The sequence below is a fragment of the Agrobacterium sp. ST15.13.013 genome (assembly GCF_027956525.1).
Classification (GTDB): domain Bacteria; phylum Pseudomonadota; class Alphaproteobacteria; order Rhizobiales; family Rhizobiaceae; genus Agrobacterium; species Agrobacterium salinitolerans.
Genome location: NZ_JAQKGP010000035.1, coordinates 1 through 42,699, shown reverse-complemented (window position 1 = coordinate 42,699; position 42,699 = coordinate 1). Strand labels below are relative to the sequence as shown.

37 protein-coding genes and 4 pseudogenes are annotated in these 42,699 nt (G+C 59.6%); 14 read left to right on the top strand and 27 right to left on the bottom strand.

Going from position 1 to position 42,699, the window contains the following annotated elements:
• Positions 1-22: 22 nt before the first annotated feature.
• Positions 23-808, top strand: a complete 786-nt coding sequence (locus tag PL597_RS23950; RefSeq protein ID WP_271366415.1) for a TIM barrel protein — start codon at positions 23-25, stop codon at positions 806-808.
• 207 nt (positions 809-1,015) lie between these two features.
• On the opposite strand, the gene PL597_RS23945 is transcribed toward PL597_RS23950, so the two are convergent.
• Complete coding sequence (locus PL597_RS23945) at positions 1,016-1,210, bottom strand: LysR substrate-binding domain-containing protein (protein ID WP_333781949.1); 195 nt, start codon at positions 1,208-1,210, stop codon at positions 1,016-1,018.
• Between the two features lie 321 nt (positions 1,211-1,531).
• On the opposite strand from PL597_RS23945, the gene PL597_RS23940 reads away from it, so the two are divergent.
• From PL597_RS23940 to PL597_RS26280, 3 genes are all read left to right on the top strand, one after another.
• Positions 1,532-1,825 (top strand): ATP-binding cassette domain-containing protein, encoded by a 294-nt coding sequence (locus PL597_RS23940; protein ID WP_077984009.1) that lies wholly within the window; start codon positions 1,532-1,534, stop codon positions 1,823-1,825.
• A gap of 14 nt (positions 1,826-1,839) precedes the next feature.
• A complete protein-coding gene (gene aztC / locus PL597_RS23935) occupies positions 1,840-2,778 on the top strand; it encodes a zinc ABC transporter substrate-binding protein AztC (RefSeq protein ID WP_137412000.1) in 939 nt (312 codons plus the stop codon).
• A 1,257-nt stretch (positions 2,779-4,035) separates the two neighbouring features.
• A complete protein-coding gene (locus PL597_RS26280; RefSeq protein WP_416372249.1) occupies positions 4,036-4,674 on the top strand; it encodes a ZinT family metal-binding protein in 639 nt (212 codons plus the stop codon).
• A gap of 173 nt (positions 4,675-4,847) precedes the next feature.
• Here the strand turns inward: PL597_RS26280 and PL597_RS23925 are convergent, their stop codons facing one another.
• The 6 genes from PL597_RS23925 to PL597_RS23900 form a co-directional block, all read right to left on the bottom strand.
• Positions 4,848-6,200: a cytosine deaminase gene (locus PL597_RS23925; protein WP_271366403.1), complete on the bottom strand. Its 1,353-nt coding sequence runs from the start codon at positions 6,198-6,200 to the stop codon at positions 4,848-4,850.
• A gap of 31 nt (positions 6,201-6,231) precedes the next feature.
• Positions 6,232-7,203 (bottom strand): LysR family transcriptional regulator, encoded by a 972-nt coding sequence (locus PL597_RS23920; protein ID WP_217004000.1) that lies wholly within the window; start codon positions 7,201-7,203, stop codon positions 6,232-6,234.
• A 2-nt stretch (positions 7,204-7,205) separates the two neighbouring features.
• Positions 7,206-8,201 (bottom strand): isopenicillin N synthase family dioxygenase, encoded by a 996-nt coding sequence (locus PL597_RS23915; protein ID WP_077984004.1) that lies wholly within the window; start codon positions 8,199-8,201, stop codon positions 7,206-7,208.
• Positions 8,202-8,287: 86 nt separating this feature from the next.
• Positions 8,288-9,085, bottom strand: a complete 798-nt coding sequence (locus PL597_RS23910; RefSeq protein WP_271366412.1) for an ABC transporter permease — start codon at positions 9,083-9,085, stop codon at positions 8,288-8,290.
• A 4-nt stretch (positions 9,086-9,089) separates the two neighbouring features.
• Positions 9,090-9,863, bottom strand: coding sequence for an ABC transporter ATP-binding protein (locus PL597_RS23905; RefSeq protein ID WP_271366400.1), 774 nt, complete (start codon positions 9,861-9,863; stop codon positions 9,090-9,092).
• 5 nt (positions 9,864-9,868) lie between these two features.
• Positions 9,869-10,858: an ABC transporter substrate-binding protein gene (locus PL597_RS23900; protein ID WP_271366399.1), complete on the bottom strand. Its 990-nt coding sequence runs from the start codon at positions 10,856-10,858 to the stop codon at positions 9,869-9,871.
• A 65-nt stretch (positions 10,859-10,923) separates the two neighbouring features.
• On the opposite strand from PL597_RS23900, the gene PL597_RS23895 reads away from it, so the two are divergent.
• Together PL597_RS23895 and PL597_RS23890 are read left to right on the top strand one after the other, a co-directional pair.
• Positions 10,924-11,223, top strand: a complete 300-nt coding sequence (locus PL597_RS23895; RefSeq protein WP_271366397.1) for a hypothetical protein — start codon at positions 10,924-10,926, stop codon at positions 11,221-11,223.
• 781 nt (positions 11,224-12,004) lie between these two features.
• Positions 12,005-13,051: a LacI family DNA-binding transcriptional regulator gene (locus PL597_RS23890; protein WP_170985655.1), complete on the top strand. Its 1,047-nt coding sequence runs from the start codon at positions 12,005-12,007 to the stop codon at positions 13,049-13,051.
• Between the two features lie 9 nt (positions 13,052-13,060).
• Here the strand turns inward: PL597_RS23890 and PL597_RS23885 are convergent, their stop codons facing one another.
• From PL597_RS23885 to PL597_RS23860, 6 genes are read right to left on the bottom strand one after another with little or no spacing between them, the layout of a single operon-like run.
• The gene (locus PL597_RS23885; RefSeq protein ID WP_137412009.1) at positions 13,061-14,110 is read right to left on the bottom strand and encodes a carbohydrate ABC transporter permease; all 1,050 of its coding nucleotides are present in this window, start codon (positions 14,108-14,110) and stop codon (positions 13,061-13,063) included.
• A 2-nt stretch (positions 14,111-14,112) separates the two neighbouring features.
• The gene (locus PL597_RS23880; RefSeq protein ID WP_137412010.1) at positions 14,113-15,108 is read right to left on the bottom strand and encodes a carbohydrate ABC transporter permease; all 996 of its coding nucleotides are present in this window, start codon (positions 15,106-15,108) and stop codon (positions 14,113-14,115) included.
• A 1-nt stretch (position 15,109) separates the two neighbouring features.
• Positions 15,110-16,213 (bottom strand): ABC transporter ATP-binding protein, encoded by a 1,104-nt coding sequence (locus PL597_RS23875; RefSeq protein WP_271366394.1) that lies wholly within the window; start codon positions 16,211-16,213, stop codon positions 15,110-15,112.
• Positions 16,213-17,565, bottom strand: coding sequence for a polygalacturonase PglB (gene pglB, locus PL597_RS23870; protein WP_271366410.1), 1,353 nt, complete (start codon positions 17,563-17,565; stop codon positions 16,213-16,215). Before pglB ends, PL597_RS23875 begins: the two co-directional genes overlap by 1 nt.
• Before the next feature lie 5 nt (positions 17,566-17,570).
• Entirely contained in the window at positions 17,571-18,665 is a 1,095-nt protein-coding gene (gene bglB, locus PL597_RS23865) for a beta-galactosidase BglB (protein WP_271366393.1), read from the bottom strand.
• A 13-nt stretch (positions 18,666-18,678) separates the two neighbouring features.
• Positions 18,679-21,201, bottom strand: coding sequence for a hypothetical protein (locus PL597_RS23860; protein ID WP_271366392.1), 2,523 nt, complete (start codon positions 21,199-21,201; stop codon positions 18,679-18,681).
• Between the two features lie 194 nt (positions 21,202-21,395).
• On the opposite strand from PL597_RS23860, the gene PL597_RS23855 reads away from it, so the two are divergent.
• The gene (locus PL597_RS23855; RefSeq protein WP_271366390.1) at positions 21,396-22,676 is read left to right on the top strand and encodes an ABC transporter substrate-binding protein; all 1,281 of its coding nucleotides are present in this window, start codon (positions 21,396-21,398) and stop codon (positions 22,674-22,676) included.
• A gap of 214 nt (positions 22,677-22,890) precedes the next feature.
• Positions 22,891-24,873: a phosphatase PAP2 family protein gene (locus tag PL597_RS23850; protein ID WP_271366388.1), complete on the top strand. Its 1,983-nt coding sequence runs from the start codon at positions 22,891-22,893 to the stop codon at positions 24,871-24,873.
• Between the two features lie 56 nt (positions 24,874-24,929).
• Here the strand turns inward: PL597_RS23850 and PL597_RS23845 are convergent, their stop codons facing one another.
• The 5 genes and pseudogenes from PL597_RS23845 to PL597_RS23825 form a co-directional block, all read right to left on the bottom strand.
• Positions 24,930-26,153, bottom strand: a complete 1,224-nt coding sequence (locus PL597_RS23845; protein ID WP_271366386.1) for an MFS transporter — start codon at positions 26,151-26,153, stop codon at positions 24,930-24,932.
• Positions 26,153-28,588 (bottom strand): TonB-dependent siderophore receptor, encoded by a 2,436-nt coding sequence (locus PL597_RS23840; RefSeq protein ID WP_271366385.1) that lies wholly within the window; start codon positions 28,586-28,588, stop codon positions 26,153-26,155. The genes PL597_RS23845 and PL597_RS23840 overlap by 1 nt, the downstream gene beginning before the upstream one ends.
• 108 nt (positions 28,589-28,696) lie before the next feature.
• A complete protein-coding gene (locus PL597_RS23835) occupies positions 28,697-29,665 on the bottom strand; it encodes a FecR family protein (protein WP_269825347.1) in 969 nt (322 codons plus the stop codon).
• An 82-nt stretch (positions 29,666-29,747) separates the two neighbouring features.
• The gene (locus tag PL597_RS23830) at positions 29,748-30,254 is read right to left on the bottom strand and encodes an RNA polymerase sigma factor (RefSeq protein ID WP_271366383.1); all 507 of its coding nucleotides are present in this window, start codon (positions 30,252-30,254) and stop codon (positions 29,748-29,750) included.
• 178 nt (positions 30,255-30,432) lie between these two features.
• Positions 30,433-30,883 (bottom strand): annotated as a pseudogene (locus PL597_RS23825) (NagC family transcriptional regulator); the annotation flags it as partial.
• A gap of 303 nt (positions 30,884-31,186) precedes the next feature.
• On the opposite strand from PL597_RS23825, the gene PL597_RS23820 reads away from it, so the two are divergent.
• Positions 31,187-31,924 (top strand): GGDEF domain-containing protein, encoded by a 738-nt coding sequence (locus tag PL597_RS23820; RefSeq protein ID WP_191218442.1) that lies wholly within the window; start codon positions 31,187-31,189, stop codon positions 31,922-31,924.
• A 15-nt stretch (positions 31,925-31,939) separates the two neighbouring features.
• Here the strand turns inward: PL597_RS23820 and PL597_RS26365 are convergent.
• The 6 genes and pseudogenes from PL597_RS26365 to PL597_RS23795 all read right to left on the bottom strand — a co-directional run.
• Positions 31,940-32,059, bottom strand: a pseudogene (locus PL597_RS26365) (VapC toxin family PIN domain ribonuclease); the annotation flags it as partial.
• A 53-nt stretch (positions 32,060-32,112) separates the two neighbouring features.
• A complete protein-coding gene (locus PL597_RS23815; protein WP_137412022.1) occupies positions 32,113-33,561 on the bottom strand; it encodes an alanine/glycine:cation symporter family protein in 1,449 nt (482 codons plus the stop codon).
• Positions 33,562-33,602: 41 nt separating this feature from the next.
• Positions 33,603-33,932 carry a GntR family transcriptional regulator gene (locus tag PL597_RS23810; RefSeq protein WP_271366382.1) on the bottom strand — a complete coding sequence of 110 codons (330 nt, stop codon included), beginning with the start codon at positions 33,930-33,932 and terminating at the stop codon, positions 33,603-33,605.
• Between the two features lie 132 nt (positions 33,933-34,064).
• Complete coding sequence (locus tag PL597_RS23805; RefSeq protein WP_271366380.1) at positions 34,065-34,640, bottom strand: flavin reductase family protein; 576 nt, start codon at positions 34,638-34,640, stop codon at positions 34,065-34,067.
• 11 nt (positions 34,641-34,651) lie between these two features.
• Positions 34,652-34,987 (bottom strand): ferredoxin FdxA, encoded by a 336-nt coding sequence (gene fdxA / locus PL597_RS23800; RefSeq protein WP_269825352.1) that lies wholly within the window; start codon positions 34,985-34,987, stop codon positions 34,652-34,654.
• A gap of 105 nt (positions 34,988-35,092) precedes the next feature.
• Entirely contained in the window at positions 35,093-35,692 is a 600-nt protein-coding gene (locus PL597_RS23795) for a superoxide dismutase (RefSeq protein ID WP_271366378.1), read from the bottom strand.
• Between the two features lie 293 nt (positions 35,693-35,985).
• On the opposite strand from PL597_RS23795, the gene PL597_RS23790 reads away from it, so the two are divergent.
• On the top strand, positions 35,986-36,345 hold the full coding sequence (locus PL597_RS23790; RefSeq protein ID WP_269825354.1) for a VOC family protein: 360 nt from the start codon (positions 35,986-35,988) through the stop codon (positions 36,343-36,345).
• Between the two features lie 222 nt (positions 36,346-36,567).
• Here the strand turns inward: PL597_RS23790 and PL597_RS23785 are convergent, their stop codons facing one another.
• Positions 36,568-37,635, bottom strand: coding sequence for a linear amide C-N hydrolase (locus PL597_RS23785; RefSeq protein WP_271366376.1), 1,068 nt, complete (start codon positions 37,633-37,635; stop codon positions 36,568-36,570).
• A gap of 139 nt (positions 37,636-37,774) precedes the next feature.
• Here PL597_RS23785 and PL597_RS23780 point away from each other — a divergent pair, with 139 nt between their 5' ends.
• The 4 genes and pseudogenes from PL597_RS23780 to PL597_RS23765 form a co-directional block, all read left to right on the top strand.
• On the top strand, positions 37,775-38,575 hold the full coding sequence (locus PL597_RS23780) for a hypothetical protein (RefSeq protein ID WP_271366375.1): 801 nt from the start codon (positions 37,775-37,777) through the stop codon (positions 38,573-38,575).
• Positions 38,576-39,177: 602 nt separating this feature from the next.
• Positions 39,178-39,831, top strand: a complete 654-nt coding sequence (locus tag PL597_RS23775; protein WP_271366374.1) for a polymorphic toxin type 50 domain-containing protein — start codon at positions 39,178-39,180, stop codon at positions 39,829-39,831.
• Positions 39,831-40,169, top strand: a complete 339-nt coding sequence (locus tag PL597_RS23770) for a hypothetical protein (RefSeq protein WP_271366373.1) — start codon at positions 39,831-39,833, stop codon at positions 40,167-40,169. The genes PL597_RS23775 and PL597_RS23770 overlap by 1 nt, the downstream gene beginning before the upstream one ends.
• Positions 40,170-40,218: 49 nt before the next feature.
• Positions 40,219-40,446, top strand: a pseudogene (locus PL597_RS23765) (transposase); the annotation flags it as partial.
• A gap of 120 nt (positions 40,447-40,566) precedes the next feature.
• Here PL597_RS23765 and PL597_RS23760 read toward each other — a convergent pair.
• Both PL597_RS23760 and PL597_RS23755 read right to left on the bottom strand, forming a co-directional pair.
• Positions 40,567-41,250 (bottom strand): annotated as a pseudogene (locus PL597_RS23760) (Ti-type conjugative transfer relaxase TraA); the annotation flags it as partial.
• Between the two features lie 34 nt (positions 41,251-41,284).
• Positions 41,285-42,616: a type II toxin-antitoxin system HipA family toxin gene (locus tag PL597_RS23755; protein WP_271366408.1), complete on the bottom strand. Its 1,332-nt coding sequence runs from the start codon at positions 42,614-42,616 to the stop codon at positions 41,285-41,287.
• Between the last annotated feature and the right edge of the window lie 83 nt (positions 42,617-42,699).

The following is a 42,699-nucleotide window of genomic DNA, read 5'->3' as shown; positions in this document are numbered from 1 at the left end:
CCCTTTATCAGTGAGGTCTTTCATGCGTTTTGCCCTCAACCACATCACCGCGCCGAAGCTTTCCGTTGAGACGTTCTTCGCGACAGCCCGCGAACTCGGCCTCACTGAAGTCGAAATCCGCAACGACCTGCCTGATATCGTCGGCACGGTGGAGCCGGCGGCCGTGAAGGCGGCGGCCGAAAAGGCCGGCGTGACGATCATCTCGATCAATGCGCTTTATCCCTTCAACGTCTGGTCGGGCGACCTGCCTGCGCGGGCCGTCGCCATGGCCGATTATGCGGCGGCAAGCGGCGCGAAAGCGCTGGTCATGTGCCCGCTTAACGACGGTACAGTGGTTTCCTTCGACGATCTCGTGGCGGCGTTGAAGGCCATGAAACCGATCCTCGAGGAACGTGACCTGATTGGTTTCGTCGAGCCGCTCGGTTTCCCGATCTCTTCGATGCGCACCAAGGCCGAAGCGATCAGGGCCATCGATGCGGCAGGCGGCGGCGATGTCTACAGGCTGGTGCACGACACCTTCCACCACCATCTCGCAGGCGAGACGGAGTTCTTCCCCGAACGTACCGGCCTCGTGCATATTTCCGGCGTGATCGACCCCGGCGTCTCCGTCGCCGACATGCTGGACGCCCACCGTGTACTGGTGGATGGAGGCGACAGGCTGGAAAATATTGCCCAGATCAGGAGGCTGGAGGCGTCCGGTTACAAGGGACCTTACAGTTTCGAACCCTTCGCAACCGAGGTGCACGAGTTGAAGGATCCTGGCGCTGCCGTGCGGGACAGCATCGACCATATCTGCCAGGCGCTCTGAACGCCTTGCCGCCCGCGGTTCGCTGCGGGCGGCGATTTATGGACGGTTTGAGGCGCGGCCGATGGCTACATTGCATTGCAGCCACAGCGGCAGCAAATGGCCTTGCGATATCAACTCGTGACACAAGTCCTTTCGAGGCTGCTGGACTGAACGTGATCACTCCCTGGTCCAAGTGGGGCTCGGTAAGACCCAAAAACTCAAGCGACGTTACGCTTTCGCGCGCTGTCTAGGAGCATAAACGACCACTATCATCGCTTGAGATATCTGGCCTCTGCCGGGATAGTAGAGATGGTAGCCGATGAAAGGCAAACTCCAGTCGTCAAGCACAGCCCGTAATTGCCCGTCCGCGATTTGTTGCTCCACCAAAGCCTTTGGCACATATGTGATTCCAAATCTCTGGATTGCTGCTCAGGGGAATCCGAAGAACACGCGATAACTTCGGCCAAGAGCGAGAACGCCGCCCGTTGCTGCGCGCATCTCCTGCGTGATCGCGAGCGCCAGATGAATGCCGGATGAGATGACCGATGCCGCCCGCGAGGGATGGGCAAGCCAGCCGCAAAAGAAATCGAAGGCTTCACAACTGCATCAGCCCCTGCCAGCATCCCGATCCGATGCTTGATCTGTTATAACGTCACATTATCGGTTGACGAATGTAATAACATTACATAAGCAGTCCCGGTTAATTCCGAGCGACCGCGATGGAGGTCGACCGAAGGGAAAAAGATGCAGGACGTCTGCCTGACATTCAGCGAATTGACGCTCGGGTACAAGAGGAATCCCGCTGTACACCACCTGACCGAAGCGGTGCACAAGGGCAGCCTCGTCACCGACGTTGGCGGCAATGGATCGGGAAAGTCGACCTTGGTGAGGGGCATTGTTGGACTGTTGCGACCGATGAGCAGCGCCTGCCTGGTGGCCGCCGGCGCGCCGCGCCGTCTATTTCCTGTCCGTCGTCGCAAGCCCTCGCGGCATGCTTCTGCCGCGGTCCCTTCATCTGACTGCCTGATCTCAAGCTAAATCTGGAAACACCAATGAAGAAACGAACGTTCCTTTTTGCCGGTCTCCTTGTCGCCTCGCTCGGCACATTGGGTGCGCCTGCCTATGCGCAGGACAAAAAACTGTCGGTCGTGGCGAGCTTTTCCATCATCGGAGACCTGGCAAAGCAGGTCGGCGGTGATCACATCGAGCTTAGAACGCTTGTCGGTCCGGATGGCGACGCGCATGTCTATGAACCGCGCCCCGCCGATGCCATGGCCTTGGCCCGCGCCGACGTCATTCTTGTCAACGGCCTGCTTCTTGAAGGGTTCATGGAGCGCCTGATCGAGGCAAGCCAGACCGATGCGCCGGTCACCGCCATCACCGACGGCGCCGACATCCTCAATGACCCGACCGGTGGCCATTACCATTTCGTCGACGGCAAGGCGATTTTTCATGCCACACCGAATGATCCGCATGCCTGGCAATCGGTTGGGAATGTCAAAACCTACGTCCAGAACATCGAAAAGGCGTTTTGTGCAGCCGACGCTGGCGGATGCGAAGCCTACAAGGCGAACGCTGCTACCTACACTGAAAAATTGGCGGCGCTCGACGCCGACATCAGGGCGCAGATCGGCAAGATTCCACAGGATCACCGTGTGGCGGTCGTCGCGCACAATGCCTTCCGTTATTTCGAGCGGGATTATGGCATATCCTTTCTGTCCCCGCAGGGTGTTTCGACTGAATCCGAGGCTTCTGCCGCAGACGTCGCCTCCCTCATCCGTGAGATTCGAGAGAAGAAGGCTGCTGCCGTGTTCTCGGAGAACATTTCCGATGCGCGGCTCATCGAACAGATCGCGTCTGAGGCCGGGCTTGAGCTTGGTGGCGTCCTTTATTCCGATGCCCTCTCTCCACCGGATGGCCCGGCGCCAAGCTACATCGAGATGATGCGATACAACGTCAAGACGCTCTCGCAGGCCATCAATCGCGGCTGAGCTCACTGAAGCAGTCTCGAATCCCACCCAGCAACGTTACGATATGTCATATAGAAGGAGAGAAACGTGAGACATCTGATCCCGGGCGTATCCGCTCTTGCCATGACGGTAAGCCTGTTCGGGCCTGCTGCCTTTGCTGAAGAGAATGAGGAAAACGTCACGCTATATCGCGTGTTCGTCGGCGACCATGAAGCAGGCAAGGTAACCGCCTTTGATCTTGGCAAGCCGGAGAACCGCTGGACGTTTGAGACAAAGGGCCAGAACAAGCTCTACAGCGTCAACGAAGGCGCTGCCATCGTCTCAGTCCAGTCGGACGACGATGCCGTAAACTTCATCAACAGCGGCATCTCGCTGCATTCTCACGGCGATCATTCAGACATTGAAATCGAAGAGCCGAATGCGGTTAAGGAGGCTTTGACTGGACCTCGGCCGTTCCACGTCATTGATCACGACGGCAAGGTGGTAATCAATTTCGACAAGGGCGGCTATGCGGCCATCGTTGATGCGCACGAGCTTTCGCACGGCGAAGTCGAGTCGAAGGAGTTAAAGCAGGCACGGGCGCATCATGGCTTTGCCGCTCCCGTGGGTAGCGGTTGGGTTACGACGGTCGCTTCCGATGCACTGGTCGAGGGCGATGCCGCTCCGACGCGCGTTGGACTGCGCGCCGTGAAGGAAGATGGAACACCGGCGGGTGATGTCGCCACCTGCACCGGCATCCACGGCGAGGCGTTATCAGGGGCATATCTCGCAGCAGGTTGCAAGGAAGGCATCCTGACGGTAACTGCGGGCAAGGATGGCCCCGTTACAAAAATGCTGACCTACCCTGCCGATCTGCCGGCAGGCCAGACCACAGGCACGCTGCTTGGCGCCAAAAGCCTGCAGGTCTTCCTGGGCAACTACGGCGCCAAGGGCCTCGTTGTGGTCGATCCCATCGATGCGCCGAACTTCCGTTACATCGAACTGCCGTTCCGCCGTATCGACTTCGCTCTCGATCCGGCAAACGCGCGCTTCGGATACGTTCTGACTGAAGACGGCTCGCTGCATCAGATCGACGTTCTTGACGGGAAGGTTACCAAGAGCGCCAAAGTAACCGAGCCCTATTCCATGGACGGTCACTGGAACGATCCGCGCCCCCGCATCGCCATGGCGGGCGACGAGGTCGTCATGAGTGATCCGAATGCTGGACTGGTCCGTCGGATCTCCAAGGAAGAGCTCAAGGAAGTCGGTACGATCAAGGTTGAGGGCAAGCCCTACAACATCGCGGTTGCCGGCGGCAGCGGCAAGGTTCACGAGGGTGAGGGGCATGATCATGCCGGTCATGACCACAACCACGATGGTGAGCACGCGCACAGCCATGGCGATCCGAAAATTTACGCCGGCTATTTCGAAGACGCCCAGATCAAAGACCGCCCGCTCTCGGACTACGCCGGCGATTGGCAGTCGGTCTACCCGTATCTGAAGGATGGCACACTCGAGCCGGTTTGGAAGCATAAGGCTGAAAAGGGTACCACGAGCGTTGATGACATCCGTGCCGAGTACGAGGTCGGTTACAAGACCGATGTCGAGCGCATCACCGTCGAAGGCGACATGGTGACCTTCTACGAAAAGGGCAAGCCGCTGGCCGGTCGCTATGCCTATGATGGCAAGGAGGTCCTGACCTACAAGAAGGGCAACCGAGGCGTCCGCTTCATCTTCAAGAAGACCGAGGGCGATGCGGCAGCACCGCAGTTCATCCAGTTCAGTGATCACCAGATTGCGCCGAACAAGGCCGACCACTATCATCTCTACTGGGGCAATGACCGCGCCGCGCTTCTGAACGAGGTGACCAATTGGCCGACCTACTATCCGTCCTCGAAGAAGGCGGATGAGATCGTGCGCGAGATGAAGGCCCACTGATCAGGCGATAGATTTGCAGATAATTGAAAGGCGCCCGGCGGCCCGCCCGGCGCCTTTTCGCATTCATCCAGACATGGAGGTTCTGCGGCGGCTGCGTCCATGATTTGTCTGCACCCAGCCGAAACTCAACACGCCGCTGTCCCTTGGTGTTTCAAGCATGAGCAGCGCCGGACTTACACCGTCCGAAAATCGGCCAGCTTGCTGTAGGAGGGCAATGTCCTGTTGGATAGGATCCCCTTGCGGAGAATGATACGATCGGCGTGTGGGCGGGCGATGACCTGATCGAGACTCCAGGCCTCCAGGATCATCAGGTCCGCCGGGCGCCCCACGCTGATCGTGCCGGCGTCAATGCCCATGATGCGGGCCGGTGCTGGGCCGGCAAGCGCGGCTGCATCCGCGTAAGGGTGGTCGAGGTGAAGGATACGTACCGCCTGCCGCCAGGTATCCAGCATGTCATGGTCGCCATAGGCAAAGAAGGGATCACGACAATTATCTCCGGCCGCAGCCACCCGAATGCCCGCCGCCCGCAGTTCCTTTACCGGCGTGACCCCACGCCAGCGCGGGGTACGACCGTCTTTGCGGTCCTGAAGATACATGTTGACTGTTGGCAGCGTGATGATCGAAATGCCGGCATCCGCGATCAGCGCGATAGTGTCGCGTAGTTCCTGCTCGCCCAGAAGCGCAAGCGAGCAGCAGTGGCCGCAGGTTACGCGCCCCTCGTAGCCATGGCGGATGGCGGCACGCGCAACATGCGGCAAAGCATCGGCTTGCGCGGCCTCATCGACATGCAGGTCGACATTCAGTTCCCGCTCCTTCGCCAGCACGAACAGCCGATCAAGCAGCAGGTCGATATCGTCGAGGCTTGCCCCGTGCGTTCCGCCGGAGGCACGGGTGACGCCACCCAGCAGGCCGTCGTGGCCGGCAACGATATCTGCAAGACGCGCGCCATAATCGTCGCTGTAGGCATCAAGTGGCACGAGGCCGGCGGCTTGCAGGGTGATGCGGCTTTTCCAGCGCTCGCGCACCTCTGCAAAAGCGTTCCAGGTGATTTCCGCTTGTCCCTCGTGGCTGTCGAGATGGGTGCGGATGGCTGCAACGCCATGGGCGTCAGCCGTCGCAAGGCCGAATTCCATCCGCCGCAGAAGGTCATCGGTGTTCCAGTGGGCGAGACGGTCCGCCGTGGTTGCCGCGCGCGCGCCAGGATGCGTTCCTCCGGAATCGGGCGCTCGGCCCAAGGTGTGGCCCTTGTCGAGATGGGCATGTGCGTCAATCAGCAACGGCCAGACATGGCGGCCGTCGAGTGCGACTGTATCTTCATCACTGTCGACAAAGGTGGGCATTATGGCCGCAATCCTGCCGTTCTCGATCAGAATGTCGACGAGCGCCGAGCCGTCCCGGTCCACCTTGGCAAAATCAGGCACGTCATCGGCAAGCAGGGCGACCGGCACGCGCGCCTTTGCCAGACGAATGCGCTCGGGTCTCGCCAAACGGGCGGCAAGGTTGGGAAATAGGGAAATATCGTTCATGGCGGGTCTCTATCGGGTGGGTGCCGGGCAGTCAGCTCTCGTCGAACGAGGCAAGCAAACGCTCCTGCGCAAATTGCATGAAATGGCTGCCGGCAGGCGAGAGTGAGCCGCGGGCGCGGTGGAGGATATTGAGCCGTTGCAACGAGCCGGTTCCGGTCAGCGGGATGAAAACCAGTTCGCCGGTCGCAGTCTCGCGATCCACATCGAGTCTGTTGAGGAACGTGATGTGAGGCGCTGTCCGGGCAAGGCGTTTCATCAGTTCCATCGAATTGGTCTCTACAACGGGAACGAGGGTGGCCCGCGCCGGGGCTGTCGCCTCAACGACCTCGCGCAGCGACAGTGACCGATCCGCCAGAACCAGCGGATAGAGCAGGCAATCGGACATGCGCACGGTGCTGCGGGTTGCGAGCGGATGGGTGGGAGCGACGACCGCGCCCAGCGCGTGACGGAATTCCGCGGCGCGTTGCAGCCGGGTGTCGTCGGGCAGGTTGTAGGCGACGGCGAGATCGGCTTGGCCGAGTGCCACCATCTCTGCGACGGTCGTCCGGTCGCCCACCATGATCCGCAGGCTGACCTGCGGATGTTTTTCGCGGTAGGCTGCAACGATCTCGGCGATCCGGCCGGCAGCAAGTGTTGCCATCGTCGCAATCACCACCTCACCGCGATTCAATCCCTTGAGCGACTGGATTTGAGCACGCATTCGCTGATGAGCCTGCAGGGTTTCGCGAATATGCTGGATCAGGATTTCACCGGAGCTGGTCAATTTCAGTCCGCGGGGCAGACGCTCGAAAATGGGCGCTTGCAGCTCTTCTTCAAGTTCCAGGATGTAGCGGTTCACCGCAGAGGCGGCGACATGCAATGTCTTTGCCGCCTTGCGGATAGAGCCCTGTCGGGCAACCTCGTCGATATAGCGCAGCGCGCGTCCATGAAGCATGATGGGTCCGTTGCCTGACGGGAGTCGGATTGACTGTTCCACGATGTCACCGCAACGGACCATCTTCAACGTCACTTCTTGGCGAAATTGGCGTTGATGCGGCGGGTCAGGTACTCGCCGGCGGTGATCGGCTCGTATTTACCGAGCGGACCCTGCATGACCGCATCGCGGTTTGCCTGGCAGAAGAAAGGCAGCGACAGGCGCCGCCCCATGTATTCGCCCTCGCGCGGCATGCGTACCCGATGCAACGTCGATTGCAGTTGGTCGTCCGACCAGCGCATCAGCATGTCGCCGATGTTGCAGGTGATGTAACCCTTGCGCGGCGGAACATCCGTCCATTCCTTGAGGGCCGCATCTTTGCCCGGGCATACCTGAAGCCCGCCTTCGCCTTCCTTTTGATGAAGGATGGTCAGGCAATCGAAGTCGGAATGGGCGCCGGCACGCCATGAGGTAAAGTCTTCCGGCTTGGCACCTTCCATCGACATGTAATGGATGAGCCGCAGCGTCGACTGGTACTGATCCGAAGATGGGTCATGCGCCACGGTGAAGAAATCCTCGGCAAAGCCCATCTTCAGTGCGAAGCAGGAGAGGATGCGCATGCCGAGTTCCCAGTTCTGACGCTCGAAGCGGAGCATCTTTTCCCGAAAGCCTGGAAGATCCTCTTCGCTCGGCCAGAGATTGAGGCGGATCATGTCCGGCCGGGTGAGCTGGAAACTCTCCTTGTTGTCCGGCGTGCCTGTGGAGGGACGAACCTGCGCCTTGAATTCCCAGCCGGCATTGATGCCCTTCGGCATCGGGGTTTTTGCCTTCACCTCTGCCGGCAGTTCAAAGAACGTCCATGCCGTGTCGAAGGCCGCGTCGATGTCTTCCTGGGCGATGCCGTGGTTGTATACCTGGAAGAAGCCGATATCGATCGAGGCCTGCCAGAGTGCATCGGCGATCTCATGCTTGCGGTTATCGAAGTCGGAAAGGTCGATGACGGGGATTTCCCGGTCAACGGTCGTGCCCATGCCGCCGATGGTTGCTTCCTTGGCGAGTTCTGCAAGCGTGTCGGTCTGGATATTCATACGATTCTCCTTAGGTGGATGCCGGCGCGCCGGCGGTTGAGGAGCAATGTCCGGGCAAGGCCCGACTGCTTCTACTCCGGATGGGCTCAGCTGCTCTTCGGCAGGCTCCAGGGAAAGAAAAGTTTCTGCGTCAGCACCACGGCCTGAAACAGCAGCAGCGACATAGTGGCCAGTACCAACAGACCGGCCCAGGCCTGCGGCAGCTTGAACAGCGAGGTCGAAAGCTGGATGAAGTAACCGACGCCTGCTTCCGAGGCGCAGAATTCCGCGACGACGGCACCTATGACGGCGAGCGTGATCGAGATTTTCAAGGCCGAGAAGATGTAAGGCACCGCAAAGGGCAGACGGATCTGGGTAATTTCGCGAAAGCCGGAGGCGCGCAGGCTTCGCGATAGTTCAATCAGCTCGGGCGGGGTCGCGGCAAGGCCCGTTGCGGTTGAGACGACAAGCGGAAAGAAGGTGATGAGACAGGTGATGACGATGCGTGGTGCATCGCCGGCCCCGAGCACCACGATGATGATCGGCGCGATCGCCACCACCGGCGTCGATTGCACGACGACGAGCAGCGGATAGAGCGTTCGCGACAGGAAGGGCGAGCGCATCATGACGACCGCGAGCGGAATGGCGATGACGATGGACATCGCGTAGCCGATCAGCGCCACCCGCAGCGTTGCGACGATGTGGCCCATCCAGCGTTCGAGGCCAATAGAAGAGAACGAGCCGAGGATCGCACTCGGTGGTGGAAGCAGATAGGTGGGGATAGACAGGAGCCGCGCCGCCGCTTCCCACAGAAGCACGGCACCGATAAGAGCCGCAGCGGTCGTGATGCCCGGCCATGCGAGCACCTGCTTGAGGAAAGCAACTGGTGGCGTGCGGGTCTGCATGGCCTCAAGCCGCGTGGCGGGTGAGGAGGAGATCGCGGAGGTGGTTGGAGAGGTCATGGATCGCCTTGTCCTTTGTAGTTTCAGGGCCACGCGGCCGGCCCACGGGTACGGTAACTTCGGTCAGGATCGAACCCGGTCGGCCGGTCATCACCAATACCCGGTCGGACAGAAGCGCAGCCTCGTTGACCGAATGCGTAATGAAGACCACGGTCTTCGGGCGCTCGGAGAAGATACGCAGAAGGTCGAAGCCCATCACCTCGCGCGTCAGCGCATCCAGGGCCGAGAAGGGTTCGTCCATGAGCAGGATATCTGGATCCATGAGCAGCGCGCGGGCGATACCGACGCGCTGCTGCATGCCGCCAGACAACTCGTCCGGCAGGCGTTTCTCGAAGCCGGACAGCCCGACCATCTTCAGGAGTTCACCCGCGCGCTCGCGCTCCTGTGCGGTCACCCGGCCGGTCTTGTGGCGTGCGGGAAATACGACATTGTCTTCGACGGTGGCCCAGGGAAGCAGCGTCGGTTTCTGAAAAACGATGCCGATGTCATCACGCGGGGCCGTCACCGGCAGGCCGAAAACCTCCACCGAGCCGGATGTCGGCTTCAGCAGGCCGGCGATCATGCGCAGCAGGGTCGATTTCCCGCACCCCGAAGGACCGAGGATCGAGACGAACTCATGCCGTGCCACATCGAAACTGACGTCGCGCAGGGCTTCCGTGCGTCCGGATCGGGTCTCGAAAACCTGTCCCAGCCTCTCGAAGCGAATAGCGGGCATCGCCATGAGCGTTACTCCGTTACCATGAAGGTGCGGTTGACCATGGTTTCCGGATCGAGCTTGGCCGGGTCAATGTTCTGCGCTTGGGAAACACGGCGCCAGGTTTCAGCGAGGCGAGCTGTTTCAAAGGCGCCGAGGCCGTCCTTGTCCGTCACCTCGTTGAAAATGAGCGGCAGCGTGTCCTTGAGCGAACCCTGAACATCTTCAGAGCCGAGCTCCGGCACGATGGCGGTGACGGCCGAAGCCGCCTTCTCCGGATTTTCCTTGGCGAACTCGACTGATTTCTTGTAGGCCGCGACGAAGCGCGCGGCGACCTGCGGACGCTTGGCGAGGAAATCATCGCTGGCGATGAGAGATGCGGAATAGAGCTCGAGACCGGCGGCAGACCACGGCAGGGCAATGATTTCCTTCCCGGCTTCCTTGCCCTGATTGCTGTAGCGCGTGAGGTCGGTCATCCAGGCGATGATGCCGTCGGCATTGCCGGTCATCAGCATGGGTCCGAGCGCGCCGGGATCAGCCTTGATGAGTTTAACATCCGCCATGTCGATGCCGGCATCCTTAAGCACCAGTGGCAGATAAACATTCGACGATGTGAATGGCGACGTCGCGATCGTCTTGCCCTTGACGTCGGCGACACTTGTAATCGCGCCGCCCTTGGTGACGTAGAATGCATGCGGCCCCTTGTTGAACAGCGACATGACGGCGGTCACCTTCACGCCCTCATTGGCGCGGGCGGCCATCAGGGCACCGATATCCGAAACGCCGATGTCGGAGGATGCAGCGGCGAGGCGCGAGATGGCGTCGGTCGAGCCGCGACCGGAAGCGATCTCCACCTCAAGGCCGGCTTCCGAACAGAAACCTTCCTGGAGGCAGACATAGATCGGCGCCTTGTCGCCGCCCGGCAACCAGTCAAGCTGAAAGATCACCTTGTCAGCGGCGGATGCCGCGCCGGCGGCAAGGGTGGCGGCAAGTGCATAGGAGGCAAGCTTGGTGCGGCACATAGGGCGACCTTTCACAACTAGTGTTCGGTTTTTAAGGACGGGCAGGGCGTGGTGATGCGGTCCGGATGGAATCCATCCGCAAGGAACCTGGCAATGGCGCAATTGCGTTTTTCAGGACGCTCGCTGCTCAGGCATGCAAAACACCGATGCGCATGAAGATGATAAGCTCCATCATCGATCTCTGCGGAATTTGGAATAAGGTTACTGACTTTACACGGCATTTAGACATCTCCCCGACAGATTTACCCGTCGAGCAATGTCCAGAACTCAAGCTCAGACCGCTTCTACTCGCAGGTCATTTGTCTCACGAGGAAGCCGACTTTAGCAAGAGCTTCGATGAAATCTTATGCTTGCAAAAAATTTAGGCAAAAAGCGCTTTTGCCTGATGGAGCATTGATCGAAGATTTCGTAAGATTCTGAATTCAAGACGAAATTCCTATTGAGAGGCGTTCCGCAGTTGCCCAAGAAATTCGCGTCCTAATAATTAGAACGGATCGAGCGGAAATCTCTTCTTGGCGGTTGGCGAAATCGACCGCCTGTCGCGGTGGTAACAATGCCGTATCGGTCAGTTAGCCCGGGAGAGATATCCGCGTGCTTGTCATATCGGTTGCGATGCCTCTGGACTGCTTGATCCTGTGGACAGTTCCATGAGATTGCATCGCCAATAGACCGGGCGTGAGAACTCGAAAGAGCCCTTGCGATTACTCTTAGCCGGAAGTTGGCCCAGTCGCGGCGTCCGACATCGCCGGCGTGTATCCAGCCGGAGCACCCTGCAGTGGCCTGGAGTGGTCCACGAAAGTCACCCCGGAGGATCTGGATGGGAAAGCCCTCACTGCCTTGTCTCCTGGGAACACGACGCGGCGTGCCGTCGCCGCCGTCTTTCGTGACCGATCAACCAAGCGGAAGGTCGTGCTGGAACGCCGTATTCCACCGCCATCTGCGCCATGGACGAAGGAACGCTCGGCATTGGCCTCGTCATGCGCGGTCACAAAAAACCAAGAGAAATCAATTCCGCATTTACGGATGATGCTGTAGTCTTTTGCAGACTAGAGAGCAGCAAACAGGCACGGGTAATCTTTAGATCGACTGCGTGAGGCAGGCTTTCTGCCCGCACCGTCTGAAGAAGAGTGGTTGAATTTTCCCTATATGAAAGCGGATAGGAAGACGACGCTTAAGGACGTGGCGCGGGAGGCGAATGTTTCGCTGAGCACGGCTTCGCACGCCATCAACGGCACCGCACCCTTGACCACGCAGGTTCGCGACCGGGTGTTGGAGGCGGCACGGGCGCTCGGTTATCTCGAGAACCGCAGGCAGAAGGCGACGATCGCCACCCTGCGCGTGGTGCTTCTGGCCATGACCAATGATGCCGCACCGCAAAGCGATCTCAACATGGTCAGCTGGACGATGCTGAACGGTTTCCGGCGTGAATGCGAGCGGCGCGGCATTCGCATCGTTCCCTATGTCAGCGCAACGAGCCGACTCGACCCGGTTGCGGTGGCGGCGGCGGCGGATGCTGAAAAGGTCGACGGTATCGTCATCCTGAACGATGACAGGCCGCAACTGGTCGAGGCGCTGTCTGCGCTTGCGCGGCCGGTGGTGCTGATCAATGGCGAGGACCCGGCCATGATCGTCGATACGGTAACGGCCGAGAACCGTTTTGGTGCGCGGCTCGGCATCGAACATCTGCTGTCTCTTGGGCATCGCAATATTCTTCACATCACCTGGAAGGGCCGCACAACGATCCGCCGCCGTTACGATGGCTATAGCGACGCGTATCTAGCGGCAGGTCTCGCTGTTCCCGCCGATATGGTCATCGAGGTGGAGAGCTATGAGCCCGAATGGGGCGAGGACGCCATCCGCCGTCTACTGGCCGAAGACAAGCCGCTCAGAAACGCCACCGCGATTTTCTGCGCCGCCGACAATCTGGCGCTTGGCTGCCTGAAGGCCCTGACAGAGGCAGGAATCCGGGTGCCGGACGATGTTTCGGTGCTGGGGTTTGACGATATCATGCCGGCGGCCTTCAGTGCGCCGCCGCTCAGCACCATCCAGTTGCCCGCCGACCGGTTGGGCGGTGCGGCGCTTTCGCTGCTGGAGCAGCGCCTTATGGCGGCCGATCCGACACGTCCAGCGCACCGGCTGGAGCTCGGTTGTCGGCTGGTGTTGAGGGGCAGCATTGCGCCGCCCCCCAAATGATTTGTCGTTTTATTTCATGCCCGTGCCGGCAATGCCTGTGGTGATGTAGCGCTGCAGGAACAGGAATACGACGGTGACGGGTGCGAGGCTCAGGAAGGTCATGGCCAGGATATAGTGCCATTGCACCGAGAACTCCCCCTGGAAGGCGTTCAGCCCCACCTGCAGCGTGAAGTTTTCACGGCTGCTGAGAACGATCAGCGGCCAGAGGAAGTCGTTCCAGCGCCAGAGCACCGAGAAGATGGCGAGGACCGCAAGCGCCGGGGCCGTCAGCGGCAGGATGATGCGCCAGAATATGCGGAATTCGCTTGCCGCATCGACGCGAGCCGCCTCGATCAGTTCGTCGGGAATGGTCAGCATATATTGCCTGAGCAGGAACACGCCGGTCGGCGTCGCGACCGTCGGGATGATGACGCCCCAGAGATTGTCGACGAGGCCGACGCCGACGATCACGAGATAGGCCGGCACCATGACGACGGTGAGCGGGATCATCAAGGTGGAGATGATCAGCACGAAGATCGCTTTCTCGCCGCGGAAACGGTATTTCGACAGCGCAAAGGCGGCCATGGCGTTGACGATCAGCGTCAGGACGGTTGCGACGAAGGTGACGAAGACCGAGTTCTTGAGGAAGGTCAAAAAGCTGAACCGGGTGAGCGGATCGGTAAAGTTTTCCGTCGCAACGGTCAGTTTCTGGACAGGCGTTATTTCGCGGGTATCGACGCTGACGGGCGGGCCGGGATTGGCGGGATCGACCATCTGGGCTTTCAGGCCGATGCGACGGACCATGGCCATTTCCCGCTCCATGCCGTCGATGGGGGCTTTCCACAGGCTGAGAGGTTTGTCGTAACCCTGCACTTCCACCTGCACGGCGGCGCGTGGCAGAAGGCTCGGCGGAAACCGGGTGATTTCGGCTTCCGGTTTCAGCGATGACATGGCGGCCCAGACGACCGGGATGAGGACGGCAAGCGTGCCGCCGATGAGCCAGACCCAGGAGAGGATATCGGTGAGGCCGATTCGGCCGGGGCGGCGGGTGCGAGTGAGGAAAGAGACGGCGTTGGACATGGTCAGGACTCCATCTTTTTGCCGAGGCGCAACTGCACGAGGGTGAGTGCAAGAAGCACCAGGCCCATCAGAACCGATGCGGCGGATGCCAGGCCGAAGAGCCTCAGATCGCTGCCGAAGGCCATCTGGTAGATATATTGCACCACGAATGTATTGGCCGTGCCCGGTCCGCCGCCATTTGTCAGAACCCATGCCTCATCAAAGATCTGGACGGAGCGGATCATCAAGAGGATGAGCACGACGAGCAGGTTGGGGCCGAGAAGCGGGAGGGTGATGCGCAGGAGGGTGCGCCGGGGTGAGGCGGCGTCGATGGCGGCGGCTTCATAGAGGTCCTTCGGGATGGCCTGAAGGCCGGCGAGCAGGATCAGCGTATAAAAGCCCATGTGGAACCAGACCGAGACCACAACGACGAAGAACCGCGACCAGCCGACATCCAGCAGGAAGATTTCCGGCGGCACGCCCAGCATCTGGAAGAAGGCGTTGAGGAGGCCGTTGCGGTCCAGAAACCATTTCCAGATGAGGCCGATGACGACTGGCGACAGCAGGACCGGGTAAAAGAACATGGCGCGAAAGAAACCGCGCGCAGCAATCGCCCTGTTGAGGATGAGCGCGGTGATGAGCGCGACCAGCAACGTGGCGATGACGTTGAAGCCGACGAACCACAGCGTGTTCCAGATTGCCGTCCAGAACAGCGATTCCCGGCAGCTGCCGGGGTCCATATAGCTCTGGCAATCCAGCAGCTTGCCGAAATTCTCCAAACCGACGAAGGGGCGGTCGGAGATCAAAAGTTCGGTGCCGCCGGTAAAGGCGTAACCCACGGCAATGGCAATAGGCAGGAAGGTGAAGATGCCGAAAAGAACGAGGTTCGGCATCAGGAAGATATAGGGCATGCGCCTTTTGCCGATCAGCCGCTCGATGAAGTTGAGCGGCACTTCGGCAATCGCCATCACGGCATCGAGCGCGCGGTCGGACAGTCTCGCAAGCTTCGGATTGGCCATGCTAACCTCTCCCTTCGCTCGCGAGGCGCGGCAGCGCCAGTTCGGTGGCGGGATCGAAGACATGCACCTTTTCCCGCGCTGGCATGATCTTCAGCACCGAGCCGGAAGCGGGGGCGAAATGGCCGGCCTGGTGCACGATGATCTGTTCTTTCTCGCCCTTGATATTGCCGTAGAGATAGGTCTCGGTGCCGAGGCTTTCATGATACTGAACCTCGAACGGCAGGCCGGTATCCGCGATGGTGAAGTGCGAGGGGCGGATGCCCGCAAGAACCGCCTGCCCGGGACTGACAGCCGCCGGATCGACAAGGCAGGGCAGGGACACGCCGTAACCGGCATCGATGGCGATGCCGCCGTCTTCGCCCTTGGTGATGGTGCCCTTCAGCATGTTCATGCGCGGCGAACCGAGGAAACCGGCGACGAAGAGATTGCGCGGATTGTCAAAAAGCTCAAGCGGGCTGCCCACTTGCTCGATGCGCCCGGCGCGCAGCACCACGATCTTGTCGGCCATGGTCATGGCTTCAACCTGATCGTGGGTGACATAGATCATCGTCGTTTTGATATCACGGTGCAGCCGGGTGATTTCGGCCCGCGTCTGCACGCGCAGCGCCGCATCGAGGTTGGAAAGAGGCTCGTCGAACAGGAAGATGTCAGGCTCGCGCACGATGGCGCGGCCGATGGCGACACGCTGGCGCTGGCCGCCGGAAAGCTGTTTCGGTTTGCGGTCGAGATAGGGCTCGATGGCCAGCATGCGCGCCGCCTCGTTGATGCGGCTTTCGATTTCCGCCCGCTTGAAACGCAGGTTCTCCAGCCCGAATGCGAGGTTCTTGCGCACGCTCATGTGTGGATAAAGCGCGTAGGACTGGAAGACCATGGCGATCTTGCGCTCGGCCGGCGACAGCGCGCTGACATCGCGATTTCCGATGGCGATGCTGCCCGACGTCACGTCTTCCAAACCGGCGATGATGCGCAGCAGCGTCGATTTTCCGCAGCCCGAGGGCCCGACGAAAACGACGAATTCGCCATTTTCGATCTGAAGATCGATATCATGCAGCACATGAACGGCGCCGAACGCCTTGTTGAGGTTTTCGAGTTGCAGACTTCCCATCATATGCTCCCTTCAACCGAGCTCGCCGTCGCGACGATCTCCTGACCGTTCCATCTCTCGGGCAAGGGCATCGCTCTTTTGATGGCGACATCATCAGCCGAAAAGTCGTGAACGCCTTCCAGATAGATCGCGGGCATGCCGCCCGGATAATCCTCCATGCCGACAATCCGGCCCTCAGCATCCTGCGTCCAGGCATTGGCGCGACCGGCCGCATCGGCGCTTGGCGCTATATCGGCATTGGTGGGGCGCAGATCGTATTGCAGGCCGGTGCCGAGCTTGCCTGGCTGCTGCGCAAGTGTGATGCGCTCGAACCTGACATTGTGAATGCCGGCCGCCGAGGTGGAGACAAGATTGATTGCTCCTTCCATCGAACCGCTTAAGTCTTCCACGATCAGATTGTCGACTCTGCCGGCCTGACGCTCCGGGCGGCGGTCGACAACGGTGACGGTGACCGCTTCGCCAGAACCCCAGAAACCGCCCGGCGTTTCATGGCACTCGGCCTCGATCCTTGAAAAGCGGATGTTCCGCATCGCGCCGCCATCACGGGAGAAAAGACCCATGCCGCGGTTTGACTGCACGACCTTGCAATCCTCGAACACCACATCTGTAAAATCGCCGAAGGATTCCGTGCCGAGCTTCAGTGCGCAGCTCATGCTGGAAACGGTGCAGCGGCGAACCGTGATATCGGCGCAGGCTCCTACCGCCTTGCCATCCGGCCCGGCACTGGTCTTCAGGCAGATGCCGTCATCGGCGGTCGAGATGAAGCAATCCTCGATCAAGGCGCGCCGGCAGGCGTCCAGCACGATGCCGTCCGTATTGGGAAGGCGGCGGTCGTTTTCGATGCGCAGATTGCGGAAATGGAGGTCCTCGCAATCGACCATATGCAGCGTCCACATGGGGGAGCCACTAACGTTCAGGTTTTCAAGACGGACGTTGCGGCAGCTTTCAAGCACCATGACGCGCGGGCGCTTTTTCGCCGGGATATAGGTGCCCATGGCCTTGTCGTCGCCGATGATGAAGTTTTCACCGCCGGCCTCGATGCGGCCTGGACCCGTGACGGCGATATCGCTTGCGCCGTTCGCGATGATCATGCCGCGATCGGAGTCTTCGGCAATCACCGAAACACGGGTCAGCGCGTAAGCGTCGTAGTCTGAAACCGGCGCGAGTACCGCATCTTCGGCAAGGTGCAGTTCTACGCCACTTTTGAGCTGGAGACCGGCGCTGACGTGCCGTCCCGCCGAGAGAGAAACGCGCCCACCGCCTGCTGATGACGCGGCATTGATAGCCTGCTGGATGGTCGCCGTGGCATCGAGGCCACTGGCCGCAACTGTGATGTCCTGACTGATGTTCATGTTGCTCACGATGCCTTTGGCCTTTTCAGAAAAACGTCGATAAGAAGCAGCATGGTCAGTGCCTGCCCATAGGGCGTGGGCAGGTTGGGAATGCGGCGGTAGAAATCGAGATCATGGCCCATCGGCGTGCCGTCGGAGACGCCGTGAACGACGCCTTCGTCATCGATATTGCCAAGCACCGCTTTCAGCGCACGTTCCGCATGGGGACGGTTCTCTTCACCGAGAATGCCGGCCTCGATGCCGCGCAAAATGCCATAGGCGATGCCGGCCGTCGCCGATGTCTCGACCGGCGAGGTCGGGTCATCGAGCAACGTATGGAACATGCCGTCTTCGCGCTGATATTTTCTTAGCGACCGCACCTGGCTTGCCAGCACATTGGCGAGGAAACGTTTGTCTTTCCCCGCAAGGGTCGGCACCAGTTCGAAGAGTTCGGGAATGGCGACAGTGATCCATGAATTGCCACGCGCCCAGAAGGCGTCCGCGAAATTGTGGCGCCCGTTGAAGGTCCAGCCGTGATACCAGAGCCCGGTGACGGGGTCGGAGAGATATCGCGCATGGATCATGAACTGGTAGACGGCTTCATCAATCCAGTCCTGACGTTTGCAGACGATCCCGGCGCGGGCGAGAAACAGACAGGCCATGAACAGCGTGTCGTCCCAGAGCTCCCCGTCATTCAGCCGTTCCTTCACGACATGCTGGAAACCGCCATCTTCGGTTTTCGGCAATTGATGCACCAGCCAGTCGGCCCAGTCCTCCACCAGCGCCCGGAAATCCGGCCGGTCGACATGTTCGGTCAGAATGACGAGCGGCAGCATCGGCGCGGAACTGTTGATCTGGCGCGGCGGCAGGCCACGCTCGATCTGCCAGCCATACCATGTCACGAGGTCGTCCAGTGCCTTCCGGTCGTTGGCGGCGAGCGCCCGCCGCAGGAAGCCGTAAAGACCGACACCCACTTCCCAGTCCCATTCATCGAACTGGATCTTGCCATCGGAACTGCCGCTGACCAGACCTTCCTGAATACCCTTGAGGCGGCTGAAGGCGGCGGCGACATTGTCGATGGTCGTCCTGAGAGTGTCTTTTTCCATGCTTGGCTGGTTCATCTGTCAATTCCGCTTAGGAGTAGAAGGGGTTTGAAGCGCTGCCCGAAGCCGGGTCGGCGCTGTCGAAGGTGATTTCCGGTTGCGGCTGGTCGTGGTCGAAGGCCATGGCCTGTCCGCCAATGATGAATGCGCCGTCCCAGTTGAGAGTGAGTGCCGGCCCGGCGGGTGGGGTGACTGAGAGCAGCCTGCTCTCGGCATCAAAGGTGACCCGTGTGGCGAGGATTTTCTCGCGGAAACGGGCGAACGCTTGCATGTCGCCGCGGCCGATGACACCGACCCAGCCGGCGCGGCGGCCGGGTGATCTGATCTCGCGGTTGGCGGTGGCGCCAGAGGTGACGGGCTCAAGGCCGTTTGTGGCGTAAAGGGCGGCAAAGCCGCGGCCGGAACGGGTGATGAGCCAGTTGCCTTCCACAAGCACCTCCTCCAGCCCGTCGCGGCCGAGATAGACGTGGGTCCAGTCGTTGCGGTGATCCTCAGTGTCGAAGATCAGCATCGCCAGATCGCGATGTTGCGCCACGCGCGGCAGGATGCCGCTACCCGCCCAATAGGAGGGGCGTTGCGTGCCCCACGGATCGTCCTCACCGGGATGATTGACCCAGAGCCGCGCCATCGGGTGGCCGGCAAGCTTGATGTCCATGACGTGCTGCTGGTGGCCCTTGCGGCCGGTCTTGTGATCGACAACGGTGGAAAGCTGGGCGGCCTCGTTCTTGAACAGTACGAGCTTGCCGGGCTCCAGCCCCTGCGCATAACGCGCCTCGACCATGCGGCCGCTTTCCAGCTGGGAGAGGGCGGCAAGATGCGCCGGCGGCAGGTAGTTGCCGCAGCAGAACATCGGCAGCGAGGCAACGCCATTGTTCAGCCAGCCCTGACCGAAAGCGACCTGCGCAAACGGCGCCAGTTCCGTCAGCGGCCCGGCGCGCAGCTCCTTGTCATAAGCCCGCCCTTGCGAACCGGAGGGAACGCCGCCGAGCGTGTGCAGCGCGATCATTTCGAAGATGAGATCGATCTGGTGGCGCGCGCGGGCGGCAAGCTCCGGTCCCGCCCAATGTTCGACGGCGAGAAGGCCGATGAAATCCACCGGATAATAGGCAGCGGAGTTCCATTCGGCCAGCCCATGGGCCTCGACGCTGTCGAACCAGCGCTCCAGACGGTCGGCCGCCAGCGCCGCCTGTTCTCTGCCGGTGCGGCCCGACGCGGCGAAGACGGCATCCGGCAGATACTCGCCAGCCAATAGCTGGCTGGTGTGGAAGCAGAGAACATGGTTCTCGCTCCAGAACCACATGACGTCATTGCCCGGTTCGTCCACCCAGTAGCGATAGCCGAGGATCGAGGCATCGATCCGCGCCCGCATCTCTGCCGGCAGGCGGTCCCCATAGGCACGCACCAGCCACAGAAGCGGGATCATGACGAAATCGGAGCAGTCTTCCCGCCGATCAATGGAATGCAGCGTCGCATCGACGATGCCGCCGATCGTCTCGATGTCATCGCTGCCGGTGGCGACCATCGCCAGCGCGCGGCCGATGCGCCAGGCGCCGAAGCGGGCGCTGAAGGAAAGCGCGGCCTTTTTTCGCTCGTTGATATCGGCGTTGGATGCTTCCGGCGCGATATCATGGATGAAAGCGGCGTCGATGACGCGGGTTACCGTTCCCGTTCCCGAACCTATAGTGATTTTGACACCGTGATACCCATCCGAAATGCCTGTCGTTTCGGGGATCGTCAGCGAGGATTGCCCCGCCTTCAGCACCGTATCCACCTCCGCAAGCGTGGCGCGCTCATGGCCATGGCTTTTGACGGCGATATGCACCGGCACATCGTGCGAAGGCGGCGCCCCGAAGACCAGTTCGAGGGCCGAACCGGAAAACACGTCCCGTGCCGGATGAACATCGCGCACCAGCGCAGCAAGGCGCTTCGTCTCCTCGCGGTCGAGCGGCACGGGCAGCACGACGGTCAGCGGCTCGGCGTCGACGACCTCAAGCTCGAAGAACCAGATGATGTCGCGCTCCGCCAGATCCTCACAGAGCAGCAGCACCTCGTTATCGCCGGCCGAAAGATCGAGCGTGATGTCACGGCTGCTTTCGACATTGCGGATGAAGGGTTCGAAACGGACCTGTTCGACGCCGCCGACCCAGATGCGGACGCCACCGCAGGTGCGCAGCCGAAAATGCGCCTTCCTTGCAGTCTCGCTGCGGAAGGTGCCCTTCAGCCAGCGCTGCACATGGGTGGGTACATGCCAGAAGCCGGTGAATTCGACGCGGCGGTTGGAGCCCGGCAGGTTGAGATGCGAAACTGCAAAGCCATTCTCGGGTGCGATATCGCGGCCGATCATGGTCTGCTGGAAGGCCTTGCGGCAGGGCAGGTCGCCCACATCCACGAAACCGTTGATGAAGCGATAGTTCACTCGGTCTTCGGCGGGGGCCGCGGTGCCGGGAAATGAGGTCTCCACCGGATCGGAGACGATCCAAGCGGTCACCGTTTCGCCGTTTGCGACGGTATATGTCGGCTGCGACGCGTTCGCCGCAAATGGTCCATCCGTCATAATGGATCGCCTCCCGTCGATCTTTATGAAAATATTTTCACAAACCTGTTTTAGCTCTTTCGCTTAGATTTGTGCGATTTCGCCAAAACAAACAGCTTGACGTTTATTCTGTCAAGTCGCAAAACATTATAAATCGAATTAAGCAGAGGAGCTTTCGTTCGATTTATGAAAATATTTTCATTGGGAGGATGAGCATGATGAAATTGTTTTCGGGCGTCAGCGCCCTCGTAGTGGCTTCAGTCGCCGGTCTTGCGACGGCCCAAGCCGAGACCCGAACGATTACTTTCCTTTTTACGGATGACGACCAGGGGTACGTGCAGCGCATGGCCGATCTCAGCAAGGAGTTCGAGGCTGCCAATCCGGGTGTGAAGATCAATTTCGTGTCTTCGGGTTATGATGCGGTTTCCAAGCAGCTGCCGGTGCAGCTTGCGGTCGGCGAAGGTCCTGATATCGCCAAGATCACCGACTGGCAGCTTGCACCCTATTATCTCGACATGCGCCCTTACATGAAGGATGCGGATGCCTTCGCCAAGCTGCACGGTTCGAGCCTCGATCAGCTTCGTCTGCCGAATGTCAACGATCCGCAGTCGATCAACGGTTATATGGCGTCGCAGACGCTGAACCTGCCCTTCGTCAACAAGACGCTGTTCGAGCAGGCGGGTGAACCCTTGCCCGGCCCAACGGCGAAGTTAAGTGAGATCGTTGAAGCGTCCGCCCGCGTCGCCAAGGCGACCGGCGTGCAGATCCCCTTCACCATGGACCGTTCCGGTCACCGCTTTTCCGGCGGCGCCTTTTCTTACGGTTCGACCTATGTGAAGGACGGCAAGTTCAGCTTCCCGGATGAGGCGGCCAGGAAATACATCGCCGATATCTATTCATGGACACAGAATGGCAGCTTCCCCAAGGAAATGTGGGGTGCGGCCGGCGGTTCGCAGTACAAGAACATGGGCGACGAATTCGTCAACGGCAATGTCGTGACCTATCTGGCCGGTAACTGGATGGTCAATCCGTTCCAGAACAAGATCGGCGACAATTTCGAATGGACGGCGATCAATGCGCCCTGCGGCGATGCCGGATGCTACGCCATGCCCGGCGGCACCGCCATTGTCGGCTTCAAGCGCACCAAATATCCGGAAGATGTGGCGCACTTCATCGAATTTCTCGGCTCCGAAAAGGTGCAGCGGGAAATCGCCGAGAACTACGTCATCCTGACTGGCGCGGAGATCGTCGATCCGCAATACAAGCTAAAGAGCGAAGACGCCAAGGCGGCGATGAAGGTATTCCTCGACAACAAGAAGAACGTGCCGCAGGCGGCCCGCGATTTCGAACGCGTCAAGGGCGGCAGCGCCATGTATCAGCAGATCGTGCAGCGCATGAGCCAGCTTATCGTCGGCGAATTGACGCTCGACCAGACCTACAAGGTTCTGGAAGACGACGTCGCAAAGATAAACGAGGCGGTTGCGGTCAAGAAATAAGAGCGCCGCTTCGAGATAAAAAAGTCGATCTGCCCGGAGCAAGCTTCTGGCAGATCGCGCCGCCATCCGCCGGCCGTTCTCTTACATGCGATCTATCTTGATCAGCATATCGAAAAAAAACTGCAACATGCCCGGCTTAAAGCTGACGGCGCGGTGCGGCGAACCTTTGCGCGCGCCTGCTTTCGTCACGCGTCAAATCACAGGATCCTCCGTCATGGCCAAACTAAAGATGTCGTCCATTCCCTCCGCACGCTCGGCCCTGCTTGCCTCCGTTGCATTGCTGGTGCTCGTTTCGAGCGCCGAAGCATTCGATAGCAATGCACTGGCAGGTCAGGGTTATACCATCGCGGTGCCTGAGCCGGTCGCCCCCTATCCGCTGCCGCTTGCCGACAATTACCGCAACCAGACCGGCAAGAATGAGAAGGGCGAGGCGGTTCGCGCCTATGACGACCGGGACAATCCGATCATCGAAATCCTCTCCGGTTTCAACCGCATCTGGACGCTTGGCGATGAGAAATGGGCGGATGGCGGTGCCAATGGCGATGGCCCGGCGGAGTTCAGCCATGTGAAGATCGTCGATCCCGCCGTCTGGCAGGAAAACATGCGTTACGTGCTGTCCGTCACCGGCGAGAACCGCACGCGCGCCGCCGCTTTCGAAGCCTATATGAACGACCGGCGTTCGCAGGGTTACAGCGTCATCGACGGCATGGGGCCGCTTGCCGCCTGGTATCGCGAAGGGGCCGGCGCAACGACGACGATCAATCATACGCTGGCGGATTTCGATCCGAACGAGGTCATCGCCCGCAAGGAAGACGACAAGGGCACCGAGGCGGGTGCTGCCGATAGCGAGTTGAAGGATTTCGTCGCCTTCATGAAGGTGATCCGCGGACCGGAGGGGACGACCTCGCCGGCAAAATATTTCTATTCCTCGCCACGGCCCTGGCGCATGAACGACAAAGGCGAGGTGATCGAGACCGGCAAGGAAACGATTGGTGACCGCAGCTTTGAAGGTTATGAAAGCGATCCGGGTGTCATCGTGCCGGCGCTGAAATATGTGCGTGAAACCCGCGGTCGTGGCAAGGATGGCGGTTTTCCAAGCGGCCACACCAATGCTGCCTATCTGGCCGCCATCGCTTACGCCTATGCGGTGCCGGAACGCTTTTCCGAATTGCTGACAGCGGCCTCCAAACTCGGCGAAAGCCGCATCGTCGCCGGCATGCATTCGCCGCTCGACGTGATCGGCGGCCGCATCACCGCAACCGCCATGGCCGCCGCCATGTTGCAGGACCCGAAAAATGCTGAGGTGAAGAAAGCCGCGCATGCGGCCTTGCAGGCCTATTTCACCAAGCGCCTGCCGCAGGGCCAGTCGCTCATCGATTTCGCCCATGGCGAAAAGCCGGATGTCGACCAATTTGCCGATATGGCGAAGAACGGGGCGGATTATCGCCGGCGCATGACCTATTCCTTCAGCCGCGACAAGGCCGCAGGCGATGCGCCGATGGTGGTGCCGAAGGGGGCGGAGGTCCTGCTGGAGACACGTCTGCCCTATCTCGATGCCGCCCAGCGCCGCGCCGTGCTGTTTTCCACCGGCATCGAGGCCGGCTATCCGCTGCTGGATGACAGCAACGGCTGGGGCCGCATCAATCTGGTGGCCGCTGCCGGTGGCTACGGCGCGTTTGACGGCGATGTCGAGGTGACGATGGACGCCGCCGCCGGCGGGTTCAATGCGGCGGACACATGGACGAACGATATTGCCGGGGCAGGGCGTCTCGTCAAATCCGGCAGCGGAGCGTTGACGCTTGGCGGCCATAACAGCTATGGCGGCGGCACCATTCTCAGGGAGGGAACGCTGGTGGCATCGTCCGCCGATGCACTTGGAACCGGCGGCGTGCTGGTCAGCGGCGGCACGTTTTCGCTCGGCGGAGGGACGGATCTTGTCATCGGCGGCGACTATGCGCAGTCGGGCGGCACGCTTGGGGTCGACCCACAGAAGGCTATGCTTCGGATCAAGGGCAATGCGATGCTGGATGGCGCAACGCTGAAGCTCGTTTTCGATGGCGGCGCGCCAGCCGCAGGCACGCGGCTCGACGTGGTCTCCGCCAACGGTCTGACCGGGACATTCGCCACGATAGATGCGGGCAATGTGAAGGTGCGGCCGGTCTATACCGGTACGGCACTGTCGGTGGTGGTGGAATAGGCCGATGCAAATAGCCTGCCGGGCGCGGTTTAAGCCGCTGCGCCCGGGGCTTCTGTTCAAGAATTCTGTCGCCTCATCAGCAGGAAGATGACCGGTGCGGCGAGCACCGAAACGATGGCGGCAATGTTGAAGGAGGCCTGATAGCCGAATTTTTCGGCAATCGCACCTGCGCCCAGCCCGCCGATCATGCCGACAACGCCGTCCATGCACTGGAACAGGGTGAAATCGACCCCGGCCTGCCGGGGGTCGGACCAGCCCATGAAGCTGGCGTAAAGCGCGACGAAGCCGATGGACATGATGCCCGACGAGCTTGCCACCGCAACCGCCATGACGACCCATTGCGAAATATCGCGATGAACGCTGAAATAGGCGAAAAGGCAGAGCAGCGCCGTCTGCACGAAGATGGCGACGAGCAGGATTCGTGACGCCCCGTAGAGGCGTACCAGCGTGCCGCCGAGCAGCGCGCCGGCGAAACCGACGATCATGCTGCCCACGCCATTCAGTGCGCCGATGGTGGCGAGATCGAAGCCGTAATCGACCAGAAACGGGCCGAGCATGGCGAGCCCCCATTTCTGCGCGGCGACATAAACCGCCGCGACCAGAAGGCCGGTGCGGACTTCCCGTCGCTTGAGCGCGTTTTTGATCGATGGCAGGTGGTCTCGCGTCTGCGTGACCGTTCTTGCCGCCGGGCCGAGCAGGAAGGGGAGCGCAAGCAGGATGACCAGCCCGGCCATGACCAGCGTGGCGCTCGTCCAGCCGGCGCGCTCCACCAGTACCAGAAACAGGCCGGCGCCGATGGCGGAGCCGAGATAGGAGCCGCCCACCTGTGCGGCGTTGCCCCAGCCATGATGTTCTTCCGCCAGCGTTTCGACCGCGTAGCCGTCACAGGCGATGTCGACGGTCGCCGTCACCAGCGCGATCACTGACAGGATGGCGATTGCGACGGAAACTGGCGACGGGCCGGTGAAGGCAAGAACGGCGAGGCCGCAGGCGCAGGCGGCGATGCCCGCGCCGACGATCACCCGCGAGCGGTTCCTGCCGACGGGCGGCAGCCGGTAACGCTCAACATGCGGCGACCAGAGGAATTTCAACGCCCAGGGCAGAACGACGATATAAAGCAGGCCGATCTGGTCCAGCGGCAGTCCGGCGGTCCTGAGCACCGCCGGCAGGCCGAGAAAGGTCAGCCCGCCAATGACGCTCTGGCCGACATAAAGCCCGCCGACCGCCAAGAAGACGGCGGCCGGCGACGGCTTGGTTTTGGCAGGGTTCTGCTGCAGCATCAGAAGCGATACCGGATGCTGCCGACGACCTTGCGGCCTTCGTCATAATAGCAGAAGCCCGTGGTGCAGACCTGTTTCACCTCGCCGAGAAGGTTGGTGGCATTGATCTGCAGCTTCACACCTTCCAGCGAGGGCAGGGCCTTGCCGAGGTCGTAGCGCAGCGATGCATCGACGAAGGTGCGGGCCTCATTGTCGAGAATTGGCGTGTGCTGATTGTCGCCGAAGCTCGATCCGACATAACGCAGCCCCGCGCCGATGCCGAGGCCTTCAAGCGCGCCTTCCTGGAATTCGTAATCGGCCCACAGCGAGAAGGTGTGATAGGGCGAGGAATTAAGCTGCTTGCCCACCGTTTCCGATGTCAGTTTGGTGATTTCAACGTCGTTATAGGAATAGGAGCCGATAAGGCTCCAACCATTGTCGAGCGAGGCCGTGGCTTCGAGTTCCACGCCGCGCGAACGCAGGTCGAGCTGGCGCAGCAGGTTGATGCCGGACGAGGTCTCGTAGACCGTCGCATTGTCCTGATCGAGATTGAAGAAGGCGGCGCTCAGCAGGGCGTTATATTGCGGCAGGGCATATTTCACGCCGAGTTCATATTGCTTGCCGACCGTCGGCTGCGCCTGGCCCGTAACCGTCCCCGTGGTGATGATGACGCCCGGATTGGCGACGAAGGAGGTACCGTAGCTGACATAGGGCATCACGCCGCTGTCAAAGACATAACCGAGGCTGGCGCGGCCGGTCGTCTTGGTTTCATCGCCGTCATAGGTGGGAGCCGTTGCGTCTCCGACGGTCTGGGCCTGATATTCGGTGTCCAGCCAGTCGTGACGAATGCCGGCCGTCAGGCGCCAGCGGTCGATTTCGACCTGATCCTGCGCATAGATGCCGAGTGTGTTCATCCGCTGGGTCAATATCAACGATACGTCAGGCACATAGGTGAAGGTGTCGGTGAAGGGGCTGGTGCCACTGCCCTGTTTCGAGGTGTAGGACATGTGGCTGAAGTCGATACCGGTCAGCAGCGTATGTTTCGCCAGGCCGGTATCGAATTCGGTCTTCAGGTAATTGTCGGCGGAGACGCCTTCATTGTCTTCGATGGTGATGCCGGGATAGTTGGCAAAGACCCATTGCTGGTCGGCCGAAAGCCCCGAATAACGCGCCTTGCTGTAGAAGGTGACGTTGTCGTTGATTTCATGCTCGAACTCATAGCCGATACGCCATTGTTTCTGCTCGAAACCATTAAAACGGGAATCTCCGCCATAAACCGGCGTCGCGCCGATCGACTTGCCGTCGCTGCCGTAATTGTTGATGTATCCCCAGGTGCCGCCGGTGGTGCTGTCCATATATTCGCCGAGCAGCGTTAGCCTGGTGCCGGCATCCGGCTGGAAAGTGAAGGCCGGCGCGATGAACAGCCGGTCGTCCTTGATGGCGCTGATGTCGTTGCGGCCATCGCGGGCCACGCCGGTCAGGCGGTAAAGCATGGTCTTCTCGTCATCGACGGCGCCGGAAAGATCGAATGCGCCCTGCACGCGGCCGAAGGAGCCATATTGCAGTTCCACCTCGCGCAGCGTCTCTTCGGTCGGGCGTTTCGAGATGATATCGACGATGCCGCCGGAGCTGCTGGCGCCATAGATGGAGGCGGCCGGGCCGCGAAGGATGGAAACCGCTTCCACGCCATAGGGCTCAAGTCGGGCGCTGCCGTTCTGGCTGCTCACCTGCCGCAGGCCGTCGCGGAAGATGCCTGTCGTGCTGAGATCGGTGCCGCGCACCTTGAAGGCGTCGAAACGCGGCTCCGCGCCATATTGGCCGATGCGCGCGCCGGGCGTGTAGTTCAGCGCTTCCGAGAGGTTCTGCGGTTTCAGGTCATCGAGCTGCTTGCGGCTGACGGTGGTGATCGACTGGGCGGTTTCGGCGACCGGCGTATCGGTCTTGGTGGCGGTGCGGCCGGATTTGCCGACATATCCATTGCTCTCGATGATGCCCCTGGCGCCTTCAAGGCCGGTGCCCTGCACGGTGATCGGCGCAAGCAGGGTGGTGCCGGCGGCGGCCGTACCGCCGCTTTCGCCGGCTTGGCTGGCGGGATCGAAAATGCGGACGGTGTTGCCGCCAGCCAATGCGTAGTTCAGTCCTGATCCGGCCAGAAGCCCGCTGACGGCGCCCGATACGCTGAGCGTGCCCTTGACGCCGGCCGTGCTGCGGCCCCTGGTGATCGCGGAGGGGTAGACCATGCGCAGATTGGCCTGGCGGCCGAAGCCGAGAATGGCGTTTTCCAGCGGGCCTGGGGGAATGGAGACGGTTACGGTGGCAGGGGCGGGGGCGCCGTTTGCGGCGGGCGGTGTCTGCGCGCTGGCGCTCGTGGCGCCCGGACCTGCCGCGACGATACCCCCGATGATCGCCGTCGTCGTCAGCCAGAACCAGCCGCGTGCCTGCTTGCCCAAATTCATGTCATTCCCTCTCACTCGTGATCTCATGCCCCTGCTGAAACGGGTCCTGATTGACTAGAGTGAAAAGGTGGGCCGACTCCTGACGTCGGATCTGCGAAAAAAGTTATTTTATCGCGAGCGGACGAAAACCAGCATTCCGGAAAGCCGCGATACCGAAACGGGAAGGCTTTCTTCGAGAATGGTGAGCGCCTGATCCGTGTCCCTGAGGTCGAAGATGCCGGAAACGTGCTGCCTCGCCGCCTCCTCATCGAGGATGACGATGCGGCCCCGGCGATATTGCGAGAGAATATCGAGAACCTCGCGCAGCGGCTGGCCGGAAAAGACGAGCTTTCCTTCGCGCCAGGCCATGCTGTTGGCGACATCCTTGCGGGCGCGCACCAGCCTGCCGTCGCCGCCAAGGGTGACGGCCTCTCCGGGCGTGAGAATGGCGGTCTCGGCGCCTGTCGTCACCTCCACACGGCCTTCCTCCACCTGCACCTCCTGCGGCAGCGCGCCATTGCCGGTGCGCACCGAATAATGGGTGCCGAGCGCCTTTGCCGTCAGCGCGCCATCCTCGACGACGAAGGGCCGTTCCGGGTTTTTGGCGACATCGAAATAGGCTTCGCCGCGAAGAAGGGTGATGCGCCGTTCCTTTTGCGAATAATGAACAGCAATCGCCGTGTCGGTGTTCAGGCTGATGCTGCTGCCGTCCTCCAGCGAAAGCACGCGTGTTTGACCGATTTCGGTGTAATAATCCGCCTGCCAGCGGTCCTTCAATCCGGTTTTCTCCGCAAACAGCGCTGCAAGCCCGATGAGGCAGATACTGGCAACACCTGCCAGCATTGCCCGGCGAGGCCCGCGCCGTTTCCGCTGTTCGGCCGGCGCAAGCTCGATATCGCCAAGCTCGCCCCAGAGGCCCCGCATGTCCTCATAGGCGCCAGCATTGGCGGGATCGGCCCGCAGCCAGACGTGAAACGCCTCGCGCTCCGCTTCCGTCGCGTCTGCCGACTGCATGCGCGCCACCCACAGCGCGGCCTCTTCAGCCAGACCATCATCGGTCACGCCGTTATCCTTCAGACCGTCCGGGCGCTTGTTCATGTCTGATCTGCCGTTTGTTGCGTGCTGAGATGTGTTCCTTTCCCTTATAGAGTGAAAAAGGATGCGAACACCTGATGCGGGTTCACATTTTTATTTGCGCGCGGACCTGACGGCAGTGTAGCAGCGCCTTGATGATGTGTTTTTCCACCATGTTGCGGGAAATGCCGAGACGGGCGGCGATTTCGCCATTGGAATGGCCATGCAGGCGGCTGAGTACGAAGACCTGCTGGCAACGCCTGGGCAGGGCCTCGATGGCCTGCGCCATGAAAATAAGATGCTGCCGCCCGGCAACGATCCGCTCCTGCCCCGGCTCTTCGCAGGCAACGGCAAGACCCGCTTCGTAAGGTGCGAATAACGGCCGCTCGCGCGACTGACGGATGGCCGTCAGGCGGGCGACGGACCGGGCGATCTGGAAGAGATAGGCCTGTGGATTGTCGATCAGCGTCGCATGAGAAACCTCCAGCGCCCGCAGCAGGGTTTCCTGCATGGCGTCGGCGGCGTCTTCCCGGTTCTGCAAGCGCCGGCGGAAAAACCGCATCAGGCGGCTTTCCTCCTCGGCGTCGAAAACCTGTAACAGGGCTTTGCTCATCAATCGACCCGGTGACGTATTGGCTTGGTACACGAAGCAGCCGGATATGCTGCGCCATGTCGCGATAAACATGATAGTTATAATCATATTTATCGCCTTCGGATGCAAGCTGCCAACCAGTAAAAAACCGGGGGCGAAACCTAGCTCACGTTTCCGTGATGATTGTTGCGGGATTACATCAGCCTGTCTGGCTGGTGATCCCCTTGAGGAAGTAGCGCACCCTGAGCGGCAGCAGCGCAGCGCCGATGGCGGATGGATCTCCGACAGTCTCGCTGAGAACCAGCTTCACTTCCTTTGTCCCGACACCGTAACGATGTTCCCGCTCTAAGGGCATGTGTGTTCGTTCGATCATCATCTGCCCAAGCGCACGCGGCAATTGCCCGCCAAAGACGATGGCCTGTGGATCGAGCACCGCGATCAGGCTCACCACCAGCCTGTCCACCTGCGGCATGGTCTCGGTCAGCCATTCCTCGACGCCCGGCCATGCGGGGTCAAACTGCTGATAGAGTGCTTCGATCGACTGGATGTCGACGCCGTTTTTCTGGAGCGTGGCGATCAGATATTGCAGGGCCGGCCTTCGGCGTTATGTCCGGGCTATATATGCCGCTGAACTCACGTCGACGGCGATGATCCGGCGCTTTCCGGCAAGGGCTACGATTTGGAAATGGGGTGTTTCGATCGCTTTTTTATACATCAACATTTATCCGTGCTGCCCTTCAAATACTTGTCCGCACCCTGTCGCCGAAGGACGTAATCGAGCTCTATGGTGCCGACAATCTGAACCTCGCTCCCTACTCCAAGATAAGGCCCGCAAGATCGTTAGACGACCAAATTTCAGATATTGGGCAGACGTGTCGACTTTAACTGAAGCGTTACACGCTTCATTAAATTCACAAGGTTCATTGAAATCCATACTTCTCATGGTGGGGTGAATGCGTCGTATTGTAGAAAAGTCGATTGTTGCCGGATTGCTATCGGTGTTGGCCTCGCTGGCGATCTCGTTCAGCATTGTGCCTTTGCTCGGCGGGCAAGTTGCGGGCGCGGGCCTGCTCATGACCATATTATGTCCGCTGGCGATATCCATCCCCGCGTCGGCGTTGCATTTCACCCAGTCGGAGAAATTGCGACGGGCAGAGGCCAAGACTAAAGACGCTCTGAACAAATTGGCCGATGCTTATGAAGCTCTTCGCATTCAGTCCCGAAGCGACGGCCTAACCGGCGTCCTCACAAGGAGCGCGTTCATGGAGGAGCTACGTATCACAAGCCAGCGAGGAGGGGTCGGGGCTCTGTTGTTTCTGGACCTCGATCACTTCAAGTCCATCAACGACCGGTATGGTCATGCGACCGGTGATGAAGCCCTGCGATGCGCCGGGCTTGTCCTGGCCCGCCACCAGAGCGAACCGGATTTCGCAGGACGCCTTGGGGGTGAGGAATTCGGGCTCTTTCAGAGTGATCTGACGATCGAACAAATGCGCGGTCGGTGCGAAGAGGTTCGGGAGGAAATAGCTCGTATCGTCTTGAAAACGCCATGTGGCACCCAAGTGCGAATCTCGACGAGCATAGGGGCGTGCTATTGCGATCGGGGCTTTGATCCATCGGACCGTCTGAAAGCGGCGGACGAAAATCTATATCGGGCCAAAGCCCTCGGTCGAGACAGGATTATTGCGTAAACTTGTCAGTTGCCATCAGCGGTCCTTCCAAGGGTTGACGATTATCAAGCCAATACCCTCGAAATTAGAGACGTTGCGGGTGGCCACCGAGGCGCCGCGCGAAAGGGCTATCGCTGCGATCTGCGCATCGGTCTGTTAGGATCAAAGTACCGCCCGCCGAGTTTTCGGCGGGCGCAAACGCGGTGCTATCAAGCTTTGGCCGGGCTCACCTCGACGTCTGCAATCGGGGATGAGGAGACCTCGTGCCAGATTTCGGCATCGATCTTTCCGGCGAGTTCCGGATACTTGTGTGGATCAAAGACCGGGTTCTTGGACTGTTTCTGTTCGAAGTAGTCGCGTGTCAATTTGACGACCAATGGCGACAGCAGACAAATCGCGACGAGGTTGATGGATGCCATCAGGCCCATCGATGCGTCGGCAGCGTCAAAGACCGTGATGGCGCTTTCGTAAGACCCCCAGAGTACCATCAACAGCAGCCCGATACGCGCTGACGTCAGACCGATCTTGTTGTCCAATCCAAGATAGACCAGAGCATTCTCGGCATAGGAATAGTTGCCGAGCACCGAAGTCCAGGCGAAGAAGAAGATCGCGATCGCAATGAAGTAATGCCCTGCACCGCCGATATGGGCAGTCAAGGCAGCCTGGGTTAGTGGCGTACCGGTCAACTCGCCGCCCGGCACAAGCACCCCGGACAGCACGATCATCAGCCCTGTTGCGGTGCAGATCAATAGCGTATCGATGAAGACGCCAAGCGCCTGCACCATGCCTTGCGAGGAGGGGTGATGTGGATTGGGTGTGGCAGCTGCGGCAATGTTCGGCGCCGAGCCCATCCCGGCCTCGTTTGAGAAGAGGCCACGCTTGACGCCGTTCAGCATTGCGCCGGCAATGCCGCCAACTGCCTGTTCGAAGCCGAACGCGCTCTTAATGATAAGCATGAATGCCGCGGGCACATCCGCGATGTTGACGATCAGAACGTATAGAGCAACGCCGAGATAGGCGACCGCCATGAAGGGGACGACATATTCTGCGCAACGTGCGATCTGCTTGATCCCGCCAAAAATGACCACACCGGAAATGATGGCAATCACGACACCAACGGCAAGCTTGGGTACCCCAAATGCGCCATTCATCGCCTCGGCGATCGAATTTGCCTGCACCGCGTTGAATACGAGGCCAAAAACCAGGAGCAGGCATAACGCGAAGATTGTCGCTGCCCAGGGTGCGTTCAGGCCGCGAGCGATATAAAATGCTGGGCCGCCGCGATACTCGCCGCTTTGCCCGCGAACCTTGAACAATTGCGCCAGCGTGCTTTCGGCGTAGGCTGTTGCCATGCCCAGTGCTGCCACCAACCACATCCAGAACAGAGCGCCTGGCCCGCCCAGCGTCATTGCTACCGCAACCCCCGCCAGATTACCTGTGCCGACCCGTGAGGCGAGGCTGGTGCAAAGCGCCTGGAACGGCGTGATGCCAGCGGAATCCGTCTCAGGCGCACGCATGACGACGCGGATAAACTCCGGAAAATGGCGTATCTGCAGGAAGCCCAGGCGAAATGTGAAGAACACGCCTACAGCCAGCAATCCGTAGATGAGAACATAGCCCCAAAAAAACGTATTGAGAAATCCTATGATCGACGTCATGCCTGTCTCTCCTGTTTTCGCGGTTGCACTAAAGTTGTCTGCTATGCGTTGGCCGTCGCTTTCGTCCGGCCGATGACGTCAGGTTTTCGGGGCGTATCTGGTGTGCCTCCCGCAGATCGAGTTGCGGCATGTGCTTGATGCGCGCCGTCAGCTGGGTTTCGATATTGCTGATGTGGGTGATCATGACGCACGCGCGAGCCGCGTCGCGCCGTAACCTGGACCAGGCCGCGGGCCTGCAGTCGTGTCAGAGATTGCCGGACGACCGTGCGTGACACATTAAACAAGGTCGCCGGTTCCTGTTCGCCGAGCCGCATTTCAGGTCGCAACCGACCGCAGAAGATTGCGTCGATAATTGTCCGGTCGATGTGCAAGGACAACGGCTCCAATGCTGCTCTTCAGAATGTCTGCCTATAGTTTATGCATCCAAACTGAACTATCACCTTGGAGACAAGAAAGAGCAATAGTTGCGCCAACCGAATTGATTCCGAACAAACGATTTACATTCAAGTTTGGCGTGCGCGAGGAGCGGCCGCGCCGGTATAGGCGCGTTTGCTCCAGAGCAGGGCTTTGCGCAAGGGACCGGACGTTGCTTCGGTTATGGTGCCCACGAACAGGATATGGTCTGCGGCATCGATGGAACCGACAAGTTCGCAATCCATTGACAGAAGCGCTTCGGCAAGTCTGGGGCTTCCTGACGGCCAGGCATCCCAGTCTCCGACGCTGAACCGGTCCGGGTGATTTCCCTTGCCCGCAAAGGCATCGGCAATTTCCGCCTGTCCTCTGGCGAGCGCCGCAACGGAGAAGCGTCGGCTCGCTGCGATGAGATCGACCATGCGGCTGCTTGCGTCGATGGAGACCATCAGAAGCGGCGGTTCCGCGCTGAGCGGCATGAAGGATGTGATTGTGCGCCCGACCCGTTCGCCGGCGTGGGAAGCCGCAGTTACCGCTACGGTGAAGGCGAGGCCGGCCATTGCATCCTTGAATTCACGCGGGGAGATCGTGGGAAAAGAGCAAGACTTCAGCGGAATATGCGCATGATTAACCGCACCGCCATCGATCAGCCTGAGATTGTGAGACATGATGTGCCGGGCTACCCGCCCGCTCCTGGATTTTTCGAAAAGATGGACATTTTCGCGGCTGCGCCATTCATGATGTCGGCATTGTCGGGCGGCGTCCTTTTCTGGTGCACGCGCGGCCAGATGCCGGAATAATGGCGGTTGAGGTCGAGCCATGCATGCAGTCCGGCTTCGGTATCCGGCCGGATCGCGGCGGCGGGACATTCACGCTCGCATATCCCGCAGTCGATACATTGGTCCGGGTGAATGACGAGCATGTTCTCGCCTTCATAGAAACATTCGACAGGACAGACTTCCACGCAGTCCATGTATTTGCAGGCGATGCAGTTTTCGGTGACGACATAGGGCATGGGAATGCTCGAAGAGAGTTGCAGCCGGACGGCGGCTGTCCGGCTGCGCCTGATCCGGCGGGCCGCTCAAGGGCAGCGGGACCGGCCGGATCGGTGGGGCTCAAATCAAAGGCGGGCCGCGACCGCCTGCCAGTTCACCAGTTTGTCGAGGAAGTTTTCAAGGTAAGCGGGGCGCTTGTTGCGGAAATCGATGTAATAGCTATGTTCCCACACATCGCAGCCAAGAAGGGCCTTTTGCCTGAAGCAGAGCGGATTGACCCCGTTTTCGGTGCGTGTGATCTTCAGCGAACCGTCGGTATCCACCACCAGCCACGCCCAGCCCGAGCCGAATTGCGAGGCGCCGGCAAGGGCGAAATTCTGCTTGAACAGCGCGACCGAGCCGAAGGATTGCGTCAAGGCCTCTTCCAGAACCTTGGGGATCGCATGATTTTCCGGTCCCATGATTTCCCAGAAGAGATTGTGATTCCAGTGCTGGGAGGCATTGTTGAAAATGCCGGATTGCGCCACCGCACCCTTCTCATAGGTGCCACGGACGATCTCTTCGAGGCTGCTGTTTTCCCATTCGGTACCGACGATCGCCTTGTTGAGATTATCGACATAAGCCTTGTGGTGAAGATCGTGATGGAACTTCAGCGTCTCCTCGGACATGCCCGAATGGGCAAGCGCATCATGGGCGTAGGGGAGATCGGGAAGCTGGAAAGCCATGGGATGTTCCTTTGTCACTGTTTGCTCAAGAGCATGTAAAAAGCCTTGCGAAAACAAGGTGACAGTACTTCTAGAACCTCAACCATGGTTCTGGTCAAGAGGTTTTTTTTAAAGGCCATGCGACGCTGACGGGCAAGCGGGAAGAAAGCGCTTTTGGATCCGGTAGAGCGGCTCCGGCAGGCAGAGCCACTATGCTCCACCGGTCTTAATGGCCTCTACGACTGCCGTTCTGCTTGATATTTTGGGAGCGACTGCGCAGCATGCCTTCCGTTATCGATGAGAGGGAGAAAGTCATGGCCAGAGCCGTTGGAATTGGTGGCGTATTCTTCAGAGCAGCAGATGCTGCCAGTCTGGCCGAATGGTATGAAAAACATCTCGGCATCGACGATCTGCATAAATCCGTGTGGCATCAGGAGGCTGGGATGACGATTTTTGGGCCTTTCGCCAGAAATAGCGAATATTTTGGTCGTGCTGAACAGCAATGGATGATCAATTTCCGGGTGGATGATCTCGATGCTCTTATCGCGAAGCTGACGGCAGACGGCGTCGAGGTTGAAACCCGCGCCGAATGGGATTCGGAGGTGGGGCGCTTTGCAAGGATACATGATCCGGAAGCTAATCCGGTGGAATTGTGGGAGCCCGCTCGGCGCTGACGATATTTGTGCCCCGCACGGATATGATTGGAAGGTGAGTGATTTCTCTCGCCAGGGTTGACGCTGGATAGATGGCGGCGCTGTTTCGACATGGGCTTTCCGAGGAGAGCGGTCGCTCAGATTGGGATAAACACAATTCCGACCGACAGGTTCTGATCTCTGTCCGGCGCGTCATGCCTTCTCAATCAATTGCTCATATGCCTTGCGGCACGATCGGTGCCCTCAAAGCCCGAGGAACTTGAAAGGTTTGGTGTCCTTCAGGCTCTCATTCGCCATACCCGAATAGATATGGATCTGATTGGGGCCGAGGTCGAGTTTCTTGACCGCACCGGTTTCTTTCGAGAGATCGAGTTTCGTCATGTCGATCCAGAAGATATTCGGCGTCAGAGCCGATTCGAAGAAATAGAGTTTGCGTTTGTGATCAATCACCGTGCGCCAGCGGGTTGAGGAAATATTCGGCTGTTCCGGTGTGGTGATGCCGTAAGGAACGGAGACGTTGCGGATCACGCTGAAGACGCTGGCGATGGCTTCGACAGGGTTCTCGCTCTTTGGAATGGCGTTGGCGTAGAAAGAGGCGCGGGCAAACCGGTCCGAAGCGCGGTTGGTGCCCGGCAGCATGACAGTGCCGCCGATCTGCTGCCAATATTCGTTGAGCGCCAGCTGGTGGTCGAAGGTCGGCGAATTGGTCATGACCTGATACTGACGCCCGTGATGGATGACCTGCTTGCCATCGATATATTCAACGATCGCGCTGTCGCCGCTCGCATCCGAAAGGGAAAGGTGCAACGTCGCCAAGCGCTCTTCGCCGGGCACATTGTCGGTCACGATTGTGAAGGGGTTTTTCTCGAGCGCAGCGACGGCCTCTTCCACCGTCGCGAAATTGTCGAGCACGTATTGCGCCCAGGCCGCGATGGACAGGCCCGGCGATTTGCCGTCATAGGCGGGATAGCTCGACTCAACCAGCCAGAGGACGTTTGCAGCAAGTCCCGCCTCATTCATGCCGTCCGTCGTCGAAATATCATAACCGGAAGCAATGACGCTACCGTATTTCGAAGTCCATTTGACCGAATTCGGCCCGGCCTCGCCGGAGCGCTCCATGCCGCGGGGGAAGACCCAGATATTGGTCCCCACATCCGTTTTCCAATCCATCGACCGGGCTGTCATCACCTGATCATTTTCGCCCAGATAGACGAACCGCGTGCAGGCCTGCGCGACAGTGGTTGTGAGCGTCGCGATGGAAAAGATCGCGGCGGTGCAGGCGGAAAAAAACGGAAGGGTGTTCAAGCGCATGGGAACGTCTCCGGTTCTCGCGGTACCAATACAGCGTATGATAGAAAATCGGACTTGTTGGCGCGTGTCAAATAGGTTTAGCTGCAGGCGATCGGTTGAGGAGAAGTCATTGCTAAAATTATCATCTTTTGCGGCCGTTATGGCTTTTTCTGCAGGCGCGGCCTTAGCCGCTGATCAACTCGGCTCCCTGCCCGCGAAGGTTGACAGCGCCGATTGGGCGTTTCAGGCAACGGGTTATCTGTGGGCCACTGGTTTGAACGGCAACATCTCGCCCTTCCGTCGTGCACCGACGCTGCATGTCGAAAAATCCTTCTCCGACGTCATGGACGATCTCAATTTCGGCGGGTTCTTGAACATCTGGGGCCGTTATGACCGCTTCGTCCTGTCCGGCGATCTAATGTATGTCGACACCACGGACAGCAAGGCGGCCGGGCCGCTGCCGGCGCTGCAAATCCCGGGTTTGCCCACCCTTCCGGCTGGCGCGGCAATCGATGCGAACGTCGATACGCAGGAATTCATGGCGACGCTGCAGGCCGGTTACCGGATCGTGGATGCAGACGGATTTTCGCTCGACGCCTTGGCGGGAGCCCGCTTCTGGCATATCTCCAACGAGGTGGCGGTCACTGCCAGCCATCCCCTGATCGGCAGTGTATCAGCCACGCATAAGGAAAGTTTCGGTTGGGTTGATCCCGTCATCGGCGCGCGCGCCTTTTTCAGCCTGACGGACAAGCTATCCGTCCAGGGGCAGGTGGATATTGGCGGTTTCGGCGCGGGATCCGATCTCACCTGGTCAGCGCTCGCGACGGTGAACTACATCTTTACCGATACATTGTCGGTCTCGGCGGGCTACAAGGTTCTCGATGTCGATTATTCGGATGACGGTTATGTTTTTGATTCGAGGCTGAGCGGGCCGGTGGTCGGTCTGACCTATCGGTTCTAGCCATTGAATTGCGTTGTCTCGCCACCGTTCATATCCCATCTGAGGAACAATTTTAGTCTCCCCTTAACTTTGGTTTTCATCCGGTCTTGCAGACCAACGCTTGTTGCAATAACTTCTGGTTGTTGTTTGACTCGAAGAACCGAAGGGCTTGAAATTGGCGGACCGCGCTTAAAATTCACGGATGAAAAATGATGTGCATGCCATGGTGTTGGTATGATTGATTATTACGCGAATTTTCAATGTGTACGGTTCTTTGAGCAAATGATCGGGACTATCGTCTCGTAAAGAAAGATACTACTTTAACGCTTCTTGGATCAGATGAACTGATCTATGCACCCGGTAGGGGATCGACAGCAAGGACAGCTGCAGAGTGAAGCATGGGCGGCATTGCCGCGACAACTTCATTTCAAATGCAGGCCTCCGAAATATGTCACTTGCTGCTTTCATTCCTGGTTTCCGACGACCAGTCTTACCTGATTTTTGGCTCGCATTTTTGCCGGCTATTCAGATTTCAGCCAAATCCCCGAGGAGCGCGCAAAACAGTTTCAAGCGGACCTTTGTCATTGCGCTTTTTGCAAGCCTGATCGCGTCAGGGCAGGCAAGTGCACAGTCACCCGCCGATGATTTTTCCCGTCGGCAAGAACAACAAGATGGAGATGCGGCTGGTCAATGGCCGGTTCGGCGGTTTGTCGAACCAGGAGCTCGCCGCGGCAGTTTACGCAGAACGTCTTCAGACCATCCGGTTGTTGGCGCAATATCCGGAACCCGTTCAGGCTGCTCTCAACGGACTTGTCAATCAATCAATTGCCAACGCAGCTGTCGCTGTCCTCACATTTGGCATTGCTGAAAAGCTCGGACAGGCCAAGCCCGGAAGCCCTGGGTCGAACGGCACTGCTGGACAAGCTGAAGGAGAGGTTCCAAATACTACAAAGCTGACCGCCGTTGATTTCCGGCAAGTTAGTACGACGGTAAGCCAAAAGCAGATGCGCCACATCGAAGGCCGACCAGAGTATCGCGGTGGCGGCACGCTATCTAGCCATTCAGATGCACAGAGAGTTCTTGATGCATATCATAACGGGAATGCGGAAATTTTGGGTTCGACTAAACAAGGTTTCCCGGTTGTTCGCTTTAATGGGGTTACTGGCATGAACAATAACGTCGGCGCAGGGATCATAAATCAACCTACTAACGTCTTTATTGTGAAGGGCACCGCAAGTCCAAGCATAGTACCTACAACCCCAAATTGGAGACCTTAATGATGCCCACAACACAAGACTGGAATTGGCATGTTTTGATGCTTGTGCAGGCACTGTTGGGAGTAATTTCGGCAAACTTTCGAATGATAACACTTCAATTCAACGGGGATGTCTGGCTAGTTAAAGCAATCTTACAGGAAGAAAACTCCCTCGACCGGGAGGAATTCAGCGATGCTGTTGAAGAATTTTCGATATTCATGGAAGATATAAAAGACAAAATTTCTCAAGATTCATTAAAAAAAATTGTGAGCAGTACATTTGTTGATGGCGGAAGTATAGATAAATGGAGTGATGAATGTGCACGCGTCGTATTTCGAAGGAGGGAACGCTTTGAATAGCCCCGAGATTTTTAGACGCCTTCTTGCCTAATTTTCAGGCAAGAAGATCATCATGAGCAGATCGAATTTAAGCGAAGAGTTTAAGCGTGACGTGGTGCGTCAGATCACGGAGCGAGGCTATCTGGTTGCGGAGGCTTCGCAACGGCTGGCGGTAAGCCAGCATTCTTTGTACGCGTGTAAGAAGAAGTTTGCGGCCTCGAGCGCCCAGGGCAACGACGAGGCCGAAGAGATCAGGGGGCCAAAGAAGGAACTAGCTCGCGTCACCGAGGAGCGAGACCGAACTGCCCCTATTTCGACCGGACAGTCGGCATAAGCAGAAAGGCTCAAGTGACGCGCTCCCCGTTTTGGGCCTGAACCGCCCCAAGTTTCTGGACCAGCGGATGGTAGAGTCTCTGGCCTATCGGCTCAGTCCAAGCCCCTGTGACCGGTTAAGCTGCCGTCTGAGTGCGTGGTCATGGCTAAGCTCGGCATGGCGTGTACGATGCACGATGCGGGCGATTGTCTGGATCTGCTCGGCCTGTTTTGCGAGCTCGGGGCGTGTCTCAAGCTCTTCGGCGAACCTGCGGGGATCCGAAGTACCGAACCGCCGCGTGAGCGCATCAGCCACCAGCCTGGCCTCATCGAGCGCGGCGCGGCCCTCAGGTGACGATCGCAGCTCTGTGATGAACTTGCTCCGCTTTTCGACCGGCATCTTTTCCACCTGTTCAAGGATCTCGGCGCTGCGCGACGTGAGGCCAGGCACTTCGATCACATCACGCTGTTCGCGCAGCCATTGTTCGCTTGCGCGTTCTTCGCCAAGCCGGCGCTCCCATGCCTCGGAGACGTAGCCGATATGGGCAGAGAGAGATCTCGCATATTGCAGCGCTTCTTTCCGCTCCTTGTTGTTTCCGAACAGACCTGACTTGCCGCGCAGCTCCCCGAACCGCTCCGGCTGCCCGGCCATGGCTTTCGCCATGATCTTGCCATTGCCTTCCTTCTCGGTCATCGCGCTGCGGAGTCTTGCGGCGACCTCGGCCGGATCACGGAACCCGCGCCGCACGGGAGATTTCACCGTATCGAACCGCTGCTCGATAACGGACAGGCGCGTCTTTTGAGCTGCTTTGGTGCTGTCATCGTCAGGCGCCTGCCCTTGTGAGCAGCGTGTTGTGGGCGGTGCGGAACGCGTCCTGCAGCGCCTTGTGGTCATCGAGGCCTTCGAGGGCATAGCTGTTGAGGAACTGACGCCCGGCAAACAGTTTGCGGTCGACGGGGCTGAGGTCTGCTTCATCGCAGACCTCTTGCCAGAACTTGGCGATGGTTGTGATCTGATGTTCGATCAGCGCCGCGGCTTTCGCCTCTTTCAGGTGATAGTCGGGCGCGGCGGCGAGCAGAGTGGCGAGCGTGCTGGCACGGCCCTCGCCCTTGATGAGCATGGCCTGCGTGGCTTCACTGCCGGTGCGGCCTTGCGGGCAGATGTCATAGGCGGGGGTGAGCGTCAGCATTCTGCCGTCCCAGAAGGCGGCATGGTTTCGGGCGTGGTCGTCGGTATTGCCGCACAGTACGTTGAAGCAGATCCGCCCGTAGAGCTCCTTGAGCGTGTCCTTCGGGTCAGTGAAGCGGTGGCGGATGAGTTCGGCGAGGTCTTCGTAGGAGGCGTAGCGGGCCATCATTTCATCGAGCCCGAGTATAGTCAGGGCCGAGACCATGGCGCGGCGCGTCCAACCGTCTTTTGTGTGCGTGCGGTCGAAGCGCTCGATAAGCAGCACATCCTTATGGGCGGCGCGTGTTATCGACACAGGCGCGGCGTTGATCCCGCAGGCGGCTGCCAGCTTCATCGCGATGAACTCGGCCTTCACGACGCTGTAGGTATCGTTGGTCGCAGAGAATTTGGCGATGAGCTTTTTAGTGTCGTCGTCGATCAGGGCCTTGGGGCGCGCGCCACCGATCGAGGTGCCGTGATTGAGGGCCTGGTCGAGCGCCGGAGTAAGAGGGACGCCCTTTTCGATGAGTTCGGCCGCTTCGAGGAGTTCGTCGAGCGAAGCTTGCGCGGCATGGCGGGGGACGTACTCCGTGGCCGATGCCTGGAAATCGAGGGCGCCAATCCGGTCGGAACCTGACTGGAGCAAAAAGGTCAGCTCGCTGATCTCCGGCACGCCGGCAGCGTCGGGCTTTTTGCCCGTCAGCCTGTTGATGATGACCCGGCGGCCCCAAGCGTCCGGCGAGGCGTCGCGAATGCAGCTTGCCATTGACAGGCCGTTGATCGGGGCGATCGTGCCCTCCTGAAGTGGCAATTCCGGCTCATAGAGGGAAATGGCGCTCTTACGGCGCCGGTAGCTGGCGCCATAGGTAAAGAGCAGGCGATCGCCGTCCTGGTCGAGCCGGCCCGCGACCACCGGTTCGGTCGCCCCCGGCAGCCAACTCCAGACAAAGGCTTCGGTAGCATCCGCCTTAGCACTACTTTGGCAGATTAACTGACGGTTAACGATAATCGGCCATCTTTGGCCCCTCAAAAAGGGGTGCGGTGGATGGTGGAGCAGAATATTGCACTGGC

Bases quoted from the DNA above. Each gene is read 5' to 3' on its own strand.
- PL597_RS23860 (WP_271366392.1), bottom strand. From the start codon at position 21,201: ATGACGGATGGACCATTTGCGGCGAACGCGTCGCAGCCGACATATACC.
- pglB (WP_271366410.1), bottom strand. From the start codon at position 17,565: ATGAACATCAGTCAGGACATCACAGTTGCGGCCAGTGGCCTCGATGCC.
- PL597_RS23885 (WP_137412009.1), bottom strand. From the start codon at position 14,110: ATGTCCAACGCCGTCTCTTTCCTCACTCGCACCCGCCGCCCCGGCCGA.
- PL597_RS23895 (WP_271366397.1), top strand. From the start codon at position 10,924: ATGGAATCCATCCGCAAGGAACCTGGCAATGGCGCAATTGCGTTTTTC.
- PL597_RS23880 (WP_137412010.1), bottom strand. From the start codon at position 15,108: ATGGCCAATCCGAAGCTTGCGAGACTGTCCGACCGCGCGCTCGATGCC.
- PL597_RS23855 (WP_271366390.1), top strand. From the start codon at position 21,396: ATGATGAAATTGTTTTCGGGCGTCAGCGCCCTCGTAGTGGCTTCAGTC.
- PL597_RS23950 (WP_271366415.1), top strand. From the start codon at position 23: ATGCGTTTTGCCCTCAACCACATCACCGCGCCGAAGCTTTCCGTTGAG.
- PL597_RS23815 (WP_137412022.1), bottom strand. From the start codon at position 33,561: ATGACGTCGATCATAGGATTTCTCAATACGTTTTTTTGGGGCTATGTT.
- PL597_RS23785 (WP_271366376.1), bottom strand. From the start codon at position 37,635: ATGCGCTTGAACACCCTTCCGTTTTTTTCCGCCTGCACCGCCGCGATC.
- PL597_RS23770 (WP_271366373.1), top strand. From the start codon at position 39,831: ATGATGCCCACAACACAAGACTGGAATTGGCATGTTTTGATGCTTGTG.
- PL597_RS23835 (WP_269825347.1), bottom strand. From the start codon at position 29,665: ATGAACAAGCGCCCGGACGGTCTGAAGGATAACGGCGTGACCGATGAT.
- PL597_RS23915 (WP_077984004.1), bottom strand. From the start codon at position 8,201: ATGAATATCCAGACCGACACGCTTGCAGAACTCGCCAAGGAAGCAACC.
- PL597_RS23925 (WP_271366403.1), bottom strand. From the start codon at position 6,200: ATGAACGATATTTCCCTATTTCCCAACCTTGCCGCCCGTTTGGCGAGA.
- aztC (WP_137412000.1), top strand. From the start codon at position 1,840: ATGAAGAAACGAACGTTCCTTTTTGCCGGTCTCCTTGTCGCCTCGCTC.
- PL597_RS23940 (WP_077984009.1), top strand. From the start codon at position 1,532: ATGCAGGACGTCTGCCTGACATTCAGCGAATTGACGCTCGGGTACAAG.
- PL597_RS23840 (WP_271366385.1), bottom strand. From the start codon at position 28,588: ATGAATTTGGGCAAGCAGGCACGCGGCTGGTTCTGGCTGACGACGACG.
- PL597_RS23905 (WP_271366400.1), bottom strand. From the start codon at position 9,863: ATGGCGATGCCCGCTATTCGCTTCGAGAGGCTGGGACAGGTTTTCGAG.
- PL597_RS23805 (WP_271366380.1), bottom strand. From the start codon at position 34,640: ATGTCTCACAATCTCAGGCTGATCGATGGCGGTGCGGTTAATCATGCG.
- PL597_RS23795 (WP_271366378.1), bottom strand. From the start codon at position 35,692: ATGGCTTTCCAGCTTCCCGATCTCCCCTACGCCCATGATGCGCTTGCC.
- PL597_RS23845 (WP_271366386.1), bottom strand. From the start codon at position 26,153: ATGCTGCAGCAGAACCCTGCCAAAACCAAGCCGTCGCCGGCCGCCGTC.
- PL597_RS23910 (WP_271366412.1), bottom strand. From the start codon at position 9,085: ATGCAGACCCGCACGCCACCAGTTGCTTTCCTCAAGCAGGTGCTCGCA.
- PL597_RS23900 (WP_271366399.1), bottom strand. From the start codon at position 10,858: ATGTGCCGCACCAAGCTTGCCTCCTATGCACTTGCCGCCACCCTTGCC.
- PL597_RS23780 (WP_271366375.1), top strand. From the start codon at position 37,775: ATGGCTTTTTCTGCAGGCGCGGCCTTAGCCGCTGATCAACTCGGCTCC.
- bglB (WP_271366393.1), bottom strand. From the start codon at position 18,665: ATGAACCAGCCAAGCATGGAAAAAGACACTCTCAGGACGACCATCGAC.
- fdxA (WP_269825352.1), bottom strand. From the start codon at position 34,987: ATGCCCTATGTCGTCACCGAAAACTGCATCGCCTGCAAATACATGGAC.
- PL597_RS23830 (WP_271366383.1), bottom strand. From the start codon at position 30,254: ATGAGCAAAGCCCTGTTACAGGTTTTCGACGCCGAGGAGGAAAGCCGC.
- PL597_RS23875 (WP_271366394.1), bottom strand. From the start codon at position 16,213: ATGGGAAGTCTGCAACTCGAAAACCTCAACAAGGCGTTCGGCGCCGTT.
- PL597_RS23890 (WP_170985655.1), top strand. From the start codon at position 12,005: ATGAAAGCGGATAGGAAGACGACGCTTAAGGACGTGGCGCGGGAGGCG.
- PL597_RS23820 (WP_191218442.1), top strand. From the start codon at position 31,187: ATGCGTCGTATTGTAGAAAAGTCGATTGTTGCCGGATTGCTATCGGTG.
- PL597_RS23790 (WP_269825354.1), top strand. From the start codon at position 35,986: ATGGCCAGAGCCGTTGGAATTGGTGGCGTATTCTTCAGAGCAGCAGAT.
- PL597_RS23850 (WP_271366388.1), top strand. From the start codon at position 22,891: ATGGCCAAACTAAAGATGTCGTCCATTCCCTCCGCACGCTCGGCCCTG.